Source organism: Methylovulum psychrotolerans, from assembly GCF_002923755.1.
GTDB classification, from domain to species: domain Bacteria; phylum Pseudomonadota; class Gammaproteobacteria; order Methylococcales; family Methylomonadaceae; genus Methylovulum; species Methylovulum psychrotolerans.
Genome location: NZ_PGFZ01000002.1, coordinates 140523 through 181315 on the forward strand (window position 1 = coordinate 140523; position 40793 = coordinate 181315).

The window sequence follows — 40793 nt, forward strand, 5'->3', positions numbered from 1 at the left end:
GCTTTTTTGAGTTTGTCCATAATGTCAGAAAACGCGGGAAAAGCTTGCTGTCTTCGTTACTGGCTGTTTTAGTTAAAAAGACCCCGAAACCCATATAGAGCCTTGTTTATTTGTGAACTGATATTAATGGAATTGTTTAAGCACAAAGAAAAAATTATCCGATTAAGCCAATTGCCGGAACACGAACTTATCAAATTGTATTATGTGCTATTAAAGCGGCTCTCTATTTATAAAGAGGAGTTGATTAGTGCTGAAAATTAGCAGCAAGCCTATGGTTTATGTAAATCCGTAGATGAAAACGATACCCCGCATGTTGCTTTAACTTTAGAGTTGGCCGGGTTATTGTGGACAGGTGATAATAAATTAAAAACAGGTCTGCAACGACAGGGTTTTACCGATTTTTTTGAATATTAAGGCAGCGAAGCGGGTGCGCATTCCGACAATCCCTATGTTCTGCGGGTATGCCGGAATGGCGATGCCTTGTTAGTTTTGTGGCAAAAATAGAAGCGTTAGTCTTGCAAAACCTACCTCCAAGAACGCGTAGCCCACCTCAGGCTTATTTAAGGCTTAACCTTCTTCCCCGCCGCATTAGCCTTAGGCAAGCACCCGCAGATGTTGATAGGTATGCCGTAGGCAGGCAGAATCACGCCGAGTTCGGTCATGGCTTTTTGGTAGACCTTGCGTTTAAAATACACCACATCGTTCAGCGGCTCCCAGTAGTCTACCCACCGCCAGCTATCAAACTCCGGTTTGGGGCTGTGGTCGAAGCGCACTTGTGCATCTGTGGTTAACAGACGCAGCATATACCAGATTTGTTTTTGTCCGATGCACAAAGGCAGCGAGTTTTTGCGGATATACCGCTCCGGCAATTGGTAGCGCAACCAGTAACGGGTGCGGCCTAAAAGTTGTACATGGTGTTTTTGTAGTCCGGTTTCTTCCCACAATTCTCGATACATCGCTGCTTCAGGGTCTTCATTGTCATTAATGCCGCCTTGAGGGAACTGCCACGCGTCCACGCCCATCCGTTTTGCCCAAAACACGCGACCCTCGTCATTGCAAAGGATGATCCCGACATTGGGTCGGTATCCTTTTGAGTCTATCATGTTAAAACCTGTTGTTTTTACCCTGCCTTTAGAATGTGTTGTTATGCTTGGCAAGATGTTTGTAATTACTCCATTGTTCCATAAAACATGCAGGGAAGCTATAGCGCAACAGCCTTTTGATGATACATTTCACTGCTGATTTTTAGCTTTTGGCGGGTTTGTCCAAACTGGCCGGATTATTGCCCCGCCAATAAGGCGGCGGGGCCTTTTTTAATAGGATGATTATGAGTTTAGCGATTTTTGATTTAGACAATACGTTGATAGCGGATGACAGCGATTATTTATGGGGGCAGTTTTTGGTTGATCAGGGTGTGGTTGATAAAAAGGCCTACGAGGCGGCCAATGCGCGGTTTTATGAAGCGTATAAACAAGGCACGTTGGACATTGTCGAGTTTTTGCGGTTTTCGTTAAAGCCTTTGGCGGAGCATGAGCCGGAACAGCTTTACCAATGGCGTGAGCAGTTTGTCCGTGACATCATCACGCCGATTCTGTTAAAGCCTGCCCAGCAGTTAGTCGATAAGCATCGGGCGCAGGGCGACACTTTACTGGTGATCACCGCGACCAACCGCTTTGTTACCGAGCCGATCGTCCGGCTTTACGGTATCGATAATTTATTGGCGACGACACCGGAGCAGGTGGACGGGCGTTATACGGGGCGGTTTGTCGGTACGCCTTGCTTTCAGGCAGGGAAAATCACCCATTTGCAAGCGTGGCTGAAAGAATCCGGCGCAAACTTGCAAGGCAGTTGGTTTTATAGCGACTCGCATAATGATTTGCCGCTGTTGCAACTGGTCGATTATGCGGTGGCGGTTGACCCGGATACGAAGTTGGCGGCTTTTGCGCAAACGGCCAACTGGCCGATTATCAGCTTAAGGACGGGGGAGTGTCCTGAGCAGCAGTTCCGGCACTGGCGCAAGTAGCCGTAAAACGCTATCCTTTACTGTTTTGGGCGGCATCACTTTTTTTGCACATAAAAAATTTGCCTGTGCTCGTGGCGCACGATGTCAATCAGCAGATGGCCGGCTTGGTCAACATAAACGCCAAAATCCAGATGTGCTGCCGGGTCGGTGGCGATGACTTTAACGATTTCGCCACTGGCCATGCTGTTTAACGCCTTTTTTAAACGTAACAACGGCAACGGGCACATTAGCCCACTGGCATCTACTTCTACATTACATTCAATCATGTTTGCTTTTTAAGGGTTCGCAACTAAGTTTTAGAGCGCTTATAATAGCATCCCCACTTCAATCGACGCATCATCACTCGCAATGGATTATTTCCCTCTTTTCGCTAACCTTCATAACCGCCCTTGTTTGGTCGTCGGTGCGGGGCATATCGCCGCGCGTAAAATTGATTTGCTGCTCCGGGCCGGGGCGCAGGTGACGGTGGTCGCCTTGGCGATTAACGCCGCTATTGCCCAATTGGCTAGCGAGAAAAAGCTGGCGGTGATCGAAAAAGCCTTCAGCCCCGACGATGTACTGGGCTTTATGTTGGTGGTGTCGGCGACAGATAATGCGGACACTAACCAAGCCGTTGCTGCCGCTGCGGATGCCCAGCATATTTTTGTTAATGTCGTCGATAGCCCTGCCTTGTGCAGTTTTATTTTGCCCGCCATTATCGACCGTGCACCGTTGATGGTCGCCGTGTCTTCGGGTGGTGCCGCGCCAGTGTTGGCGCGGTTGCTCCGCGCTAAGATAGAAAGCGTTGTGCCGCCTACTTATGGGCGTTTGGCGCAATTGGCGGAAAAATTTCGCGGTGCGGTAAAGCAACGTATTAGCGCCCCTGAGCAGCGGCGGATTTTTTGGGAAAACATTTTTCAGGGGTCGGTGGCTGAAAAAGTCTATGCGGGTAACAGCTTGCAAGCCGAGCAAGAGCTGTTGCAAACCTTGGCGGACTATGAAAATACCGCCACTCAAGGCGAGGTTTACCTGATCGGTGCCGGCCCAGGCGCGGCGGACTTGTTGACGTTCCGTGCTTTGCGGTTGATGCAGCAGGCTGATGTGGTGGTTTATGACCATTTGGTGTCGCCGGAAGTGTTGGATTTGGCTCGGCGCGATTGCGAAAAAATCTATGTCGGCAAACAGCGGCAAAACCATAGCTTGCCGCAAGATTCTATTAATAGGCTGCTGGCAGATTTGGCGAAGTCAGGAAAGCGTGTGGTGCGCCTAAAAGGCGGCGATCCGTTTATTTTTGGCCGGGGAGGCGAGGAAATTGAGACCTTAATGCAGGAGGGCATCGCTTTTCAGGTCGTGCCGGGCATTACCGCCGCTTCCGGTTGCGCCTCGTATGCGGGGATTCCGCTGACGCACCGCGACCATGCGCAATCTTGCACGTTTGTCACCGGGCATTTAAAGGACGATTCCATTAATTTGAATTGGACGCAACTGGCCGCGCCTAACCAAACGATAGTGGTGTATATGGGGTCTATGGGCTTGGAGAAAATTTGCCAGTCGCTGATGGCGCACGGCAGTCCGGCAGATTTGCCCATTGCCTTGATACAGCAAGGCACGACCCGTACCCAACGGGTTTATACGGGAACGTTAAGCACCTTGCCCGCCCAAATCGCCCAAGAGAAAATCTCGCCGCCGACTTTGATTATTATCGGCACGGTGGTGAGTTTGCATAAACAGTTGGGATGGTTTCGGGGTGGGGAGTAGGCCTATTGGCTGACAGAGGTGTTCGGTTGTTTGCGTGGAGGCTTGTTTGTTGGTGGTAGAGGGCGTGTTGGGGTTTATGCCGCCACACCCTGCTGTGCGCTTAGTGTGATTTAATCGGCGACTTTGATTTTCTTTTTGCGGTAGTTATGCCCGTAAAAAATCTCGGTCACTTCTTTTTGCAATTTCTTTTGGATTTCTGATTTTTCAGGGCCGCTTAAATTGCTTTCTTTTTCAAACAAATAATTCTCAAGTTCGGTTTCTTTGAGCATCATTTTAGTGTGGAAGATGTTTTCGTGGTAGACGTTAACATCAATCATCTGGTAGCTTTCTTGGGTGTCTTTGGCAATGTAATTCTGGATCGACGTGATATTATGGTCGATGTAGTGTTTTTTGCCGGAGATGTCGCGGGTAAAGCCGCGTACCCGGTAGTCCATGGTCACAACATCGGACTCGAAGCTGTGGATCAGGTAGTTTAGGGCTTTCAATGGCGAGATGCGGCCACAGGTGGACACGTCAATATCGGCACGGAAGGTGCTGATGCCGTTGTCAGGATGGCTTTCGGGATAAGTATGGACGGTGATATGGCTTTTGTCCAAATGCGCCAGTACAGTCTCAGGTAAGGGGCCTGGCGATTGGCTGTTCATGCTCATCGGCGGGGTCACATCGCCTTCGGAAATCAGCATGGTGACGCTGGCGCCTTGCGGATCGTAATCTTGATGCGCTATGTTAAGGATTTGCGCACCGATAATTTCCGCGACATCTTTAAGGATTTGCGTCAGGCGGGTGGCGTTATAGGCCTCGTCAATATATTCGATATAGGCCTGTTGCTGTTCGGCAGGGGCGTAGCAAATATCGTAGATATTGAAGCTGAGCGACTTGGTCAGGTTATTAAAGCCGTGTAGTTGCAATTTGTTCAAAATAGTTAAACCTCTATAATTTCAAAATCATGGGTGATTTCAACTGCTTTGCTTAACATGATTGAGGCAGAGCAGTATTTTTCCGCTGACAGTTTGACTGCCCGTTCCACCGCCGCTGGTTTTAAATCATGGCCTGTGACAATAAAATGCAAATGTATTTTGCTAAATACGCTGGGTACGGCATCGACCCGTTCGGCGGTCACTTCGGTGACACAATGGGTGATGTTGTTGCGGCCTTTCTGTAAAATCTGCACTACATCGAATGACGAGCAACTGCCTACGCCTAATAAGAGCAGTTCCATCGGGCGTACACCCATATTGCGGCCGCCGTGGTCGGGCGGGCCGTCTATAACAACCGCGTGGCCGCTACCCGTTTCGCCCACAAACATGACACCGTCTATCCATTTGATTGTTGCTTGCATGATTATTTTTCTCCCTAGCGAAAAAAGACGCATAGGGTAGCATATAAATGTACATTGATAACGTTCCTAGGTTGATTTTTTTGCTAAAATTCTAGGGTGATAATTTGCATCATAACAAAAAATAGAGGATTTGCGATTAGTATGACACAGGAAAGCCAGCCGCCAATGTATAGACAAGAAGCCTTAGAGGTGTTTTTAAGGCTGTGCCATAAAAAGCACTATCCCGCCAAAGCCATTATCATGCAGCCTGGCGACAGCGGTGATAGGCTGTATTTTATTATTGAAGGTTCGGTCAGTGTCTGCGCCGAAGATATAGACAGTAAGCAGGAACTGATGCTGGCGTATGTCAATAGGAATGAGTTTTTGGGCGAGGTGGGCATTTTTAAGGAAACCGATGTGCGCAAGGTGACGGTCAAAACCCGTTGCCCCAGTTATCTGGCCGAAGTCAGTTATGAGCATTTCCACTACTTGCTGAAAACGGAGTTGCTGGAATATGCGCCAGATTTGTTGTATATGATCGGTGAGCAGTTGGCGGAACGGTTGCTGACCACCAGCCGTAAATTTACCGATTTGGCTTTCATGGATGTCGAGGGGCGCATCGCCCGCGCTTTGCTGGACTTATGCAATGAGCCGGATGCAATGAGCCACCCTGACGGTATCCAGCTACATATTTCCCGTCAAGAGATTGGCCGCTTAGTCGGCTGTTCCAGAGAAATGGCAGGGCGGATTTTGCGGGAACTGGAGGCCAAAAAGTTGTTGACCGCGCACGGCAAGACGATTGTGGTGTTCCATTCCCGTTAAGGTCTCGCCGCCTTGTGGCAGTGTCGGCGGCGGCAAAAAATTGGCGGGCGGTCGCGGGGCGGGTGCGGCTGTTTCGGTGGGCAATTGCCGGAAAGCGCAGTTCGACCCCCTTAATGGCCTGTGAATCTGTTACAATGCCCTGCATATCAAGCGCTACAGTAACTTACCGCATTCCAAATTATCTTCATAACTTATCAGTAGAACATCAGTGGATTTAAAACATATCAGAAATTTCTCCATTATTGCCCATATCGATCATGGCAAATCGACGCTGGCAGACCGTTTTATTCAGATTTGCGGCGGCCTGACTGAGCGGGAAATGTCGGCACAAGTGCTCGATTCGATGGATATTGAGCGTGAGCGCGGCATTACCATTAAGGCTCAAAGCGTCACGCTGGACTTTAAGGCTAAGGATGGCGAAACCTATCAGCTAAACTTTATCGATACCCCTGGGCATGTCGATTTTTCTTATGAAGTGTCGCGGTCGCTGGCGGCTTGTGAAGGCGCGTTGTTGGTGGTGGATGCGGCTCAAGGTGTGGAGGCACAAAGTGTCGCCAATTGCTATACGGCGATAGAGCAAGGGCTGGAGGTGGTGCCAGTGCTTAATAAAATTGATTTGCCGTCTGCCGAGCCGGAGCGGGTACAGACCGAAATTGAGGAAGTGATTGGCATCCCTGCCGATGAGGCATTGATGATCAGCGCGAAAACGGGGTTTGGTGTCCATGATGTATTGGAGCAGTTGGTACTGAAAGTGCCGCCGCCGACCGGCAATATTGATGGCCCCTTGCAAGCGTTGATTATTGATTCGTGGTTTGACAGTTATTTGGGTGTGGTGTCACTGATTCGGATTATGCACGGCAGCATCCGCAGAAAACAGAAGATTACCATTATGTCCACGGGCAAGTCGTTTCTGGCGGAAAAAGTGGGGGTGTTTACCCCTAAACGCCTGGAAAAGGATGTGCTGAATACGGGAGAGGTCGGATTTCTGGTGGCGGGCATCAAGGATATTTTTGGTGCGCCGGTCGGCGATACCATCACTTGGACGGATAAGCCCGCGACCGAGCAGCTAACCGGTTTCCAGCGGGTGCAGCCACGGGTGTTTGCCGGGCTGTATCCGGTCAGTTCCGACAATTACGAAGAGTTGCGCGAGGCATTGAATAAACTGAACCTCAACGATGCGGCCTTGCAGTTTGAGCCGGAAACGTCGCAAGCCTTAGGTTTTGGCTTCCGTTGCGGCTTTTTGGGCATGTTGCACATGGAGATCGTCCAAGAACGCTTAGAGCGTGAATATGACGTGGATTTGATCACCACCGCGCCGACGGTCATTTACGAAGTCATCACCCAAACCGGTGCTATTCTGATGGTGGATAACCCGGCGAAATTGCCCGATGGCGGTATCGTCAAGGAAATCCGGGAGCCGATTATCCGCGCCAATATTTTGGTGCCGGAAACGTATTTGGGCGGTGTGATCAGTTTGTGTATCGAAAAACGCGGGGTACAAAAAGATATGCAGTTTGCCGGACGGCAAGTGTCTTTGCATTATGAAATGCCTCTGAGCGAGGTGGTACTGGACTTTTTTGACCGTTTAAAATCAGTCAGCCGGGGCTTCGCGTCGTTTGATTATGAGTTCCTGCGCTTTCAGGAAGCCGATCTGATTAAGTTAGATGTACTGATTAATAATGAGAAAGTCGATGCTTTGTCGATTATTGTCCATAGGGATTTAAGCAATAACCGGGGGCGGGATTTGGTGGAAAAAATGAAAGAGCTGATTCCACGGCAAATGTACGAAGTCGCCATCCAAGCGGCGATAGGTTCGAAAGTCATTGCCCGTTCTACGGTCAAAGCGATGCGTAAAAATGTCACGGCAAAGTGTTACGGTGGTGACATCAGCCGGAAGAAAAAATTGTTGGAAAAACAAAAAGCGGGTAAGAAACGGATGAAGCAAGTGGGCAGCATAGAAATCCCTCAAGAGGCTTTTTTGGCGGTGTTGCAACTTAACAAAGAATAATCACTCCCTATTTTTCATTAACTACAGACCCGATTTACTATGATTGATTTTGATTTTTCATTTTTTTTGTTAATTGGCACGGTGATAACGGGCATTGTTTGGGGAGCTTATCTGTTGCGGCTCAAATCCGCAGGCAAGGTGTTCGACGAAGCCGAGGAGCCTATAACGGTCGAATATGCCCGGTCGTTTTTTCCGATTCTGCTGATTGTTTTGCTGTTACGCTCGTTTTTGGCCGAGCCGTTCCGTATCCCTTCCGGTTCGATGATGCCCACTTTATTGGTGGGGGATTTTATCTTGGTCAATAAATTTACTTACGGTATCCGTTTGCCGGTCATCAACAAAAAAATTATTCCGTTGAACGAGCCGCAACGCGGTGATATTGTGGTGTTCCGTTTTCCTAAAGATCCGACGACGGATTATATTAAGCGGGTCATTGGTGTGCCTGGCGATAAGATCGCTTATGAAAATAAACGTCTGACGGTTAATGGTCAGGCAGTCAGCGAGGTGTCGATGGGCCGTTATACAGGGGTCGGCCAAGGCGAAGATATGACTGGGGCTGAGCAGTTGATGGAGAATTTGCTGGGGGTTGAGCACAGTATTTTGGTGCGTAATGATACCGTGTCCAGGGAAGGCGTTTATGAGGTTCCGCAAGGCCAGTATTTTGTCATGGGCGATAACCGCGACAACAGTAATGACGGACGTTATTGGGGCTTTGTGCCGGAAGAAAATTTGGTCGGCAAAGCTTTCTTTATTTGGATGAGCTGGGATTTAGAACGCAGCGGTATTATTGGCTTTGACCGTCTGGGTACGGTTTTACATTAAAATGACAGTTTCATTTATTTAATCTAAGCATCTGGAGAACATTATGAAGACATTAGGTAAGTCCCAGCGCGGTATAACCCTCATATCGTTGATTATGATATTGGGGTTTATCGGCTTTGTCGCCCTGCTGATCTTGAAAATAGGGCCGATTTATATGGATCACACCAAGGTATCGGGGGCTTTGGATAAGCTTAAGGAAGTGCCGGGGATTGAAAATCAGAGCGATTTTCAAATCCGTGATGGCTTGCGTAAGCAATTTGGTGTGAACTATGTTTATGATGTCAAGCCAGAAGATGTCCAAATCACCAAGAGCGGCGGTTATCTTAAGGTGACGATTGAATACGAGGTCGTCAAACCGATTATGGGCAATTTAAGTGTGTTAGTCGAATTTAACGATTCGTTCGAGGTCGGTGGCTAGTGGTAAGAAAGCCGGAGCTATTGAGTAAAAAACTGGGGCTGACGTTTAGTGACCCCCAGTTATTTGCCTTGGCGTTGACGCACCGCAGTGCGAGTGCAAAAAATAACGAGCGGCTAGAGTTTTTGGGCGATGCCATTTTAGGCTTTGTCATCGCGCAAAAATTATATGACCGTTTTCCTGAGGCCAGCGAAGGCACTTTAAGCCGTTTGCGGGCGAGTTTGGTCAACGAGTCGTCTTTGGCGGCCTTGGCGCGGCAGCATCAGTTGGGCGATTATCTGGTGTTGGGTTCGGGTGAATTGAAAAGCGGCGGGTTCCGGCGTGATTCGATTTTATCGGATGCTATGGAAGCGGTCATGGGGGCGTTGTTTAAAGATCAGGGTATTGTCGCTTGCCAGCAATGGATCGAGCAGTTGTTTGCCGAAAAATTGGCTGGCCTGTCAACCCTAAGCGGCCAAAAAGACCCTAAAACCCAATTGCAGGAGCTGATGCAGGCCCGCAAGCTAGAGTTGCCCGAATATACCTTAATCAGTATGTCCGGTCTGTCGCATGAGCAAACCTTTAGTGTCAAATGCACCATCCCTATTCTTAGCGACACGACCGTCGGTGCGGGGATTACCCGCAAAAAAGCCGAGCAGGCCGCCGCTGAGAAAATGCTTGAACTATTACATAAGGTTAATCAATGAAGTGTGGTTATGTTGCCCTAATCGGGCGGCCCAATGTCGGCAAATCAACGCTGATGAATCATTTGCTGAAACAAAAAATCAGCATTACCTCGCGCAAGCCGCAAACGACGCGCCACAGCATTGTGGGGATCAATACCACCGAAGCGGGGCAGGCGATCTATGTCGATACCCCAGGGATGCACGATAACCAAAAGCGGGCGTTGAACCGGCATTTGAACCGCACTGCCGAAACCACCTTGTTGGGTGTGGATGTGATTGTTTGGTTGCTGGACGGGCTGTTCTGGCACGACTATGACGAAGTGATTTTTAAAAAGCTGGAACAGGCCGGCTTGCCGGTGATTCTGGCGGTCAATAAGGTCGATAAACTGGCCGAAAAAGACGCAATTCTGGCGTTTTTTGCCGAGGCACAGCAACGTTTTCCTTTTGCGCATCTGGTGCCGATTTCGGCCTTAAAGAAAACGAATCTGGCGGTACTCGATGGCCTGATTATGGAGATGTTGCCGGAGCGGGATTGGATTTATCCTGAAGACCAAGTCACCGACCGTCCTGAACGTTTCTTGGTGGCGGAAATTATCCGAGAAAAACTGACCCGGCGCTTAGGGGCGGAATTGCCTTATGTGATGACCGTGGAAATAGAGCGTTATGAAGAGCATCCTGATATCAACAAAATTTACGCGATTATTTGGGTAGAAAAAGCCTCGCAAAAAAACATCGTCATCGGTAAAGACGGCGATATGCTGAAAAATGTCGGCACAGATGCCCGGCATGATATTGAGCGGCTGCTTGACCAAAAAGTGTATTTGCAGCTTTGGGTCAAGGTGAAGTCCGGCTGGTCTGATAGCGAACGGGCTTTGCAAAGCCTGGGCTTTAATGACGGCTAATGCGGATATTCTCCAGCCTGCGTTTGTCCTGCACTGCCAACACTACCGCGAAACTAGCCTTATCCTCCAAGTCCTGACCCGCGATGCGGGCAGGGTGGCGTTATTGGCAAAGGGGGTAAGAAAAGCCCGCTCCAAAACCGCCGCCTTGCTCCAACCTTTTTTGCCCTTACAACTCAGCTACCAAGGCAAGGCAGAGCTAAAAAACCTTACCCATGTCGAGAGCTTGCCGCCCTTTGGGGTTCTGCAAGGTTTGCCGTTGTATTGCGGCTTTTATGCCAACGAACTGCTGGGGCGTTTTTTGCATCCTTACGATCCGCACCCCGAAGTCTTTAGCGCTTATCAGCAATGTCTGGTGCGTTTGGCGACGGGTGGCGATATGCACATTGCTTTGCGTTTGTTTGAGCTGGAACTGCTTGAACATAGCGGCTACGGTTTGGATTTTGCTTATACGGCTGGTAGCGGCCTGGCTATCGAAGCGGACAAGCGTTATGTGTTCCAAGCGGGTAGGGGGCTGGTTGCCGATCCGCTCGGGCCAATTTCTGGGGCAACTTTACAAGCTTTGGAGGTGCGTGATTTTAGCCAAGCGCAGGTGGTGGCAGAGGCTAAGTTATTAATGCGCATAGTGATTGACAGCTATTTGCAGGGACGGCCTTTAAAAAGCCGCGCTGTTATCCAGCAAATTATTAACGGCCCTTGAGTGGATGGGGTCTTTTGTTAATAACCTACTGCTTTACTATGAAATTAATTAGGACTAAAATAGTCCTAATGAAAAAAGGCGGACTATGATAAAGCTGAGTAAGTTAACTGATTATGCGACGGTGATCTTAAGTGTGCTGGCGAAAGACTATGGCCGTACCGTCACGGCGATGGAAATAGCTGCTCTGACAGGCATCGCCTTACCGACGGTCAGCAAAATCCTGAAGACCTTAGTCAATGCCAAGGTGCTGGTGTCGACGCGCGGTGCGAAAGGCGGTTATACCTTGGCGCGTGATCCGCATTATATTTCGGTGGCCGCTATTATCAGTGCCTTAGAAGGGCCAATAGCCCTGACCGAGTGCAGTATTTCTAAGCAGGCTTGTGGGCAAGCTTCCGGTTGCGGTATCCGCGCCAATTGGCATCTTATCAACCAAACCGTCCACAATGCCTTGGAATCGGTGACTTTAGCCGATTTGGTCAGGCCGCTGGCTGTGCCGGAAGAGGTATACATTCCGGTCGCCAGTTTGTACCAAAGTTTATAGGGCAGGAAGCCGCCCCGGCGTTCCCTGTATTTTACCTCCATATAACGTAGAATTTTTATGTCAGTCACTAGCGAAGAAATCAATAATCTGATTAACCAAGATTACAAACAAGGGTTTGTTACGGAGTTAGAAACCGATACTTTTCCGCCTGGCTTGACTGAAGAAGTCATCCATAAGCTGTCTAAGGTCAAAAACGAGCCGGCGTTTATGCTCGAATACCGCCTGAAAGCCTTTCGGCACTGGCAGACTATGACTTCGCCGGAATGGGCGTTCGTCAAATTTGACCCGATTGATTATCAGGCCATCAGCTATTATTCCGCCCCCAAACGCAAGGAAGACGGCCCGAAAAGCCTTGATGAAATTGACCCGCAAGTGTTGGAGGCCTATAAAAAATTGGGTATTCCGCTGGATGAGCAAGAGCGGCTGGCGGGGATTGCCGTTGATGCGGTATTTGACAGCGTTTCGGTGGCGACGACGTTTAAAGGCAAGCTGAAAGAGGCGGGGGTGATTTTCTGCCCGATTTCCGAAGCCCTGCGTGACTACCCTGAGTTGGTTAAAGAATATCTGGGTTCGGTCGTCCCACCTGGCGACAATTATTTTGCCGCGCTCAACGCCGCCGTGTTTACTGATGGTTCGTTTGTGTACATCCCCAAAGGCGTGCGCTGCCCGATGGAATTGTCCACTTATTTCCGTATCAATGCCGCCAATACCGGGCAGTTTGAGCGCACTTTGATTATTGCCGATGAAGGGGCCTATGTGTCTTATTTGGAAGGTTGCCATCCGGCAGGCGAACAGGTATTGACACCGCAAGGTTGGCAAGCGATTGAGACCTTGCGGGCGGGGGATACGGTGTATGACCACGATGGGCAAGCGCAACGGGTCAATGCGCTAATGGTCAGGAATTATTGTGGTGATATGATTACTGTGCGTCCGGTCTCACGGCACAATAGCTTCCGTTTGACCACGGAACATCCGGTCTTAGCGATCAAACGGCAGGACGTGCAGGTGAAACGCGCGTCCAGAAATCCGCATTGGCTCCCCGAAGTGTCCACGCAAAAATTATTGGAAGCCGAACCTGCTTGGTTGGCGGCCAAGGAATTGGCGGCGGGTGATTTCATTTTTGTTTCCAAACTGGCGCATCAACTGGAATCGCCGTTTACCGATGCCGAAGCCGAATTATTAGGCTATTACTTGGCCGAAGGCAGTTCCTATTACAATACTGCAAACAAGCAATACACTAACCAGTTGTCGTTTGGCTTGCACGAAACGGCCTTGGTGCAACATGTCAAAGCCTTGACCGAAAAAGTGACAGGCCGCCCCGTCTATCTGACCGAACAGGCTGACCGCAATGGCGTAAGCCTGTCCTTTTATTCCCAACATTACCATGATTGGTTTATCGGACACTGTGGCAAGGGCGCGTGTAACAAAACATTAAGCGCCGAACTGATGGCATTACCGCCCGCGCAAATAAAAATTCTTTTGGATGCCTATTTGCTGGGCGATGGCAACCGTTGCGAACGCGGCAATTCGCGCATGGTGCGGTTTTGCACGGCCTCGCAAACATTGGCGCAACAAGTGCAAATGTTGCTGAACACGGTAGGCATTTTTGCTTGGATACAAACCCGTCCGGGCGGGCCTGCTAAGTTCTCCAATCAATCTGACCGTGTCATCAACCGCCAGCCACTTTACCATGTCGGCTATGCCGAAGATAAAGCTTGGGATATGGTGCGTGAAACGGAAGATTATTTTATTGTCCCCATCCGTGAAGTCAGCTACGAACCGTTTGAGGATTTGGTTTTTAATATCGAAGTTGCCAACAGCCATAGTTATTTGGTCAAAGGCGTTGCCGTGCATAATTGCACTGCCCCGATGCGTGATGAAAATCAATTACATGCGGCGGTAGTTGAACTGGTGGCCATGAAGGATGCGACCATCAAATACTCGACCGTGCAGAACTGGTATCCCGGTGATAAGAACGGTTTGGGCGGCATTTATAACTTTGTCACCAAACGCGCCGATTGCCGGGGCGACAATGCCAAGGTGTCATGGACGCAAGTGGAAACGGGTTCGGCGATTACTTGGAAGTACCCCAGCGTGGTGCTGACGGGCGACAATTCTGTGGGCGAGTTTTACTCGGTCGCCGTCACCAACAACTACCAACAAGCCGATACTGGCACCAAAATGATCCATATCGGCAAGAACACCCGTAGCACGATTGTGTCTAAAGGCATATCGGCGGGTAAGGCGCAAAACACTTATCGCGGCTTGGTCAAGGTCTTAAAAAGCGCGGAGAATGCGCGTAACTATACCCAGTGCGATTCTCTGCTGGTCGGCGACCAATGCGGGGCGCATACTTTCCCGTATATTGAAGTCAAACAGCCGTCGGCACAGGTTGAGCATGAAGCGACTACCTCTAAGATTAGTGAAGACCAGTTATTTTTCTGCCAACAGCGCGGGCTGTCCGCCGAAGATGCCGTGTCGATGATCGTCAACGGCTTTTGCAAGGAAGTGTTTAAGGAATTGCCGATGGAATTTGCTGTGGAAGCGCAGGCATTGTTGGGGTTGAGCTTGGAAGGTTCGGTGGGCTAGTGGGCAAGTATGATAAGATTTTGCAGAAAATCATTAACGAAAGCAGCGATCGGGTCAGCGATTATGTCCTGCCCCTAACCGCCGCCGAAAAGAAACAACAAGCCCAAGAAGCTGCGTTAAAAGCCAAATAAGAACGCGAAGAAGCGGCGTGGCGGGAAAAAGAACAGCGCGAAGAAGCCGCCCGTTACGAGCGCGAACGCCCCCAACGCGAAGCCCGCGAAAACACTCGCCGCCTCTGCGAAGCGCAAAAAAGACGTGTTATGCAACCTGTGAAGACTTCGGTAGCGGAAGTAAAAATTGGAATTTATGCCGATTTGAATGCTATAACATCGACTGCGATTAGTCGGGGTAGGCAAACTATAAAGCCGTTTGCCCATCCTACCAGATAATGCTTATCCATAACTAAGTTCGTAATTAAAGGAAATCCAAAATGCCTACTATCGACTTACTGGCTTTGCCGCCAATAGCCCAACAAGAACTACTCGATTTCTATCAATTTCTAATCGAAAAAAATAAAACGGCTGAGAAACCCAAAGCAAACAAATTGGATTTTAAAACCTTTCTGCTTAACTCGCCTAAGTGTGAAGAATTGGAAATAGAATTTGAACGGCAGCGGGATTATCCAAGGGATATAGCGTTTTGAAATATTTACTGGATACCTGCACCATTTCTGAATTCACCAAACCGCAAGGAAATAGCGGTGTGATCAGATGGTTAGAAAAAACCGATTCTGACGATTTATATTTAAGCGTTATCACAATTGGCGAAGTGAAAAAAGGCATTAACAAACTACCCGCCTCCAAGAAAAAACAAGATTTGTTATTTTGGCTGGAAACATTACTTGAAGATTATCAAAGCCGGATTTTACCCGTGGATTTAGCCGTCATGGAAAATTGGAGTTTGCTTGTCGCCAATGCCGAGAAAAAAGGCCAACCGATTGCTTCCATGGATAGCATCATCGGTGCAGTTGCGTACACGCATCATCTAACTTTAGTGACACGCAACGAACGTGATTTTTATGCGTGCACTATTCCTATGATTAACCCGTGGCAATTGTGACGCAGCCGAAAAAAACATTACCCAAACCAGCAAAAACGGAAACCCAATGCTCAGTATTAAAGACCTAACCGTCAACGTCAACGATAAGAAAATCCTCAAAGGCATTAACCTTGAGATTAAGGCGGGGGAGATCCACGCCATTATGGGGCCTAACGGTTCCGGCAAAAGCACTTTGTCGCATATTTTGTCGGGCAAATCCGGTTACGAAGTCACGGGCGGCTCGGCGACCTATCAGGGCAAGGATTTATTGGCGATGCCGCCGGAAATCCGGGCGCGGGAAGGGGTGTTTTTGGCCTTCCAGTATCCGGTGGAAATTCCGGGGGTCAGCAATGTGTATTTGCTGAAAGCGGCCCTGAATGCCGTGCGCAAGTATAACGGCCAGGATGAAGTGGATGCGATGGATTTTTTGACCTTGGTCAAGGGTAAAATCAAAGCCTTGGAAATGGACGAGAAATTCTTGTACCGTGCCGTTAACGAAGGCTTTTCGGGTGGCGAAAAGAAACGTAATGAAATCCTGCAAATGGCGATTTTGGAGCCGAAGCTGTGCATACTGGATGAAACCGATTCCGGTCTGGACATCGACGCGCTGAAAGTGGTTGCCGACGGGGTTAATTCTTTACGCTCGCCAGATCGTGCGTTTATTATGGTCACGCATTACCAACGCCTGTTGGATTACATCAAGCCTGATTTTGTCCATGTATTAGCACATGGGCAGATTATCAAGTCCGGCGGCCCTGAATTGGCGTTGGAATTGGAAGAAAAAGGTTATGGTTGGCTTGAAGATGGTCAGGTAGCGGCATGAATACGGCATTGAACCCTTATATGGCCGCGTATCCGGCGTTGGCAGCGGTACTGCCTGGGCAAGCGTTGGCGTGGCTGCAAGACATTAGGGCGGACGCGCTGGCGCGTTTTTCTAGCCACGGTTTCCCTTCGGCGCGTGAAGAAGATTGGCGTTATACCAATTTGGCCGCATTGGCGAAACAAACGTTTGCGCCCGTGGTCGCGGCGGCAGAGCCAATCATTGATGCTGAGTGGTTAAAGCCATACCAATTGGCGGACGCTTGGTCTTTGGTGTTGGTGGACGGGCATTTTTGCGCGGCCTTGTCGCGTACTGACGGCTTGCCCGAATCGGTGCAGGTGTTGGGCATGGCGGACGCTTTGCAAACCTATGGCGGACAGGTCGCGGCTTATTTCGGTAAGGCGGTGGACAGTGCCGAACACGGTTTTATTGCGTTTAATAATGCGTGGTTTACTGATGGGGTTTTTGTCGATATTCCTGCCCAACTGGTGTTAGATAAGCCTATCCAATGCCTGCATATCGTCACCCAAGCAGGCGCGGTGGCGGCAACCCGCAATCTGCTGGTGCTAGGGGCCAATGCGTCGGCGCAATGGCTGGAAACCTTTGTCGGCGCTGAGGTGGCGTATTTGTCGGCGGCGGTGACGGAGGCGTTTGTCGGCCAGAATGCCAGTCTAACGGCCTATAAGGTGCAGTGCGAATCGGCACAGGCTTATCATTTTGGTGGCTTATATGTCCAACAAGCGCGGGATGCGCGGTTTAATCAGCATAATTTTGCGTTTGGCGGTTTGCTGGCGCGTTCGGATATTCGTACCGACTTGGGGCAGGGATCGGAATGTGAGCTTAACGGCCTGTACTTAGGTGTCAAACGCCAGCATATTGATAACCATACCCGCATTAACCATACCCAGCCCCATGCCAGCAGCCGCCAATTGTATAAAGGTGTGCTGGATGGCCGCGCCAGGGGCGTGTTCCAGGGGCGTGTGGTGGTGGCGGAACAGGCGCAAAAAACCGATTCGGATATGAATAACCGCAATCTGCTGTTATCGCCAGATGCAGAAGTGGATACGAAGCCGCAATTGGAAATTTATGCCGATGATGTCAAATGCGGCCATGGTGTGACCATTGGGCAGTTGGATGAAAAATCGGTGTTTTACCTGCAATCGCGGTGTATCGATGAAGAAACGGCAAGAAATATGCTGACTTTTGCGTTTGCTAATGAAATGGTGGATAAGGTCGCCAATGAAGAACTGAAAATACAGTTGCAGGGGCTGTTGTTGAAAAAGTTTTCGAGCGTCATCTTGTAGAATAAAGACAAGTATTGTTCTGTGGCAATGCTGGATAATTAATTCTAATATTATGGGGTTTTACACAATGGGTGTTCGGGCGGATGTTGTCGCTTACGATAGCGAAGGAAAGTTGGCACTGGTTGTCGAGGCTATGGATAAGTTAGGAACCAACAGCGAATGGGCCGCCAAGATGCGTTGCAATATGTTGGTGAACGGCTATCCTAGTGCCCGCTTTTTTCTTTTGGCGCTTCCAGATCATTTTTATCTCTGGAAAGATAAGCCATCGCGTAATATTGAAAAGCCGACCTACGATATAGACCCTTTCGCCTTATTAAGGCCTTATTTGGAAAAAGCGGATATTCGCCCAGAAAAACTCAGTAGGGCGGGCTTTGAGCTGTTGGTTGCGTCTTGGTTGAATGAATTGTCGCAATTTGGCGAGAGGTCAGAAGCGCTTAAAAAAAACGACCATAATAAATGGTTATTTGAGTCGGGTTTGCTTGATGCCCTTAAACAAGGGCGGATTGTGTCTGAAGCGGCATGATAAATATTTATGTCGAATCAAATTTTATTCTTGAATTGGCTTGGATGCAGGAAGAGCATGAAAGTTGTGAAAAGATTCTGGAAATTTGCCAAGAGCAACACGCAAAATTGCTAGTGCCAGCGTATTCAATCGGGGAAACCTACGAAACATTAGGACGGCATCAGAAAAATAGGCGTTCGCTTAATAAGGCCTTAGAAACCGAGTTGACGCAATTGAAACGCTCAAGCCTGCACAAGGATAAAATTGAAACGTATCAAATGATCAGTGTTTTGCTGGAAAGTGATGCAGAAGAAAATCAGAGCTTTTTGCAAAGCCATAGCCGACTTTTGGCATTGGCGGAAATCATTCCGTTGACAAAAGGGGTTTTATTATTAGCTACGCAAGCGCCAGTGAAGCTTAAGTCACCCCAAGATTCCATTGTCTACGCGTCTATATTGCAGCATCTGCGTGAAAATAGCGTTGACAAAAGGGGTTTTATTATTAGCTACGCAAGCGCCAGTGAAGCTTAAGTCACCCCAAGATTCCATTGTCTACGCGTCTATATTGCAGCATCTGCGTGAAAATAGCAGTGAAAAAAGTTGTTTTATCAATAAGAATTCTAAAGACTTTAACGATCCTGATGTCGTGGATGAACTTGATGGCAATAATTGTAAGTTATTGTTTAGTTTTAAAAAGGGCTATGACTATATCCGTAGTTTAAATATGACTAGCTAGCGGTTTAGAACCGGTCTGGCTATAAAATAGCGGCAACGGGGATGCTAAGCTCCGGCAATTGCAGTAAATCCACTGTGTCACCCCGATACAGGGTGCTTTTTTCCTTATAGGTTTCGCCGAAGGGCTTGCGGTAGACTTCTAGGCACATATCGTTAAGGTTGAGCAGCCAGTATTCAGGGATACCGTGCAAGGCGTAGAGGCGCAGTTTCTGGTTTTGGTCGAACTTTAACGAGGTATCGGCGACTTCGATCAGCAACAGCACATCTTCGGCAGTGGGGTGGCGGGATGAATAATAGTCGGCATGGGGCTTTAAGAGCATAAAATCCGGTTCCGGCTCGGACAGGTCGCCGAGTTGGAGTGGGTCTTGAACACTGCTGATTAAGTGTTCGGGCATTAAGCGCGTGAATAACTTATTGATATTTTTTAAGTGTCCCGCATGGTTAAAGCCTATCGGTGCCATATCAAAAATTTCTCCGTTGATCAGTTCTACGCGGCTGTCCGGCGGAAAAATGGCGGCCTCGCCTAATCTGCGCCATTCGGTCAGGTTGGTCAGGTGCTTAGTCGGATGAACGGTAGCCATAAGTGCAATCAAAACCAATTAAAATCAATAGTAAATATAATGTGTTGCCAGTCAATTTGCAACCATCAGAAACCTTAACAGACAAACTATGACAAATTTCCCCGTAGCAGACATCCGTGCCGATTTTCCGATTTTAGCGGAAAAAATCCGTAATAAGCCCTTGGTCTATCTCGATAATGCCGCCAGTTGCCAAAAACCCAATGCCGTCATTGACAGCATCAGCCACTTATACCGCCATGATTACGCCAATATCCATCGCGGCGTACATACCTTAAGCGTGCGCTCAACCGACAAATTTGAAGCGGCGCGGGGAAAAGTGCGGGCGTTCATCAACGCGGCTAGCCATAAAGAGATTATTTTTGTCAGAGGCGCAACCGAAGCGGTCAATCTGATTGCCCAAACCTTCGGCAGGGCTAATATTAAGGCGGGTGATGAGATTGTCATCACCGCTATGGAGCATCATTCCAATATCGTACCTTGGCAAATGCTGTGCGAACAAACGGGTGCGGTGTTGAGGGTCGCGCCGATGAATGTTCAGGGCGAGTTGATTTATGAGGCGTTTGAAGCCTTGTTAAACGACAAAACCCGCTTGGTGGCCGTCGTCCACATGTCCAATGCTTTAGGCACGATCAATCCGGTGCAAAACATCATCGCCGCCGCCCATGCCAAGGGTATCCCGGTCATGTTGGATGGCGCCCAAGCGATCCCGCATCTCGCCGTTGACGTGCAAGCGTTGGATTGTGATTTTTATGTGTTCTCAGGCCATAAGCTTTATGGGCCGTCCGGCATCGGCGTGTTATACGGCAAGCAAGCGTTGTTGGAAGCCATGCCCCCTTATCAAGGCGGCGGCGATATGATTAAAACGGTTTCTTTTGAAAAAAGCACTTACGCCGGATTGCCGCACAAATTTGAAGCCGGTACGCCCAATATTGCCGATGTGGTCGGCTTAGGCGCGGCTATCGACTATCTGAACGGCATCGGTATGGCCGCCATTGCCGACTACGAGGCCGAGTTGCTGGCCTACGCCACCGAACAGGCTCAGCAGATCAATGGCTTGCGGATTATCGGCGAGGCGGCGGAAAAAGGCGCGATTTTGTCGTTTGTCTTGGATAGGATTCATCCCCATGACATCGGCACAATGCTGGACAGTTTAGGTATTGCCATTAGGGCAGGGCATCATTGCGCCATGCCGGTGATGGACTTTTATCAGATTCCTGCCACCGCACGGGCTTCGTTTGCCATGTATAATACTAAAGAAGAGATTGATGTGCTGATGGCGGGGATTAAGGGCTTGATTGAGGCGTTTGGGTGATAGGTAACTTAAACAACCCTTTTTTATCAATCGGCCTCTATCTGTGTTCATGATATTTTGGCTTTCAATTGTGATAAAAAGATAAAGCCATAGACGAAGTGACCTTAAGCTTACGCGAAGTTATTGCTTTGCATTTATAAAGATGAGGATTTACCCAATGTTTGACACACAAATACATTTTCAAGATGAAGTCGCCAAGCAGATTCAAGCAAATCTACAAGGATATGACGAAACAGTCGAACAGTTTATCCAGCAAGCGGTGGCTCACGAATTACAACGGCGAAAACCTAAGGATCTAAAAGCTTTTTTTGATGCTTTACAGCCTTTAGAGAGTTTTGCAGATATTGATGCTGTGGCTTATGTTGATGAAATCCGTAGCACGAGCCGATATTGACTGGATACGGATACTTGTTGCGCAAACAAGAAACGGCTGTTAAAACGTTATTTAAGTCTTACAGCAACAAGATTGCTGAATTTGTGGACAAACAACGTGAAGCATTATCCAATGCAAAATAGTAAACTAATAAAGGAATCCGATGTTTGAAGACCTACGCGACCTCTACCAAGAGGTCATATTTGACCATAACCGTAACCCGCGCAATTTTCGGGTTATAGACAACGCTGACCGTAAAGTGGAAGGCTTTAATCCCTTATGCGGCGACCGTTTGACGCTATATTTGAAAATGGCGGGCGACACCATACAAGATGCCAGTTTTCAGGGTTCCGGTTGCGCAATTTCCACAGCCTCGGTGTCGTTGATGACGGAAATCATTAAAGGCAAGACCGAAGCGGAAGCGGAGGCTTTGTTTAAAACCTTCCATGAAATGACCACAGGCAAAACCGAAGACATCCAATTGGAAGCGGTGGGTAAGTTGGCGGTGTTGGCGGGGGTGCGTGAGTATCCGGCGCGGGTGAAGTGTGCGACTTTGGCGTGGCATACGCTGGATGCTGCTTTGAAAAATGAAACTCAGGCCATTTCTACGGAATAAAGGCATTTAGGTTTTTATCTTGCCCGTTGTTGCGGGCAAGATACCCGCGCTCCAATATTGCTTCCCATTCTTTAGCTATTCGGGTCTTTATGCCCAAATAGTAGCCGACACTTGGCCGCTCTACTCAAACCATGACCACACCCCATCCTTATACCGGAAAACTCGCCGTGCTTTACGAAAACCACGGCGATCCGCTGCCCTTTGCGCAACTGGCCGAACAGCTTGCCGTGCCGCTACGGACGACAGAAGCCGCTGATTTTTCCCAACACGAAGCCTTTTTTTTAAGCTGGCGCGACGGTTGCCTAAAACTGCTCGACCATGAGCTGTTGAAAAAAGGCGGCATGACGGTTGATATTGAGCCGCGCCAAGGTGAGCAGCGGTCTTGGCCGGCCCCGAAAGACGGAGCGTTGGCTAAGGCTTTAGGGCGCAAAACTAAAACTGTCGTCGATGCGACCACAGGCTGGGGGCAAGACAGCCTACATATTTTCCGCATGGGTTATGAGTTGTTGTGTATAGAGCGCTCGCCGCTGATGGCGGCTTTATTGGCGGATGGTTTGCAGCGGCTGGCGCAAGCGGATTGGATGCAGCGTTTGCAACTGCAACCGCCGCGCTTGTTAGTAGGTAATGCTATCGACGTGTTAGCGGCACTGCCGGAACTGCCGGACTGCATATATCTTGACCCGATGTTTCCGCCTAAGCGTAAAAAATCCGCCTTGGCGAAAAAATCTATGATGGTGTTGCGGGATTTGTTAGGCGATGATGAAGACAAAGACGCGCTGTTCGCCGCCGCTATGCAGGCCACGGGTAAGCGGGTGGTGGTCAAATGCCCTGATTACGCCGAGCCGTTAGGCGGCGTTAAGCCGAATGACAGCTTTCACGGTAAGCTATTACGTTATGATGTGTTTTTAAAATAAGGGGTGAAGTAAATGTCGGATTGGGTGGATGTGATTGCCGAGCGGGCGGTGGCGGACGGCGAGCATATCGCAGTGGATGTCGACGGCACAGCGGTTGCGGTGTTTAAGATTGACGGCGTGTGTTATGCGATTGAAGATGTCTGCACCCATGACGGGGCGGAAATTGCCAGCGGTTGTTTGGAAGGTGACGAGATTGTCTGCCCACGGCATGGGGCGAGGTTTTGTGTCAAAACGGGCGCGGTCAAATCCGCGCCTGCTTATGAAGATGTCGCCAGTTTTCCGGTGCGCATTACCAACGGCGTGGTGCAGGTTAGGGATGACCGTTGGGATTAGGCGGGTGAGGGGTAGGCATCAATAAAGCGCCAACCCCCATTGACCGTTTACAAACTGCCGTTTGCTTTCAGATAAGTCAGCAATTCCCGCAAGGCTTCCGGTTTGTTGACCGGTGTCGGGTCGCCGATTTGGTCGCTGCTGTTGACACCGTGGCAAGAAGGGCAAGTGCGGATTTCACCCGGCTGCATGGATAGCCAGTTGCGTTCCCTGACCACAAACTTGCCTTGGGAATCGGTCAATTGCCAAGACAGGGCGCGGCGGGTCGGCAATAACATGGCGACCGAACCGTCGGCGGCAACTTTTACACTGCCTTTCGGTGCGCCCGCCGCTTCCGGGATATTGGCGGTAACGCTGTGCAGCGGTTGCGCCAAAACGCGGCGGCCAGGTTTTGGGGTTGATGAGCAGCAACCTGTCAAGCCGCGCAACTGGTCGGCTTGAAAGACTTGAAAATGCGCCACTTCATAAACTTTACCTTTGGGTGTCACGGTTTGCGTGGCAGAACCCGCCACCGCCAGATTAAACGGTTGTTGTTTGTCGCTATGGTCACGCGTGGTGACATTGCGCATGATCGCCAAGGCTAGCCCCTTGCTTTGCAGGTATTGGCGCAAACTGGCTTCGCTTACCCCTTCTTCCTGTAAAACTTGCTGTTCGGGCGTGTCCAAAGTCGGCAATAATTTGGTCGGCTTGGTGGTGGCTTTGACTTCAACCGGTTGCAGTTCCCATAGTTCGTTAGTGTAATGGAATAAAGAATCCGGGCCGTAGTAAGTGATATTTTTGCTGATGCCGCTGGTTAACGGCTGGTCTGCCGTCCAAGTGCCGTTCGGCAATTGTTTTAAGGTACGCAAACGGAACGCATAACGCGCTTGCGGGTAGGTGTCCGAATAGTTAGGTGTGGTGGTGCCTTCGTTCCGGTCTTGGCGGGTTTCAAAGGTATGCGCCGCAATTAGCGTACCGTTGGCTAAGATGTTGGGGTCACGGTAATGGCCGGAGTTTTCTGGTGGCGGTGTCGCGCCGTCGGCGACGATTGAGGCAGTGCTTTTGTCGGTGAGGTAATCAATTGTCATTTGATCGGCATTATGGCCGGGTGCGACATTGGTCAAACGCACAATCTGCCCAGCGGCATGGGTGCCGAATTCTGGCGCGTTGATACCGATAAAGTAATTCGGGTTAGTCGGGTCTTGGCTGATTTGGAAAAAATTGCTGATTTTGTTCGGGTTGGAATTATTGGTCAAATACGTCAAAACAGGGTCGTCGGTAAACACTGCATCGACATAAGAGCCGCCCAGTTCATGCCGCCCGATATGGTTGACCAGTTCCAAGTCGGTACCGTCTTCATGCACTTGCCAAGGGAAAAAATGGTTAAAGCTATGTCCATGCAGATTAGTGCCCGCCAGCGAAATAGTGTCAAAGGTCAGCGGCTCAGGAAACACTTCTTGGCGGCTGTTAAGGATTTTCGCATTGGCGGCCTCGCTGGAATAGTTAAACGTGCCGTAGTTGTCCGTGCCGTTGCGGTCACCAGCGGCTTGTTGGTCTTGTTGCAAATGATCCCATCGGGTAAACGTCACCCGCCCGAAACTGTCGATAAAGGGGTCAAAATCGCCCGATGGCGAATGGGTCAGCATAGTTTGCTTACCATTGCTGGGGTTCAGGCTCCATAACCCCGTGTTAGAAGGGGCTTCTTCATACTCGTCCAATTGCGGATATAACTGCGCCTGACCACCACGCGGTTGGTCGGAGACAAAAATAATCCGTCCGTCAGTACCGTAAGTTGGATTGACGTTGTTGTAATTGCTCGGTTGCCCTGGCACTTTGGTGATGACGGAGATCTCATTTTTACCCAAGCCGGTGATTTCATACAATTGCCAGCGGTAAGACACGACTTGATAATGCTTGGGCGCACCGATGACCATACTGAAAATGATTTTTTTGCCGTTCCAATGTACTGCCGGGTCACGCACTTGGATAGCTTGGTCGCCTTGTAAGCCCGTTTGTCCATAGCCTGCGGCGGCGGTTAGGTTTTTTAGCGTACCATTAGGATAGCGTATCCATAAATCACCGCCGCGTCCTGAAATGTCAATACTGGCTTGATGGTTGCAAAAAGTCGCGTTGATGGTGCAAAAATCCATCGGTATCGGCACTTGTGTGACAAAGACAATAGGGTTTGGGGTGGTGATGGTGGCTTGGGCAGAAAAAGCTAAGGGGGCTAGCAGCGCCACACTTAGGGTGGTCAGTTTATTATTCATGGGAAATTCTCGTGTCTGGGTAGCGGTGAATGATCGTATGGACAGATTAAACCACCCGCCGACTATAAAATCTGTGTTATTGGTACATAGGCATTGTGACTTATGCACATTTGCCTGCCCATAGAGTGCACGGGCCTTTGGGCTTGATAGCGATACTCTGAGGACGGTAGGGCGCTATTCGCCATTGCCCCCGTGATGGCAGATGATGGCCACGGTCACAGGGTGGTGTTGCGGCGGCTGGCCTATTTTTATCCTGATGGTAACGGCTTTTTTTAAGCCATTAATACGGAAAAACCAGTATCTCCCGTGCTCTTACGGCTTTACGCTTTTACCAATCTGGCAATCGTCAAGCGACCCCTGTAGAATGGGATAGGATATACCATTAGATATAATTGTGGCTTAATCTATACTGTATACATTCTAAAACATTAGGAAAAGGCTATTACGATGCTTGAAAACGTACCCTTGTTTGAATCGCTGTCGCCCGAAGACCGTTCCGAATTGGAGCTAGGCATACATACGCAATATTTTACCCGTGGCGCTATCTTAGTCGGTCAAGGCGAGGCTTCTAATAATCTGCTTTATATCGTCTTGTCGGGCAAGCTGAAAGTGTTTATGAGCAATGACGAAGGCCGCGAGGTATTGCTCGATTATCTTCAAGAAGGCGATACCTTTGGTGAGTTGTCGTTGTTTGACGACGAACCGCGCTCTGCCACGGTGATGACCGTGGAGGATTGCCGGATAGGCCTGTTCCCCCGCGCTTATCTGTTTACCTGTCTGCAAAACAATCCTAATATCGCCATTGAATTGCTGAAAACCGTTATCAAACGGATGCGCAACACCACCGAGCAGGTCAGTAGCTTGGCGTTGTTGGATATTTACGGACGGATTGCCAAAGTGTTGACCAATATGGCGAAACCTCAGGATGATGGGCGTTTGGTGACGGATAACCTGACCCATCAGGAACTGTCGACCATGGTCGGCTGTTCGCGCGAAATGGTTACCCGTATCTTGAACGACTTAAAGCGCGGCGGCTATGTGGGCATTGATAATCACCGTATCGAGATTAAAAACCGCCTGCCCTTGCGCTGGTAGTGTGCGTGGCGATTTCTGACAAACAAAAACAACTGCTCCAGTTGCTTGCCGATGGTGAGTTCCACTCCGGCACCGAGCTGGCGCGACAACTGGGGGTCAGCCGTTCGGCGGTGTGGAAGCAAGTGGCGGGCTTGGCGGACTTAGGCTTGCACCATGCCGCCGTTACGGGTAAGGGCTATCGGCTGGAAAAGCCGCTGGAGCTACTGGCGGCACAGGCGATTATCAACGGCCTTGACCCCGCTGTTCTGCCCTTACTGGCACAGTTGGAACTGCATGACCAAATCGACTCCACGAATGTGTATTTGAGCCAACAGGCGCAAAACTATGCCCCTGCCGGCACAGTCTGTTTTGCTGAGCATCAGACCGCCGGCAAGGGCCGTCGTGGTCGGCAGTGGGTGTCGCCGTTCGGCAGTAACCTGTATTTGTCGGTGCTTTGGCGTTTCCAGCAAGGCTATGCCAGTACCGCTGGCTTAAGCTTGGCGATAGGCGTTGCCGTTATCCGTGCCTTACGCCAGCAGCAACTGCATCCCGTCGGGTTAAAATGGCCTAATGACATTATGAGCGCGGGCAAAAAGCTCGGCGGCATTTTGATTGAAGTGTCGGGGGAGAGCGACGGCCCGTGCGCGGTGGTGATAGGCTTAGGCATTAATCTGTTTGTGCCGGACAGTGCCGCCCAAGGCATTAACCAAGCGTGGACGGATGCCAGTAAGGTTAACCCCGCCATAAGCCTAAACCGTAACCAATTAGCCGCCAGTTTGCTTAATCAATTGTTGGCGGTATTGGCGGATTTTGAGCAAGTCGGCATTAAAGCATATCTGGACGAATGGCGCAGTTATGATTGTCTGCAAGGCCAGTCCGCGACCTTATTTATTGCTGACCAACCTTATCCTGGCATTGTGCAGGGCGTGGACGACAGCGGCTTATTGCTGTTACAACACCCGGACGGCAGAACCCAGGCGTTTGCCTCCGGCGAAGTCAGTTTTAGCCGCACCCCGCTATGAATTTATTGGTTGATATGGGCAATAGCCGCCTGAAATGGGCGGTGGCGGACGCGGCGGGGCAATTACTGGCCAAAGGGGCGGTTGCGAACGGGCAACTGGCTGATGCGGCTTTGCGCCAATGCTGGCAGGGTTTGGGGCCGTTCCGGCGCATCGGCATTGCCTGCGTCAGTGGCGGGCCTTTGTTGGCCTTGGTGCAGGCGGTCGCCGCCGCCTTATGGCCTGACGCGCCGTGTGTGCAAATCCGCTCGCAACGCCAGGCGTTTGGTGTGAGTAACGCCTATCAAGAACCGGAAAAACTCGGCGTAGACCGTTGGCTGGCCTTAATCGCCGCCCACCGCCATTATCCGGCGGCGGCGTGTGTGGTCGATTGCGGCACGGCGATTACCGTCGATTTGCTGGAGGCTAATGGCGAGCATCGGGGCGGCTATATCAGCCCTGGCCTAATGCTGATGAAACAGGCCTTAGCCCAAGGCACGAATGCTTTGCCGTTCAGTGCCGCCGCGTATTCGGGGCAACCCGGCCAATCGACCGAGGCGGCGATTTATGGCGGCACTTTATTGGCGGCGCGGGGCTTGATCGAACATGTTTTAGCGACCCGCGCCGCACCCAGCCAATTGTTGTTGACGGGCGGCGATGCGGCCATTATTGCCGAGCATCTGCCCATTCCGGCGGTGATAGACCCGGATTTGGTCTTGCGCGGTTTGGCGATAGCCTTGGCGGCTTGGGAATGAAAGCCTTTTTTTTGGCGGTTGTTGTGCTTAACTTGGCGGTGTTTCTGTGGGAATACCGCTCTGGCGCGTTTGCCGCGCCGGAAGCGGCAGTGCCGGAGAATTTGGAGGCGATTGTGTTGGTGGGGGAATCGCCAGTATCTGACGGTTCTGCTGATAAAAAATAATGGCCTGTTTTGGATGCCGAATGGGTTTAAAATCTATGAAAAAGTAGCCTTACCTATCCTTCCATAAACGCTTATGTTCATCCTCCACAGCTCCAACAAAACCGAAAACCTAGTGGCGCATTTGTCGGCCGTGATCGCCAATGCGCCGTTGGCTTCGCCGTTTGCCCAAGAAGTGTTCTTAATCCAAAGCCAAGGCATGGAGCGGTGGTTGTCGCAGCAGTTGGCGGCGGAGTTTTCGGTGTGGGGCAATTATAATTTTTTGTTTCCGGGTAAGTTTTTTAGTTCTTTGGCTCAGCGGATTGATAGCCGCTTAAGTGACGCGGCGTTTGATCGGCATTTGATGATGTGGCGCTTGGAAGGCTTGTTGCGGCGTGTCCAAGGCCCGGCGTTTGCGCCGATTAAGCAATATCTGGTTGGGGCCAACCACGGCCTTAAGCGTTACCAACTGGCGCAGCAGTTGTCGCAGTTGTTCGACCAATACCAGATGATGCGCCCCGATATGCTGAAATTATGGCAGCGCGGGCAATTGCTGTACGGCACGGATACCGAACGTTGGCAGCAAGCCTTGTGGTTGCAGGTGTTGGAGCAGACGGGCCGCCGCCATCGCGGGGCGTTGTGGTTGGCGGCGATAGGTAAATTAATGGACTCCCCCGAAGGCGCGTTCAGTGCGGTGATGCCTGAGCGGGTTTGTGTGTTCGGCTTAAATACCATGCCGCCGTTGTTTTTAAAGTATTTGCACGGCTTATCCCGGCATTGCCAAGTGCATTTTTTCTTGCTTAACCCCTCGGAAGCGTTTTGGGCGGATTTGGGCAGCAAACGCCAACAGGTGCTGCTCGACGCGGCGCAGGGGCATCCGCTGTTGGCGACCTTAGGCCAGCAGGGGCGTGAGTTTCAGGATATGATGTTAGGGCAGGACATCCGTTTTGAATTGGAATTGGACAGTTTTGAGGCTGTGCTGGCCACTAGCCTGTTACAGCATGTCCAAAATGACATTTTAGACAATAGCCTTGAAGGCGAGGGCGGAGTCGCCCAAGATTTTCACGGCGATAGGTCTATCCGTATCCATTCGTGCCATTCGCGGTTGCGGGAAGTGGAGGTGTTGAAAAATGAGTTGCTGCACAGCCTATCGGATGACCCTAGCCTGGAGTTGCGCGATATTGTTGTTATGGCTCCCGATATTCAGAAATACGAGCCGTTTATCGCCGCCGTGTTTGCCGACATCCAACATGCGGTGGCTGACCGGAGTTTACGCTTAAGCAATGACGCGCTGGAGGCGTTCATTACGTTTTTAAGCTTGAGCCAAAGCCGCTTTGGCTGGCAAGCCGTGGTGAACTTGTTGGAGCAGGCGGTGGTGTATCCGGGCTTTGGTTTGTCGGAAACCGATTTGGAATTAGTCAAGTATTGGGTACAGGATACCCATGTCCGCTGGGGCAAATCTGCCCGACATAAGCAGGAATTGGGCTTGCCGACGTTGAACGAGCATACTTGGCAAGCGGCTTTGGACAGGCTGTTAATGGGCTATGCAGTCGGTGATGACAACGGTTTTATTGAAGACGTGTTGCCGTATCGGGATATTGAAGGCTCTTCCGCCCAGGCTTTGGGTGGATTATGCGAGTTTATGAACGTGCTGTTCCGCGCCAGCCAAGAACTGAAGCGTCCGAAGACCTTGGTGGCCTGGAGCAGCCGCCTGAATTATTATGCCGACCAATTGTTACAGGCCGCCGAGCCGCTGGAGCGCCAACAGCTTAACGAGTTGCTGATCGAATTGTCCGAGGGCATGGAAGGGGTGCATAGCGATGCCGTGGATTTGCAGGTGATTATCTGTTGGCTGGAAGGGGCGGTGGCGGAGCGCAAATCCAGTAACGGCTTTTTACGCGGGCAACTGACGTTTTGCTCCATGTTGCCGATGCGCTCGATTCCGTTTAAGGTCATTGCTTTGTTGGGGATGAACGAGGGCGAGTTTCCCAAAATCGACCATCCGCCGACATTTGACCTGTTAAGCCGCTATTACCGCCAAGGCGACCGCTCGCGCCGCGCCGATGACCGTTACCAATTTTTGGAAATCCTCTTATCCACCCGCCAGCAAGTGCTGATCACTTATATCGGCCAATCGATCAACAGCAATGACAGCATCCCGCCTTCGGTGGTGGTGAATGAATTATTGGAAGTTCTGCAAGACAGCTACCCGTCCGCCGCTGTGGTGGTCAAACATCCCTTACAGCCCTTCAGTGCGCGGTATTTTAGCGGCGACTCGCCCTTGTTCAGTTTCTCGCGGGTGGATTGCGCCACCGCGCAACAACTCGCCGCCAGGTCACCGCAGCCAGACACGTCGCCATGGTGGCAAGGCGAGATTGCCGCCGCCCCGATAACCGTCTTGGAAATTAATGAGCTATTCCGCTTCTTCCGGCATCCGCAACGCTATTTTATGCAGCAGCAACTGGACATCCGTTTAAGGGGGATGAGCGCGGACGACGATGAGCGCGAGCCGTTTGCCTTAGGCAAAGCCGAGGCCTACACGATTTATCAGGAATGGCTAGCCGTCCGCTTAAGCGGCGGGCAGGTTTCGGCGCAAAAACTCCAAGCCCAAGGTCGCTGGCTGGCCGGGGCGGTCGGCGAGTTGGAGTTTAACCGTCAGCAGCAAGTGATGGATGATTTTGTCGAGAAAATCCATGCCAAAAATGTCGGTATGGCGATTGATGATTTGCCTGTGGATATACAGGTCGGCAACTACCGACTCATCGGCAAGCTGGGTAATCTGTACGAAAATGCCAGCTTGTTTTACCGTTATGCCGACTTGAAAGGCAAGGATTTCGTCTGCGCTTGGCTGCACCATTTGCTGATGAACCAGATCCAGCCGCAAGTGACCTATATACTGAGCAGCGATAGCGACTTGTGTCTGTTGCCGGAACATTGCCAAGATGGCGCTTTGTTGGCGTTGTTGGATTGTTACCAGTTAGGTCAGCAACAGCCGGATGCGTTTTTTGTCGAGGCCGCTTTTGCGTATATTCAACAGGCTTATAAGCTCAAACACGGTAGCCGCGCCAGCAAGCCCGCCTTAGATGCTGCTCTGGAGCAATTAGAACGCGCCATCGCCCAGCCTTATGAGCCGGAACTGCGGCGGCTGTATGGGCAGGCCGATGTCAGCTTGTTATTGGCGGAGCGGTTTGAGAGGCAATGCGAGGAATTGTTGTTGCCGGTTTGGGAGGCGATTATGCGCCCCGACGTTCGGTAAGCAACCAAAATTTGCTGTTGTGGCAACCGCAAGAGGCTGGACGGAATGCCCACGGCTTATTGGTGATCGTGGCAGGATGCCTTTCTATACTTCAAACGGCCAAGTTTTCGGTTTTTTGGTAAGGTACGCTGTACCCTCAGGGGCATAATGCGTACCTTTAAAAAACCATCATAAAATCAGTGCAAAAGGTACGCACAGCGTACCCTACGGTGAATTGTAAAAGCCGAAAACTTGGCCGTTCACAGTATATATTCAAAGCCGTTAAATTCAATTTGTTTGAAAACCGTAGTTTCTTGTAAAAGGAAGGATTGCCATAAACGGTCTAAGAGGTGGCTTATCAGGCTATTATCTAATAAGGCGTAGAAGGTTAATGCCGTCGGCGCATATTCATAAGCGGCGCAACAAGCTATAATCTGCCTTTATTTCCCCATTCAGCGGGTAATTGATAACACTGGCCTACGCTTGGGTAAGTATCAGGCAGGTGCGGCCATCCCACAACTCTTAACATAAGGCGGCAATATGCAAGCAAATATCGGTTTAATCGGTTTGGCGGTCATGGGACAAAATTTAGTGCTTAATATGAACGATCATGGCTTTAAAGTCGCCGTTTTTAACCGCACTACCAGTACCGTAGATGAGTTTTTGGCAGGCCCTGCAAAGGGTACGCAAGTGGTGGGGGCGCATTCGCTGGAGGAATTTGTCGGACTGCTCCAGTCGCCACGCATTGTCATGCTGATGGTGAAGGCGGGCGAGGTGGTTGACCAATACATCGACAAGCTGATTCCTTTGCTGGCACCTGGCGATATTATTGTCGATGGCGGCAATTCCCTTTTTACCGACACGAACCGCCGTACCCAATACCTGCAAGAGCATAGCATTAATTATATCGGCACCGGGGTATCGGGCGGTGAAGAAGGGGCGCGTCATGGCCCGTCTATTATGCCGGGCGGCAATAAGGCAGCATGGCCGACGGTTAAGCCAATTTTCCAAGCCATCAGTGCACAAGTGGACGGGCAGCCTTGTTGCGAATGGGTTGGCGATAACGGTGCGGGGCATTACGTTAAGATGGTGCACAACGGCATTGAATACGGCGATATGCAGTTAATTTGCGAAGCCTATCAATTATTATCGGAAGGTTTAGGGCTAGGGGCTGACCAACTGCATGAAATTTTCACGGAATGGAATCAGGGTGAGTTAAGTTCGTATCTGATCGAAATCACTGCCGCGATTTTTGCTTATAAAGATACGGACGGGCAGGCGTTGGTTGATAAAATCCTCGATACCGCCGGGCAAAAAGGCACGGGTAAATGGACGGGTATTAATGCCTTGGATTTGGGCATTCCGTTAACCTTGATTGGCGAATCGGTGTTTGCGCGGTGTTTGTCGGCGCAAAAGGACGAGCGCGTCAAAGCGGCGAAAATCTTGCCTAAAGCGACCAAAACAACCTTAACGGGCGACCAACAGGATCTGGTCGATGCGATCCGTGATGCGTTATATGCCGCTAAAATCATTTCTTATGCGCAAGGTTTCCGTTTGATGCGCGAAGCTTCAAAAGAGTACGGTTTGTCGCTAAATTATGGCGAAATTGCCCTAATGTGGCGCGGCGGCTGTATCATCCGTAGCCAATTTTTGAACAATATCAAGCAGGCTTATACGGCCAACCCGGAGTTGGAAAACTTATTGCTTGCTGATTTCTTTGTCGAGGCGATAAAAAAATCCGATGCGGGCTGGCGGAAGGCGGTCATTTTAGGGATTGAGTCAGGTATCCCCACGCCTGCATTTGCTTCGGCATTGGCCTATTACGATGGCTACCGCACCGAACGCCTGCCTGCCAATTTGTTGCAGGCACAGCGTGATTATTTCGGGGCGCACACTTATGAGCGTACCGATAAGCCGCGCGGCGAGTTTTTCCATACCGACTGGACAGGGCAGGGCGGTAAGGTTGCATCGTCGACTTATACGGTTTAAGCCGCGTTTGGCTTAGGTATTGCCATATTGTTGCGTAAATGATGACGTTTCTGTTTTGGAATATGCGGCGTACGCAACGGTTGGATATACTGTGCGGCTTGGTACGCGAATTTGATGTTGATGTTCTGATGCTGGCCGAAAATGTTTTGAGTGCCGGTAAGGTGGTGTCGCAACTTAATTCACTCGGAACAGGAGGGTTTCATTATAATTCCGGCCAGTGTGAAAGGATTGATATCTTTTCAAAACTCAAAGATATTCATATACAACCACACTTCGAGTCCAAGCACATCACTATTCGGCATTTGAAAATACCTGATTTATTGCTGGTCATTGCCCATTTGCCTAGCAAGCTTAGAAATTCAAATGATAGCCTAGCTTTTTATATGGCAGAAATGGCAAGGGATATTATCAAGATGGAAAATAAAATGGGTCATAAGCTCACAGTCATTGTGGGTGATTTGAATATGAACCCTTTTGAAATGGGGATGGTTGCTGCGAGTGGCCTTCATGCCATGATGGACAGGAAAATTGCCGAGAAAAAACAACGGAAGATTCAAGAGAAGGAGTATCCTTTTTTCTATAACCCGATGTGGAGTTTGTTAGGTGATGCTTCGCATGGTCCGCCTGGGAGCCATTATTATTGGAAAAGTGAACAAGTGACTTATTTTTGGAATATGTTTGACCAAGTGTTGCTAAGGCCAGACGTATTGCCGATGTTTGCAAACAGCACTTTAAAAATTATTGACAGGGTTGGCGATATTTCTCTATTAAATAGGAATGGTATCCCAGATAAAAACATTTCTGACCATTTACCCATTTTATTTCAACTAAACTGTTAATTTTGGAGACTCTCATGACAGATGCTAATGACGATTTGTGGCCTGCCGATTTAGTCGTAGAGCCTGCTCAAAAAGCTCCGTTAATTATTCTTAGCGAACAAGCCGAAAAGTTGGGCAAAAAAACAGCCAACCTTGTTGAGGCTGAAGTGACGGCTTATCCCGACAATTCGGGGGATTTGCGTATTCGTTTTACGCTTAAGGCACCCGCTTTAAATGGGTATGAATATGCTCTTTTTAGCATAATACAGCCTGTTGATTTATATCCGGTACGTTTTTCAGATTCGGATGAAGATTTTTGGAATGATAATAATTTAAAAAATGAACAAGAGTTTAAGCGGTATTTAGAAAAGACATTTAAAGCAGACAGAACCGTAAGGATTATTAATAATCTTATCGCGCAAAGCAAAAAATTGTAATGTTTAACGGGTGACGGACACCCCTTTTTAAGGGGTGAGCCGTCGTATTTCACAAGACTATCGGCACTAAAAATCCTATGAAAGCAGAACCTTGTACTTATGTCATTTTCGGTGCGACTGGCAATCTGTCCCGCATTAAGTTAATGCCTGCCTTATACCGTTTGGATGCCGCAGGCCGCCTGCCGGAAGGCACGCGGATTATGGCGATGGGCCGCCGACCTTGGGATCAGCAAAAGTGGCGGCAAGAAGTCCAGGATATGGTGCAAGCCAAAGCCAAGGACGATTTTGATGAGGCGGTGTTCCAGCGGTTTAGCGACCGTTTGTATTATCATCAGGGCGATATTAGCCAAGCCGACTGCTATTCGGGTTTGGCACAAACCTTGGCGGATAAGGCGTTTTCGCAAAATATCGCTTTTTACTTGTCGATTAGCCCGGCAGATTTTGGCCCGGTAATGAGCATGTTAAGCACGAATGATCTGTTTAATGAAGAAAGCGGCTGGCGGCGGGTGATTATCGAAAAGCCGTTTGGCTATGATCTGGAAAGTGCCCAGGCGTTGCAAAAACGCATCAGCCATTATTTGTCGGAAGAGCAAATCTACCGTATCGACCATTATCTGGGCAAGGGCATGGTGCAGAATGTGTTGGTGTTCCGCTTCGCTAATGTGATGCTGGAGCCGTTGTGGAACCGCAATTACATCGACCATATCCAAATTACCCATTCGGAAAGTATTGGCATTGATAGCCGTGGCGATTATTATGACGGGGCAGGAGCGTTGCGCGATATGCTGCAAAGCCATTTGTTGCAATTGCTGACTTTGGTGACGATGGAGCCGCCCGTGTCGATGGAGGCGGAATCTTTGCGTGATGAAAAGGTGAAGGTGCTAAAGTCCATCCGCCCCATTTCTAAAGAGGCCGTCCATGCCCAAGCCTTCCGGGGCCAGTATGCCAAAGGCATGGTGAATAACGAAAAGGTTAAGGGCTATTTGGACGAGGCAAATATTCCGCAAAGCAGCACCACCGAGACTTATGCTTCGATGAAGCTGTATATCGACAACTGGCGCTGGCGCGGCGTACCGTTCTATATGCGCACGGGCAAACGTATGGCAAAAGCGCAATCGACGATTTCGATTTGTTTCCGTCATCCGCCGCTACAATTTTTCCGTGACACCAATGTGCAGTGCATGAATCCGAATTGGGTGCTGTTGGGTATTCAGCCGGAAGAATGTATCCGCATTGAAATGACGGTGAAAGAGCCGGGGCTGGAAATGAGCACCCGCACCAGCAGCTTGGATGCCAGCTTCCGTAATCAGGACGAAAAGGCAGTGGATGCCTATGAAGACTTGTTGTTGGATGTGCTCAAAGGTGACCGTTCGCTGTTCCTGCGCTTTGATGAGGTGGAGTATGCATGGCGCATTGTCGATCCGATTTTGCAAAGTTGGGCGGTTGAGCGCGATTATATCGCCACTTACCCCGCTGGCTCATGGGGACCTGAAGACAGCCGATTATTTGATAAAGAAAGCCAATCGTGGCGTAGTTCGTTAACACCGGAGTGTAAATAAATGCAAGAAAATAGCCGCTGGCACACCTTGGCAACTGCTGATGAAGTTGCTGCCGTCGCTTGTCAACATATTCTGGCCTCTGCCCAGCAAGCCATCGCCGCCCACGGAACGTTTAAGTTAGTGCTGGCCGGAGGGACGACCCCTGAAAAAATTTACCGCCTGTTGGCAAAATCCGATGCGGATTGGGCGAAGTGGGTCATTTATTACGGGGATGAGCGCTGTTTGCCTGCTGATGATGCCGAGCGCAATAGTATGATCGCTAAGCAAACCTTATTGGATCATGTGCCGATTCCTGCCGGGCAAATTTTTACCTTGCAAGCGGAATTGGGCGGCGAAGTTGCCGCCGAGCAGTACCGTCCGATTGTTGCCGCCGCCCTGCCTTTTGATATGGTACTGTTAGGTTTAGGTGAAGACGGGCATACGGCCAGTTTGTTTCCTGGGCATGTCCATAATGCCGACGAGTTGGTTCATGCAGTGTATAACTCGCCAAAACCGCCACCTAAACGGGTGTCTATTAGCGCGAAAGCGCTAAGCAATACGCATGAGTTGCTGTTTTTGGTCACAGGCACGAATAAACGGCCTATTGTTGAGGCTTGGCGGGCGGGTGCGGATTTGCCGGTTGCAACGATACTGCCATCTAACACTTTGGATGTGTATATCGACAGCGACGCGTATCCTGCCTAGTTTTATCAGGGTATCGGTATTGCCGCCGATACCCTATCCGCCAACTGCTGGCTTAACTGATTAAGCTTGCCATGACGTTAATCGACAAACCGATGATGGTGACGTTAAACAAAAAGCTTAACACCGATTGCGCTAACACCGCTTTCCGCATTGAATGTCCCGTCACCGCCACATCTGCCGTTTGCGCCGCTACCGCGATGGTGAAGGCAAAATATAAAAAATCCCAATAATCGGGGTGTTGCCCGTCACCAGGAAACAGCAATGGACGCTGTTGAGGGGGCGCAGCGTAATACAGTCGTGAGTAATGGAAAGTAAACTGCACACCGGTAAACAGCCACGAACCCAATATAGTTGCGCCCGTCAGCAGGTAATGGAATAAGCGGAACCCGCCCGTCAGGCCATTGCTGGACAGTTCTAGGATAATCGCCACGAAACTTACCACGGTCGCCACCGAAAACAGGGTCAGAAGCATTGCCCCGTGCTCATCTTCTTGGTTAGCTATTTTCAGCACCCGTTCCGCTTTAGCAGGCAACATCAGCCAGCCCATCAATATCAAGTACGACCATACCAAGACATTCCACGCCACTAAAATTTGCGTGACTAAGCGCCAGTGGGCGGGTAGCAGGCAAGCGGAGAGTAGGCTTAACAGTACGGCGATGACTAAGCGGGGATGGGGATGATGGTTGAAAAAGCGGACGATGGCGGTCATAACAGGCCTAAGCGTTAGTGCTGGGGATACCTGAAAACAATCAAACCACGCGCAGTTAAAAAGGCAAGGCTTTTAGTAGTTGGGCGAAGATGAAAAGTTTGTGCGAAGCGGAGGGCGGGGAGAGGGCGGCAAAGGCTGTAGCCCGAAGGGTTACAGCCACTGTGCTTTAGATGATGGTAACTTCTTCAGCTTGTGGGCCTTTTTGGCCTTGAGTTACTTTAAACTGGACTTTTTGGCCTTCGTCTAAAGATTTGAAACCGGAGCTGTTGATGTTGCGGAAATGGACGAATACGTCAGGGCCGTTTTCTTGTTGAATGAAACCGAAGCCTTTTTCTGCGTTAAACCACTTAACTGTACCTGTAGTCATGTTAGAACCTAATAAATTTGAAAATGAATGAAGCCTTGTTACGGGCTGATGGCGCAAGGAAATTTGAGAATTACAGATGATAAACAGGACGAGCAATACAGAAAAAACTTCGTAGAGATAAGCATAACGGTAAATCAATTTCAAGCTGTGGTCAGAATATAGGCAAGCTTGGATAAAGTCAACAAATACTATTGGCGGCGTATGATTAAATCCATTTTGTTTGCACATTTTGTCCTGATAATAAAGCAAACCTAAGAGGAAAAGCCTGGTGTTTAAATCCATACGGATAAAATTGTTTTTGACTTTGTTGTTAGCAATTATTGTCGTTGTCGCGGGTATGTACTGGTTTATGCGGGATTCTTTTGACCGTGGCTTTAGTGATTTTGTGGAATCCCGCCAGAAAAAAAGCATTGAAAACCTTGTTGCCCATTTGACCGAGCATTATGACAGCCATCAGCAATGGCAGGCGTTGGCTAACGATAAAAAGAAGTGGGTGAATCTGGTTTGGGCGGTTAATGACCACCGCCATCCGCAGTATCCGCCGCCGTGGATTAAAGAGGCGTTGACAACACCGGGCAATACTTGGCCACCCCAGCCGCCTGAGTATTATGAGCGTAATCGGGATGGCGGCGAACGCCGTCATCCTGGCCAAGGCCCTAATGGCAATGGGCCGCCCGATCTTGATGCTTTCCCGCCGCCACCGCCGCCCCTAGAGGGTAAGTTTAGGCCGCACCTGATGCCTTTGGAAATGCGCCTGATGTTGTTGGACGCGGATAAGCGGCTTATTTTTGGCCGTGAGGAGTTGGCAGGGCAATTGAGCTTGACTCCTATCTACCATGCCGGGCAAGTGGTCGGCTATTTAGGGCTGTTGCCAGGTCCGCCCTTAAAGCAAATTGCCGATATCCAGTTTATGGAGCAACAGGCTAATGAACTGGTATGGATTGCCCTCGGTATGGTCTTGTTGTCCGCCGCTCTAGCCTTATTGATCGCTTATCTCTTAGGCCGTCCGCTCAAGCGTATCACTGCCGCGTCTAAAGCGTTGGCGATAGGCCAGTATGAGACCCGGTTATCGGTAGACAGTGACGATGAATTGGGGCAATTGGCCCGCGATTTTAACGATTTAGCGGCGGCCTTGGCGCAAGCCGAACAAACCCGGCAAAATTGGGTGGCCGATATTTCGCACGAATTGCGCACGCCCTTGTCAGTATTACGCGGCGAACTGGAGGCACTGCAAGATGGGGTCAGGCCACTGAGCCAGGGGGCGGTTGATTCGTTATATGGTGATGTCATGCGCTTAAGCCGTCTTGCGGAAGACTTGTACCAGTTAGCCTTGTCTGACCAAGGGGCGTTAAGTTATCGTAAAGCCTTGATCGATCCTGTGGGCATTTTGTTTTATGACTTGAGCGTTTTGGCAACGGAGTTCCAGCGTAAAGCCATTGCCGTAACGATAGACAGCCAAGAAGGCAAGCCTTTACTGATTTATGCCGACCCTGACCGTTTGTCACAGCTCTACCGTAATCTGTTGCACAACACCTTGCATTACACCGACATGGGTGGGGCGTTGCAAGTGACTATTAGCCGTCAACAGGATGCGCTGGTGATGGATTTTGCCGACAGTGAACCGGGCATCCCTAACGAGGCTTTAGCCAAGTTATTCGAGCGTTTTTACCGCGTGGAAAGCTCACGCAACCGTAGCCTAGGCGGAGCGGGTTTAGGCTTGTCGATTTGCCGGAATATTGTCGAAGCGCATAACGGCCATATCACCGCTTTACATTCCGCCTTGGGCGGCTTGACTATTCGTATTACTTTACCTCTTGCACTATAAAGCCTTATGAACAGAAAAAAACATATTTTGATTGTCGAAGATGAAGTAAAGCTGGCGCGGGTGCTGGAAGATTATTTGCACTCGGCGGGATTTAACGCCCACTGGCTGGCAAATGGCCTGGATGTTCAGCCTTGGTTTAAAGAGCATCCGGTCGATTTGGTGCTGTTGGATTTGATGCTGCCGGGTGCTAGCGGTCTTGAAGTGACCAAGGCCTTACGCCGTTTCAGCACTGTGCCGATTATTATGATTACCGCACGGGTTGAAGAAATCGACCGTTTATTGGGGCTGGAATTAGGTGCGGACGATTATATTTGTAAGCCGTTCAGTCCAAGGGAAGTGGTTGCACGGGTCAAGGCGGTGTTGCGCCGTACTCAAGGCGGCAAGCCGGACGAAGAACCGTTACCCGCGACCTTAGCCTTGGATGCGCACAGTTTCCGCGTCACCGCCAGCGGGCGGCAAGTGACCTTGACGGCGGTGGAATTCCAATTGCTGCATGTCTTGTACCAGCAGCCCAGCCGGATTTTCTCCAGAGTGCAGTTGATAGACAAAATCTACCACGACCACCGCATTGTCTCCGACCGCACTATTGATAGCCATATTAAAAAATTGCGCAAAAAATTGACCGACTTATTGCCGGAGCTTGAGCTGATCCACTCGGTGTATGGTGCGGGCTACCGCTATGCGCCGCAGACTAGGGCGTTGGAGGAGGCTTTGTCTTGAGGGGGGCATTAAGGAATATGGCTAGCGGAGAATGTGCGGCGCAATGGTTTTGTGTATTGTGCCGCCGCTGCGAGACAGGAGTCGAGTAGTCTCCAGAAGCGATAGTGCCTGAGTTTTCACGAAGCGAAGCGGAAGTGAAAATGCAGGCTATACGAAATCGCGTCGAGTCATTGG

General features: G+C 50.0%; 43 protein-coding genes and 4 pseudogenes. 39 read left to right on the plus strand and 8 right to left on the minus strand.

The features are described from left to right. The first annotated feature begins 102 nt into the window (after window positions 1-102). A pseudogene (locus AADEFJLK_RS26045) lies at window positions 103-414 on the plus strand (PIN domain-containing protein). Between the two features lie 146 nt (window positions 415-560). On the opposite strand, the gene AADEFJLK_RS06345 reads toward AADEFJLK_RS26045, so the two are convergent. Beyond that, window positions 561-1103, minus strand: a complete 543-nt coding sequence (locus tag AADEFJLK_RS06345; protein ID WP_088617516.1) for an RNA pyrophosphohydrolase — start codon at window positions 1101-1103, stop codon at window positions 561-563. 224 nt (window positions 1104-1327) lie between these two features. Between AADEFJLK_RS06345 and AADEFJLK_RS06350 the strand changes: the two genes are divergently transcribed. After that, entirely contained in the window at window positions 1328-2023 is a 696-nt protein-coding gene (locus tag AADEFJLK_RS06350; protein ID WP_103973700.1) for a histidinol-phosphatase, read from the plus strand. Window positions 2024-2058: 35 nt separating this feature from the next. On the opposite strand, the gene AADEFJLK_RS06355 is transcribed toward AADEFJLK_RS06350, so the two are convergent. Next, window positions 2059-2289 carry a sulfurtransferase TusA family protein gene (locus AADEFJLK_RS06355; protein ID WP_088617514.1) on the minus strand — a complete coding sequence of 77 codons (231 nt, stop codon included), beginning with the start codon at window positions 2287-2289 and terminating at the stop codon, window positions 2059-2061. An 82-nt stretch (window positions 2290-2371) separates the two neighbouring features. Here AADEFJLK_RS06355 and cysG point away from each other — a divergent pair, with 82 nt between their 5' ends. Next, entirely contained in the window at window positions 2372-3760 is a 1389-nt protein-coding gene (gene cysG, locus AADEFJLK_RS06360; protein ID WP_103973701.1) for a siroheme synthase CysG, read from the plus strand. A 110-nt stretch (window positions 3761-3870) separates the two neighbouring features. Here the strand turns inward: cysG and speD are convergent, their stop codons facing one another. Continuing rightward, a complete protein-coding gene (speD, locus tag AADEFJLK_RS06365) occupies window positions 3871-4677 on the minus strand; it encodes an adenosylmethionine decarboxylase (RefSeq protein ID WP_088617512.1) in 807 nt (268 codons plus the stop codon). A 5-nt stretch (window positions 4678-4682) separates the two neighbouring features. Continuing rightward, entirely contained in the window at window positions 4683-5099 is a 417-nt protein-coding gene (locus AADEFJLK_RS06370; RefSeq protein WP_088617511.1) for an OsmC family protein, read from the minus strand. A 165-nt stretch (window positions 5100-5264) separates the two neighbouring features. Here AADEFJLK_RS06370 and crp point away from each other — a divergent pair, with 165 nt between their 5' ends. The 19 genes and pseudogenes from crp (at window position 5265) to AADEFJLK_RS06450 (ending at window position 18733) form a co-directional block, all read left to right on the plus strand. After that, on the plus strand, window positions 5265-5900 hold the full coding sequence (gene crp / locus AADEFJLK_RS06375; protein WP_232463724.1) for a cAMP-activated global transcriptional regulator CRP: 636 nt from the start codon (window positions 5265-5267) through the stop codon (window positions 5898-5900). Then, a complete protein-coding gene (locus tag AADEFJLK_RS24385) occupies window positions 5878-6024 on the plus strand; it encodes a hypothetical protein (RefSeq protein ID WP_170065045.1) in 147 nt (48 codons plus the stop codon). Before crp ends, AADEFJLK_RS24385 begins: the two co-directional genes overlap by 23 nt. A gap of 84 nt (window positions 6025-6108) precedes the next feature. After that, on the plus strand, window positions 6109-7908 hold the full coding sequence (gene lepA, locus AADEFJLK_RS06380; RefSeq protein ID WP_088617509.1) for a translation elongation factor 4: 1800 nt from the start codon (window positions 6109-6111) through the stop codon (window positions 7906-7908). A gap of 42 nt (window positions 7909-7950) precedes the next feature. After that, window positions 7951-8730 carry a signal peptidase I gene (gene lepB / locus AADEFJLK_RS06385; RefSeq protein ID WP_088621442.1) on the plus strand — a complete coding sequence of 260 codons (780 nt, stop codon included), beginning with the start codon at window positions 7951-7953 and terminating at the stop codon, window positions 8728-8730. A 43-nt stretch (window positions 8731-8773) separates the two neighbouring features. Further along, window positions 8774-9148, plus strand: coding sequence for a DUF4845 domain-containing protein (locus AADEFJLK_RS06390; protein WP_088617508.1), 375 nt, complete (start codon window positions 8774-8776; stop codon window positions 9146-9148). Next, the gene (rnc, locus tag AADEFJLK_RS06395; protein ID WP_088617507.1) at window positions 9148-9831 is read left to right on the plus strand and encodes a ribonuclease III; all 684 of its coding nucleotides are present in this window, start codon (window positions 9148-9150) and stop codon (window positions 9829-9831) included. The genes AADEFJLK_RS06390 and rnc overlap by 1 nt, the downstream gene beginning before the upstream one ends. Next, window positions 9828-10712 carry a GTPase Era gene (era, locus tag AADEFJLK_RS06400; protein WP_088617506.1) on the plus strand — a complete coding sequence of 295 codons (885 nt, stop codon included), beginning with the start codon at window positions 9828-9830 and terminating at the stop codon, window positions 10710-10712. The genes rnc and era overlap by 4 nt, the downstream gene beginning before the upstream one ends. Beyond that, window positions 10702-11409 (plus strand): DNA repair protein RecO, encoded by a 708-nt coding sequence (gene recO, locus AADEFJLK_RS06405; RefSeq protein WP_103973702.1) that lies wholly within the window; start codon window positions 10702-10704, stop codon window positions 11407-11409. Before era ends, recO begins: the two co-directional genes overlap by 11 nt. Window positions 11410-11494: 85 nt before the next feature. Further along, window positions 11495-11950 (plus strand): SUF system Fe-S cluster assembly regulator, encoded by a 456-nt coding sequence (locus tag AADEFJLK_RS06410; RefSeq protein WP_103973703.1) that lies wholly within the window; start codon window positions 11495-11497, stop codon window positions 11948-11950. A 57-nt stretch (window positions 11951-12007) separates the two neighbouring features. Further along, a pseudogene (locus AADEFJLK_RS25970) lies at window positions 12008-12727 on the plus strand (SufB/SufD family protein); the annotation flags it as partial. A 72-nt stretch (window positions 12728-12799) separates the two neighbouring features. Then, a pseudogene (locus tag AADEFJLK_RS25975) lies at window positions 12800-13609 on the plus strand (LAGLIDADG family homing endonuclease); the annotation flags it as partial. Between the two features lie 189 nt (window positions 13610-13798). Continuing rightward, a pseudogene (locus AADEFJLK_RS25980) lies at window positions 13799-14539 on the plus strand (SufD family Fe-S cluster assembly protein); the annotation flags it as partial. Further along, window positions 14539-14670, plus strand: a complete 132-nt coding sequence (locus AADEFJLK_RS25835; RefSeq protein ID WP_269766597.1) for a hypothetical protein — start codon at window positions 14539-14541, stop codon at window positions 14668-14670. The pseudogene AADEFJLK_RS25980 and the gene AADEFJLK_RS25835, both read left to right, overlap by 1 nt. A gap of 299 nt (window positions 14671-14969) precedes the next feature. Then, the gene (locus tag AADEFJLK_RS06425; protein ID WP_088617503.1) at window positions 14970-15182 is read left to right on the plus strand and encodes a hypothetical protein; all 213 of its coding nucleotides are present in this window, start codon (window positions 14970-14972) and stop codon (window positions 15180-15182) included. Next, window positions 15179-15598, plus strand: coding sequence for a type II toxin-antitoxin system VapC family toxin (locus AADEFJLK_RS06430; RefSeq protein WP_103973704.1), 420 nt, complete (start codon window positions 15179-15181; stop codon window positions 15596-15598). Before AADEFJLK_RS06425 ends, AADEFJLK_RS06430 begins: the two co-directional genes overlap by 4 nt. 46 nt (window positions 15599-15644) lie before the next feature. Further along, window positions 15645-16400: a Fe-S cluster assembly ATPase SufC gene (gene sufC, locus AADEFJLK_RS06435; RefSeq protein ID WP_088617501.1), complete on the plus strand. Its 756-nt coding sequence runs from the start codon at window positions 15645-15647 to the stop codon at window positions 16398-16400. Continuing rightward, window positions 16397-17701, plus strand: coding sequence for a Fe-S cluster assembly protein SufD (gene sufD / locus AADEFJLK_RS06440; RefSeq protein ID WP_103973705.1), 1305 nt, complete (start codon window positions 16397-16399; stop codon window positions 17699-17701). Before sufC ends, sufD begins: the two co-directional genes overlap by 4 nt. A gap of 52 nt (window positions 17702-17753) precedes the next feature. Then, entirely contained in the window at window positions 17754-18224 is a 471-nt protein-coding gene (locus AADEFJLK_RS06445; RefSeq protein WP_146054524.1) for a hypothetical protein, read from the plus strand. Next, window positions 18221-18733 carry a PIN domain-containing protein gene (locus AADEFJLK_RS06450; RefSeq protein WP_103973707.1) on the plus strand — a complete coding sequence of 171 codons (513 nt, stop codon included), beginning with the start codon at window positions 18221-18223 and terminating at the stop codon, window positions 18731-18733. Before AADEFJLK_RS06445 ends, AADEFJLK_RS06450 begins: the two co-directional genes overlap by 4 nt. A gap of 224 nt (window positions 18734-18957) precedes the next feature. Here the strand turns inward: AADEFJLK_RS06450 and AADEFJLK_RS06460 are convergent, their stop codons facing one another. Continuing rightward, window positions 18958-19518 (minus strand): Uma2 family endonuclease, encoded by a 561-nt coding sequence (locus tag AADEFJLK_RS06460; protein ID WP_103973709.1) that lies wholly within the window; start codon window positions 19516-19518, stop codon window positions 18958-18960. An 88-nt stretch (window positions 19519-19606) separates the two neighbouring features. Between AADEFJLK_RS06460 and AADEFJLK_RS06465 the strand changes: the two genes are divergently transcribed. The 5 genes from AADEFJLK_RS06465 (at window position 19607) to AADEFJLK_RS06485 (ending at window position 23066) form a co-directional block, all read left to right on the plus strand. Continuing rightward, window positions 19607-20830: a cysteine desulfurase gene (locus tag AADEFJLK_RS06465; RefSeq protein WP_103973710.1), complete on the plus strand. Its 1224-nt coding sequence runs from the start codon at window positions 19607-19609 to the stop codon at window positions 20828-20830. Between the two features lie 157 nt (window positions 20831-20987). Then, window positions 20988-21224, plus strand: a complete 237-nt coding sequence (locus AADEFJLK_RS06470; RefSeq protein ID WP_088617498.1) for a hypothetical protein — start codon at window positions 20988-20990, stop codon at window positions 21222-21224. A 142-nt stretch (window positions 21225-21366) separates the two neighbouring features. Further along, on the plus strand, window positions 21367-21819 hold the full coding sequence (gene sufU, locus AADEFJLK_RS06475) for a Fe-S cluster assembly sulfur transfer protein SufU (protein ID WP_088617497.1): 453 nt from the start codon (window positions 21367-21369) through the stop codon (window positions 21817-21819). Between the two features lie 131 nt (window positions 21820-21950). Beyond that, complete coding sequence (locus AADEFJLK_RS06480; protein ID WP_088617496.1) at window positions 21951-22733, plus strand: class I SAM-dependent methyltransferase; 783 nt, start codon at window positions 21951-21953, stop codon at window positions 22731-22733. A gap of 12 nt (window positions 22734-22745) precedes the next feature. Continuing rightward, the gene (locus AADEFJLK_RS06485) at window positions 22746-23066 is read left to right on the plus strand and encodes a non-heme iron oxygenase ferredoxin subunit (RefSeq protein ID WP_088617495.1); all 321 of its coding nucleotides are present in this window, start codon (window positions 22746-22748) and stop codon (window positions 23064-23066) included. Window positions 23067-23113: 47 nt separating this feature from the next. Here the strand turns inward: AADEFJLK_RS06485 and AADEFJLK_RS06490 are convergent, their stop codons facing one another. Next, a complete protein-coding gene (locus tag AADEFJLK_RS06490) occupies window positions 23114-25309 on the minus strand; it encodes an HzsA-related protein (protein WP_103973711.1) in 2196 nt (731 codons plus the stop codon). 447 nt (window positions 25310-25756) lie between these two features. Between AADEFJLK_RS06490 and AADEFJLK_RS06495 the strand changes: the two genes are divergently transcribed. The 10 genes from AADEFJLK_RS06495 to pgl all read left to right on the plus strand — a co-directional run bounded on the left by AADEFJLK_RS06495 (window position 25757) and on the right by pgl (window position 36998). After that, a complete protein-coding gene (locus AADEFJLK_RS06495) occupies window positions 25757-26404 on the plus strand; it encodes a Crp/Fnr family transcriptional regulator (RefSeq protein ID WP_088617493.1) in 648 nt (215 codons plus the stop codon). 5 nt (window positions 26405-26409) lie between these two features. After that, window positions 26410-27405: a bifunctional biotin--[acetyl-CoA-carboxylase] ligase/biotin operon repressor BirA gene (birA, locus tag AADEFJLK_RS06500; RefSeq protein ID WP_103973882.1), complete on the plus strand. Its 996-nt coding sequence runs from the start codon at window positions 26410-26412 to the stop codon at window positions 27403-27405. After that, window positions 27402-28136: a type III pantothenate kinase gene (locus AADEFJLK_RS06505; protein WP_103973712.1), complete on the plus strand. Its 735-nt coding sequence runs from the start codon at window positions 27402-27404 to the stop codon at window positions 28134-28136. The genes birA and AADEFJLK_RS06505 overlap by 4 nt, the downstream gene beginning before the upstream one ends. Continuing rightward, complete coding sequence (locus AADEFJLK_RS24395) at window positions 28133-28300, plus strand: hypothetical protein (RefSeq protein WP_157678883.1); 168 nt, start codon at window positions 28133-28135, stop codon at window positions 28298-28300. Before AADEFJLK_RS06505 ends, AADEFJLK_RS24395 begins: the two co-directional genes overlap by 4 nt. Window positions 28301-28373: 73 nt before the next feature. After that, window positions 28374-31532, plus strand: a complete 3159-nt coding sequence (gene recC, locus AADEFJLK_RS06510; RefSeq protein ID WP_103973713.1) for an exodeoxyribonuclease V subunit gamma — start codon at window positions 28374-28376, stop codon at window positions 31530-31532. Between the two features lie 519 nt (window positions 31533-32051). After that, the gene (gnd, locus tag AADEFJLK_RS06515; RefSeq protein WP_088617490.1) at window positions 32052-33500 is read left to right on the plus strand and encodes a decarboxylating NADP(+)-dependent phosphogluconate dehydrogenase; all 1449 of its coding nucleotides are present in this window, start codon (window positions 32052-32054) and stop codon (window positions 33498-33500) included. 38 nt (window positions 33501-33538) lie between these two features. Further along, complete coding sequence (locus tag AADEFJLK_RS24400) at window positions 33539-34339, plus strand: exonuclease/endonuclease/phosphatase family protein (RefSeq protein WP_170065047.1); 801 nt, start codon at window positions 33539-33541, stop codon at window positions 34337-34339. 14 nt (window positions 34340-34353) lie between these two features. Beyond that, window positions 34354-34755, plus strand: coding sequence for a hypothetical protein (locus AADEFJLK_RS06525; RefSeq protein WP_103973714.1), 402 nt, complete (start codon window positions 34354-34356; stop codon window positions 34753-34755). A 77-nt stretch (window positions 34756-34832) separates the two neighbouring features. Next, window positions 34833-36314 carry a glucose-6-phosphate dehydrogenase gene (gene zwf, locus AADEFJLK_RS06530; protein ID WP_103973715.1) on the plus strand — a complete coding sequence of 494 codons (1482 nt, stop codon included), beginning with the start codon at window positions 34833-34835 and terminating at the stop codon, window positions 36312-36314. Continuing rightward, complete coding sequence (gene pgl, locus AADEFJLK_RS06535) at window positions 36315-36998, plus strand: 6-phosphogluconolactonase (protein ID WP_103973716.1); 684 nt, start codon at window positions 36315-36317, stop codon at window positions 36996-36998. A gap of 52 nt (window positions 36999-37050) precedes the next feature. Here pgl and AADEFJLK_RS06540 read toward each other — a convergent pair whose 3' ends face one another. Then, a complete protein-coding gene (locus AADEFJLK_RS06540; RefSeq protein ID WP_103973717.1) occupies window positions 37051-37707 on the minus strand; it encodes a DUF1345 domain-containing protein in 657 nt (218 codons plus the stop codon). 166 nt (window positions 37708-37873) lie between these two features. Next, window positions 37874-38074, minus strand: coding sequence for a cold-shock protein (locus AADEFJLK_RS06545; protein WP_088621439.1), 201 nt, complete (start codon window positions 38072-38074; stop codon window positions 37874-37876). Window positions 38075-38342: 268 nt separating this feature from the next. Between AADEFJLK_RS06545 and AADEFJLK_RS06550 the strand changes: the two genes are divergently transcribed. Together AADEFJLK_RS06550 and AADEFJLK_RS06555 are read left to right on the plus strand one after the other, a co-directional pair. Continuing rightward, window positions 38343-39899: an ATP-binding protein gene (locus AADEFJLK_RS06550; RefSeq protein ID WP_249027991.1), complete on the plus strand. Its 1557-nt coding sequence runs from the start codon at window positions 38343-38345 to the stop codon at window positions 39897-39899. 6 nt (window positions 39900-39905) lie between these two features. Further along, a complete protein-coding gene (locus tag AADEFJLK_RS06555; protein ID WP_088617486.1) occupies window positions 39906-40619 on the plus strand; it encodes a response regulator in 714 nt (237 codons plus the stop codon). Window positions 40620-40793: the final 174 nt, after the last annotated feature.

Coding starts and splice junctions, on each gene's coding strand:
- AADEFJLK_RS06345 (WP_088617516.1), bottom strand. CDS start 1,103: ATGATAGACTCAAAAGGATACCGACCCAATGTCGGGATCATCCTTTGC.
- AADEFJLK_RS06350 (WP_103973700.1), top strand. CDS start 1,328: ATGAGTTTAGCGATTTTTGATTTAGACAATACGTTGATAGCGGATGAC.
- AADEFJLK_RS06355 (WP_088617514.1), bottom strand. CDS start 2,289: ATGATTGAATGTAATGTAGAAGTAGATGCCAGTGGGCTAATGTGCCCG.
- cysG (WP_103973701.1), top strand. CDS start 2,372: ATGGATTATTTCCCTCTTTTCGCTAACCTTCATAACCGCCCTTGTTTG.
- AADEFJLK_RS06370 (WP_088617511.1), bottom strand. CDS start 5,099: ATGCAAGCAACAATCAAATGGATAGACGGTGTCATGTTTGTGGGCGAA.
- crp (WP_232463724.1), top strand. CDS start 5,265: ATGTATAGACAAGAAGCCTTAGAGGTGTTTTTAAGGCTGTGCCATAAA.
- AADEFJLK_RS06390 (WP_088617508.1), top strand. CDS start 8,774: ATGAAGACATTAGGTAAGTCCCAGCGCGGTATAACCCTCATATCGTTG.
- era (WP_088617506.1), top strand. CDS start 9,828: ATGAAGTGTGGTTATGTTGCCCTAATCGGGCGGCCCAATGTCGGCAAA.
- recO (WP_103973702.1), top strand. CDS start 10,702: ATGACGGCTAATGCGGATATTCTCCAGCCTGCGTTTGTCCTGCACTGC.
- AADEFJLK_RS06410 (WP_103973703.1), top strand. CDS start 11,495: ATGATAAAGCTGAGTAAGTTAACTGATTATGCGACGGTGATCTTAAGT.
- AADEFJLK_RS06425 (WP_088617503.1), top strand. CDS start 14,970: ATGCCTACTATCGACTTACTGGCTTTGCCGCCAATAGCCCAACAAGAA.
- sufC (WP_088617501.1), top strand. CDS start 15,645: ATGCTCAGTATTAAAGACCTAACCGTCAACGTCAACGATAAGAAAATC.
- sufD (WP_103973705.1), top strand. CDS start 16,397: ATGAATACGGCATTGAACCCTTATATGGCCGCGTATCCGGCGTTGGCA.
- AADEFJLK_RS06445 (WP_146054524.1), top strand. CDS start 17,754: ATGGGGTTTTACACAATGGGTGTTCGGGCGGATGTTGTCGCTTACGAT.
- AADEFJLK_RS06450 (WP_103973707.1), top strand. CDS start 18,221: ATGATAAATATTTATGTCGAATCAAATTTTATTCTTGAATTGGCTTGG.
- AADEFJLK_RS06460 (WP_103973709.1), bottom strand. CDS start 19,518: ATGGCTACCGTTCATCCGACTAAGCACCTGACCAACCTGACCGAATGG.
- AADEFJLK_RS06465 (WP_103973710.1), top strand. CDS start 19,607: ATGACAAATTTCCCCGTAGCAGACATCCGTGCCGATTTTCCGATTTTA.
- AADEFJLK_RS06470 (WP_088617498.1), top strand. CDS start 20,988: ATGTTTGACACACAAATACATTTTCAAGATGAAGTCGCCAAGCAGATT.
- sufU (WP_088617497.1), top strand. CDS start 21,367: ATGTTTGAAGACCTACGCGACCTCTACCAAGAGGTCATATTTGACCAT.
- AADEFJLK_RS06480 (WP_088617496.1), top strand. CDS start 21,951: ATGACCACACCCCATCCTTATACCGGAAAACTCGCCGTGCTTTACGAA.
- AADEFJLK_RS06485 (WP_088617495.1), top strand. CDS start 22,746: ATGTCGGATTGGGTGGATGTGATTGCCGAGCGGGCGGTGGCGGACGGC.
- AADEFJLK_RS06490 (WP_103973711.1), bottom strand. CDS start 25,309: ATGAATAATAAACTGACCACCCTAAGTGTGGCGCTGCTAGCCCCCTTA.
- AADEFJLK_RS06495 (WP_088617493.1), top strand. CDS start 25,757: ATGCTTGAAAACGTACCCTTGTTTGAATCGCTGTCGCCCGAAGACCGT.
- AADEFJLK_RS06505 (WP_103973712.1), top strand. CDS start 27,402: ATGAATTTATTGGTTGATATGGGCAATAGCCGCCTGAAATGGGCGGTG.
- AADEFJLK_RS24395 (WP_157678883.1), top strand. CDS start 28,133: ATGAAAGCCTTTTTTTTGGCGGTTGTTGTGCTTAACTTGGCGGTGTTT.
- recC (WP_103973713.1), top strand. CDS start 28,374: ATGTTCATCCTCCACAGCTCCAACAAAACCGAAAACCTAGTGGCGCAT.
- gnd (WP_088617490.1), top strand. CDS start 32,052: ATGCAAGCAAATATCGGTTTAATCGGTTTGGCGGTCATGGGACAAAAT.
- AADEFJLK_RS24400 (WP_170065047.1), top strand. CDS start 33,539: ATGATGACGTTTCTGTTTTGGAATATGCGGCGTACGCAACGGTTGGAT.
- AADEFJLK_RS06525 (WP_103973714.1), top strand. CDS start 34,354: ATGACAGATGCTAATGACGATTTGTGGCCTGCCGATTTAGTCGTAGAG.
- zwf (WP_103973715.1), top strand. CDS start 34,833: ATGAAAGCAGAACCTTGTACTTATGTCATTTTCGGTGCGACTGGCAAT.
- pgl (WP_103973716.1), top strand. CDS start 36,315: ATGCAAGAAAATAGCCGCTGGCACACCTTGGCAACTGCTGATGAAGTT.
- AADEFJLK_RS06540 (WP_103973717.1), bottom strand. CDS start 37,707: ATGACCGCCATCGTCCGCTTTTTCAACCATCATCCCCATCCCCGCTTA.
- AADEFJLK_RS06545 (WP_088621439.1), bottom strand. CDS start 38,074: ATGACTACAGGTACAGTTAAGTGGTTTAACGCAGAAAAAGGCTTCGGT.
- AADEFJLK_RS06555 (WP_088617486.1), top strand. CDS start 39,906: ATGAACAGAAAAAAACATATTTTGATTGTCGAAGATGAAGTAAAGCTG.